This is a genomic window from Mesotoga sp. UBA5557, from assembly GCF_002425715.1.
Classification (GTDB): Bacteria; Thermotogota; Thermotogae; order Petrotogales; family Kosmotogaceae; genus Mesotoga.
Genome location: NZ_DIMV01000069.1, coordinates 1 through 57,671 on the forward strand (window position 1 = coordinate 1; position 57,671 = coordinate 57,671).

Below are 57,671 nucleotides of genomic sequence, written 5' to 3' on the forward strand. Positions count from 1 at the left end.
TCCGGTGGTCTTATTTTGAGTGCTTTGAATGCGTCGTAAGCATTGCCCATCATTTCAGTCCTTGCAAGAAAGCGTTTGCCTTCTACCGTTAGCTCAACTGCCCTTATCTCTTTCAAGTCTTCAAGTATTTCTGCGTAAGAGAAAGTACTTCCAATCTCTTTCAGCTTTCTACATAAGGCAGTCTCCATTACAAGCGCAAGGAAACAGATCATTATGTGGCCCTTCACCTGTTTTTGGCAAGTAGGAAATCGCTCTTCCTCAATAAGTAAGAAAGGAGTGTTCTATTTTGCCTGTTTTGCCAGAAACACTCGACTTTAAGTAGATTCTATTTTGATGCATTAACTCCCTCTTGAGTAGATTTAATTATGATGCATTACGACGCCGGATCTGAGATAGAATATGCGTTATACGCTTGAATGAAGGTGGTGTCGCGCGATAAAAAAGGTAGACGACTCAATCCTGAAGAGTTTCATAGAATACAGTCGTCGTGTGGCACCAGAACACGACGATTAATATCTTCCTTGCGACGACTTTGTTGCAGATGAGAGACATCCCTCTGTAGTACTCTTAAGTGAAGATGGAAGAGTAATTGGAGCAGCTTCACTGATCCTTGAAGAACCTTATAGAAAGGCTGGAAAGGGAAGGTTCATGATCTTTCATTCAGAAACTTCGCAAGTCGGTGCTTACAGGTCGCTTCTGAATTCCATTTCCGGTATGATTTCCGAAGTTGACGAAGTATATATCTTCGTCTCACCCGGGCGACCGGTTCAGAAAATCCTTGAGGAAATCGGTTTCTCCATAGAAAGATACTTTTTTGTCCTAAAAGGAGGGCTTGAGCACGTTTCACTCGACATTCCCAAGGAAATCAATTCACAGATTTCTCGATTGACCTTCGTGGACAGGCATACTGTTGTATTATCAACTCGGCCTTCGCTGAAATTGCAGGTCACTTAGACATCACCGAGGACAAACTGAGAGAACTGACTTCAAACAGAAAGGTACCTGATTCCGGTATCCAGCTTCTTCTTAAGGGGAATGAGCCTATCGGGCCCTTCTTCTCAGAAATCAACGAAGATGGACATCTGGAAATCGGTCCCATAGCAGTTCTGCCGCGCTTTCAGGGGCATGAATTCGGTAGGTTATTATTGCGAAAGGCATTACGGCTTTCGCTGAAACACGAACTTGAAAGTGTCCTTTCGGTGAATGCGGCAAATGAAAAGGCTCTATCTCTAAAGAGGGTTTCGAAAAGATGTATAGCAAGGTTTGCTACAGACTACTTATCCCGCCTACTTCAACTTGCTTATGAAATTCAGGACTTCTTGTGCGTGACCCTTTGCTTTAACGCCTCTATACTCCCTAATGAGAACCCCTTCTTCGTCAATAATGAACGTCGATCTCTCAGTTCCCAGATACTCCTTACCGTACATCTTCTTCGGCTTAATCACGTCAAACAGCTTGTGTATCTCTTCATTCTTATCGCTTAGAATGGAGAAGTTTAGATCAAGTTTGAGTGCGAAGCCTTGATGAGACTTTTGACTGTCCCTGCTGATTCCTATTACAACCGCATTGTTACTGGCAAATTGATCCGCTAGATCTCTGAAGTTTTCCGCCTCAAGAGTACAACCCGAAGTATTGTCTTTTGGGTAGAAGTATAGAACGACTCTCTTGCCCGAAAAATCCGACAATGACACTTCAGTTCCGGTCTGATCGGGCAAAGAAAAATCGGGAACAGCTTTGTTCAACTCGATTTCTGCCACATTAGCACCTCCGGAATTCATACTGGCTGCCAACTACATACTCTTCACTTGACCAAAGCTAGGCGCCGTCTCTTCAACAACCATTATATGACAAATACCTCTACTCTTTCCGAACGCGGAGCTCTCTTTTCCTGCTCGCCATTATTTGAGTTCTCGAGTTACATTCATCCTATACTGATCAATTAAGAATGCCTTCTATTAACTGTCGCAGGAACCTCTATGATAACGAAAGAGTACTCTGAGCATGGATCTCTACCAGTCTAGAATACGTTCTAGTGATCTGTGAATGAATGCGGCGCACATACAAGATCAAAACAATGGCATGAATCGAACTTCCCCGAAATCCAAGGAGAATCAATGATTGTTTAGGTTTAATGAGCGTATCAAGTTCAGTGCTTGTCTTTGAAAAACGGAAAGTGAGAATTCGGCAATTCAAGACAAAAGAAACACTGATTTCCGTTTCGGGGTAATCGTCTTTCACAGGATTATTCCCTTGCGAGCTCAATGACATAATCTGTTCATTGACAGCATTCAACGTAAATTCAAAAGGCTTACATTGACTTGGCATGCTGATTCTCACTCGATGCATAGTTTTTCTGGCACAGAATTGCTTTGGCTTATTCAGTGGAGAAAATTCCACCCCTAATATCTCAAAAGAATAGCGGTCTCAGAACGGAGACCGCCTTTTTTTTGGAAAGACCTTGCAGCTGATATAATCATCTTGAGTTCACAGGTTGAACTGAATGGGGGGACGGATATGAAGTTTCTTGCGGCACAACTTCCGGAGAAGATAAGCTTCTTCGAAAGTATTGGGGATTATGACGGCGCTTTAAAGGAGATAGAGATCCAACTTGATGATTATCTCCCTTCGATAATGATTGAAAGACTAAGGTGGGAAAGAGAGAGAATCGTAAGGCTCAAAAACAACTATCCCTATTCGGCTTCAGAGGCTCTGGGGATTCTCTCAAGAGATCTTGAAGGATTCACTGAAGGGGAATTCGATTCTCTCAACAGCGCCAGAAAGCTCGACTCCATGATTTTCGACGGTGAAGAGAAATTCGAGAAAAGATTCGATAAGAACCTCCTATTCACGATGCCAGAATACGAGAAGCGACTGAAAAACAAGAACACAGATAGGGAAGCGACCAGAGTCTCTCTTCACAAAGAAATAGATCGACTGATAAGTGAAAGGCAACCCGCAAGATTCAGAGTAGTTGCAAAGTCATTGATTTCCGTCGAAGGTTCCGATGAAAGTGTCTATCGTTGCTGGTTACCTGTATCCAGAGTTGGAGATCAGGTGTCTTCAACGAGGATCTTGAGTTCAAGCCACAGCTATTTTCTATCACCGGCTAACTACTCTCAGCGTACTGTATACATGGAAGCGGCTGCAAAGAACGATACGGTTTTCAGCATCGAATATGAATACGAAATCTCCGAAATATCTACTTCCCTAGACCCCTTTAGCTGTGTAGAACCTGACGCAAAGAGATTCTCGGGCTATCTATGCGAACAAGCTCCTCATGTAGTCTTTTCGCCTCTAGTCAGATCTTTGGCGGAGGAAATTGTCGGGAGCGAAAATAACCCTTATTTCATCGCGAAGAGTTTTTACGACTGGATATGTGAAAACGTCAAGTACACTTTTATGAGTGAGTATGCACTCTATCCGAATCTCTCCGAATTCGCAGCCGTCAATCTTAGAGGCGACTGCGGAGTGAAGGCTCTCTTGTTCATTACCCTTTGCAGGATTAAAGGTATTCCTGCCAGATGGCAGTCCGGATGGTTTGCAGCTCCTTTGGGTGCCAGCCCTCATGACTGGGCGATGTTCTGGGTTGAGCCTTTCGGCTGGCTACCTGTAGACTGTTCATTTGGAGGGTCAAGAAAAGATATGCCGGCATACAGAGAATTCTATTTTGGTAATCTCGATGCATTCAGAATGGTTTCTAACTCAGCTTTCATGTCTCCCCTTGTGCCTGCCAAGAGATTCTATAGATCTGATCCTTACGATAACCAGGTAGGGGAAATCGAAACCGGGTCCAGAAACTTGAGGTCAAATGAGTGGGAATACTTACTGGAGATTTCATCGTTTGAAAGAATATTGTGACTCCTCCTGAAGTTGAAATTACCCGGCGAGACTAAACTTGTTGTTTTGCCTTGATACTCGATTGCTATCAAAGACAGCTCTAACTGCCGTGAATGTGGTTAAACGAAATTTGCTCCGATCAACTCAGTTAACTCTCTGGTCTTATATGCTTGCCTCAAAGATGTTCATGATTTAGGCTTCCCCACTATTTCCAGCTGAAAGAAAGTAAGGCAATTGCTGGTAAACTTACTTGCATTCATTCCAATTTAGGAGGCTTTCTATGAAGAAGACACTGATTTTGGTGTCACTACTGATTGTCTTTGCCAGCTCGGCTTTTTCACACATTCCCTTTTTCCTTACTCCTGAAGACTTTGTGGAAGGATCATATCTTGTAAAAGAAATTGATCTTTCCCAAATCTATTACTACATTTTCTCATCAGCGGAGAAGATCAGATTTGTTTTCGAAGGGACCGCCGGCCAACAGTTTCATATGCTTTTTGGAGTACCAAAGGAAGCTGACAATATGAAATCAACTGCAGATTTCCGACCGAATCTGACATTTTATGGTCCAGATCGAGAGGTTCTCGAAGACTTCTTCCTCGAAAGCACAGAACCTGAGATAATGTACGAGTTTTTTGGCGATACTTACTCATATCTTTACGTCAGGCACGACTCAGAGCTCACTAAAGAGGGGATCTATTCTGTTGAAATTGAGGCTGAAGGTTCCGGAAGGGCATGGATAACTTTCGGAAAAAAAGAGAGATTCACGGTAGCCCAGATAGCAGCTGTCCCAAGGTGGATTACAGAGATGAGAGCTTTCCATTATCATACCGGACTCGCAAAGTGGGAGAAATACGGTCTTGGAATAGTAGGAATCATAGGTACGACTCTCATAATACTTGTCTTTTTCTGAATGAAAAGGAATAGCAGAGCAAAGAGAGACAACGAAAAAGACGCCCGTTTTCGGACGTCTTAGTAATTATTGTACCACGGATATTTGTTAAAGTCAATTGCTTTGCGCATTACCACATAGTAAACTTCAGTTTCAGCTTGCACTCACTCTAGGGTTGGAAGATGTTTTCGGGTTCTAAGACAACACTTTTGACGGTATCAAACTGCAGTGCAGTCTTCTCAATCTGTGCCTTCAGGAGGCTCACTCTGCACGATCCACCTGAAGTGAATCCCAAAGGATCCGAGAATCTCAGATAGAGAACTCCATTTTCCAGCTTCGCTCCAAGAAACTGAAGCTCTCTGCCAGGGAATTCCGTCTTGAACCCGAGGTCTCGTTCTGCCTTTGTCAGTTCACCTCTTATAAGAAGACGTACAACGTCGTTAATTGGAGACTGAGAAACCGGAATTGTTCTTTGTACAGGGATAACAGCTTCTATATCGCAAGCTATTTCACCGTTTATCAATCTGTCTAGAAGCTCGTTGTAATAGTAAAGATTAACGTTCATAGTTCTCTGTACACCCGTTACAGCACTTATCTCCAGTTCAAGTGCCGCCTGATGCTTTTCGAGGTTCGCAATCTTGTCCGCAAGATTCTTCACCTTTCCCAGCTGAACAGCGAAAAGCACAAGAAGAAGGATTGAAAGCCCAAAAAAAACAACAACGGCTACCCTAAGAAATGGGAAAGATTGCTGCTTCTTAACCCTCAAAGAACTCACCTCTCAATCAATATCGAATCAATTATACATTCTCTATCCGAAACTCAGCTAAAATACTATGGTAGGAGGTAGAAGATGAAGATTGGATACACGTGCATCAACAGAACCGTAAAGTGCTGTTCTGCGAGGACACTCAGGCTTTCATCATACAGCGAAGAGAGATTGCTTGAAACTACAGCGGCAAATCTCATGTGCCTTGAAAAGATCCTTGAATTCAACAGAGCGAAGAGTATCCTCTTCTTCAGAATAACCTCAGACTTGATTCCGTTTGCATCCCACCCTGTTTGTAGGGTTGACTGGGAGATGCATTTCAAGAGTGACTTCGACAGAATCGGGAAGATGATAAGAACATACGATATGAGGATTTCAATGCACCCCGATCAGTTCGTCTTACTTAACTCACCCAAGCGTGAAGTTCTGGAAAACAGTATTTCTGAGCTTAAGTATCATGCCAAGCTTCTGGATCTTATGGGGCTTGACAAGAGTGCGAAGATTCAGATTCACTTTGGTGGAGTTTACGGAAAGAAGAAAGAGGCTATGGAAAGATTCATTGATCGGTACAAATATCTGCCCGAAAACGTACGCGAAAGGCTAGTCATTGAAAATGATGAGAGGCTTTACTCGCTGGTGGACTGTCTCTCGATAGATAACTCTACAGGTATTCCCGTACTTCTTGACGTATTCCACACTCAATTCTCGGCGATGGAATAACTCAAATGGATTCGCTGAAGCTTTCTCAGTGGACATGGCTTCCTGAAGACGGCATCCCCGTTGTCGACTACAGCACTCAACAAGGTGGAGCAAGAAAGGGTAAACACACGGAGAGCATCGATCTTGAGCATTTTTCAGACTTTCTTAGAGTAAGCAGTTCATATGATTTTGACATAATGCTCGAGATCAAAGACAAGGAGCTGTCTGCTCAATCTGCGATTCGCGTTGCTCAGACAGACGAGAGGTTTTCTCGTGTTACTAAGGGGTGTTGAAGCTGAGATCATTTTCAGATGGCTTCCGAATTCTGAGCTTGCGCTAAGTATGCTAGAATCTCCATGAGGTGAGGTGCTTGAAAAGACACGGTGATCTAAGTGGCTTCAGAAGAAATCTGACACTTCTGGTTTTCGATTCGTTGATGGTCTATTTCGCATTCATTTTAGGTATGTACTTCAGATACGGAATCTTCACTTTGGACGAACCTCAGTTTTTTGTCAATGGAGTCTACTTCAGCTTATTCATAGTAGTCTCTCTGATTCTGAATGGAGTCTATACAATAGCCTGGAGTTACAGCTACTTCAGAGATTATCTGATTATTCTAAGGGCGGTCGTCATAGGTTATGCAGTAGGGTTTGCTACCGGAAGACTTCTGAATCTTTTTGGCATCAGGTTTCTTACGGTACCATTCACGGTATCGACTATGGCTGCCATTATCTCTGTGTTTTTGATTATCTGGTCAAGGATATTCTGGCTGAGCATATTGAGTAGAAATCATCATGTCGTTTCCTCTGCAGAGAGAGTACTGATAGTGGGCGCCGGTGATGCGGGAACTTCAATAGCGGAGGAATTGTCTCGCCGCCCAGAAAATGGGCTGGTTATAGGGTTTATCGACGATTCCCCAAGAAAACTTCGAAAACGGATCAGGGGAATCCCGGTTTTGGGAAACACAGACGAAATCATGGCCTTGGTTGAAAAGATGGATGTGAAGCGAGTCATAATCGCAATCCCTTCTGCTGATGCAGCTACTTTGAGAAGGATTTTCTCAAAGATCGATGTGGGAAAGGTAAAAGCTCAGACGCTGCCTAGCATTACAGAGATAATGGATGGCAAAGCGAAGCTAGGATACTTGAGAGAGATCAACATCGAGGACTTGCTTGGCAGAGAGAGCGTGCGCATCGATGCGAATTCACTTAAGGATTACATTGTCGGAAGAACTGTACTCGTAACCGGTGCCGGAGGAAGCATCGGAAGTGAGCTTTGCAGGCAGATAGCTCCACTGAAGCCCAGAAGACTGCTGCTGGCGGGTAAGGGAGAAAACAGTATCTATGAGATCAGACAGGAGATTGGGTCGTTGTTTCCCGATCTCGATCTCTGTCAGCTGATTTGCGACGTTGCCGATTCATCAAGAATGAGGTATATCTTCGAGACGATGAAACCCGAAGTCATCTTTCATGCAGCGGCTCACAAACATGTACCTCTGATGGAGGAGAACCCGACGGAAGCGTTCAAAGTTAATTCCATTGGCACTTACAACGTTGCTATGCTTGCCAGTGAGTTCGGTGCGGAGACTATGGTGGTAATATCTACTGATAAAGCCGTCAAGCCGAGTTCTGTAATGGGCGTTTCAAAAAGAATCGCAGAGGAGTTCGTTAGGTCTATCTCATCGAGAAGTAAAACAAGGTTCGGAATAGTCAGATTTGGCAATGTTCTGGGAAGCAGAGGAAGCGTGATCCCCCTCTTTAAGAAACAAATCCAGTCGGGCGGTCCCGTTACCGTGACGGACCCAAGAATGACTAGATATTTTATGACTATCCCAGAAGCTGTATCGCTTGTGCTTCAGGCAGGAGCTTACTCCGGAGGCGGAGACGTTTTCGTGCTAGATATGGGAGAACCCGTCAAGATCTCTTCTCTTGCAAACGAGATGATCACACTGGCAGGATACGTACCGCAGCAAGAAATAGAAATAAAGTACACGGGAGTTCGACCGGGCGAGAAATTATTCGAGGAACTTGTCCTTACGAACGAAGAATTTATTCAGACGAAGCATCCAAAGATTTTTCGTCTGAAGACAAAGGAAGCAATGGATGAAACGACCTTATTTTCGATAGCCAGTCGCCTTAGGGCAGCCGTTGATAACAACGATTTTGAAGAGCTGAACAAAATCACGGCCGAAATAGTTGACGATGCCACAGTCAAAATAAGTGCCGGGTGTGATTTTCGATGAGATGGTATGTGGAATTTGTCAGAGATTTCCCCTTTGCTTCTGCAATGATTCAGTTTGCGATTCTCGGAACTCTTGGAGATTTCGTCAGCGCAAAGATTGCAGGTTCTAAGGAAAACCTCTCTGCTTCCGTAATGGTTTTGAAGGCGCTAGAATGGGCTTTCCTGTCAATCTTCATAAAGATTGCCTTCATTGGCTACGAGGGATTCGTTTCTGCTTTGGTAATCAACAGAATTCTGCCGACATCCTTCGCAGAAGACTCATTTCTGAATGCAGTCACACGGTCTGCATCAATGAATCTTCAGTTTGGAGTCTTCTTGGTTCTGTTTCACAGGTTGCTCGATAATCTTATTCTTCATGCTAAGAACTGGAAAAACGTCGATAAAGCCTTATTCTCTCTGATATGGTTCTGGCTTCCAGCACACACATTGACCTTTTTACTGCCAAAAGACTTCCAGATTGGTCTTGCCGCATTATGGTCGTTCATGCTGGGACTAATGCTTTCTCTATTTTCAAAGTCTCCCCAGGAGGTGAAGTAGTGTTTATACCCCTTTCCAGACCGGACATAACTGAAAGAGAGATATCCGCTGTTACTGAAATCATGAGTAGCGGAATTCTATCCATCGGACCAAAAGTCGCAGAATTTGAAGAAAGGTTTGCAGAATATATTGGTGTCGAGCACGCAGTTGCAGTAAACAGCGGGACCAGCGCCCTTCATCTTATAGTTCGCTCTCTCGACTTGAAACAGGACCAGGCGGTGATCACAAGCTCCTTCACTTTTGTGTCCTCAGCCAATGTTGCAGTATACGAAGGCGCCGTTCCTGTTTTCGCAGATATTGACGAGGCAACATACAACATCTCTCCAGAGACTTTGGAAGATGCTCTTGGCTATTATTCGAAAAACGGTTTGAATACAGGTCAAATTGAGTTAGGACCCTTCATTCCAGATGTTTTCATGGCGGTCGATATTTTTGGTCATCCCCTTGAATGGGACGGGATAGAAGGTGTCTGTAACAGACACGGCGTAAAAATCATAGAGGATTCATGTGAGGCGCTGGGGAGCTCCTTTATGGGGCGGAGAACCGGCACTTTCGGTCTCGCAGGTGCATTTGCATTCTATCCAAACAAGCAAATCACAACTGGGGAGGGTGGAATAATTGTTACTGACGACAGCAAGATTGCCGAATTATCGAAAAGCATGCGGAATCAGGGAAGAGGTACATCAGAAAATTGGCTTGAACATGTGAGGTTGGGCTACAATTATCGGATGGACGAGATGTCGGCAGCACTGGGTTTAGAGCAGCTTAAGAGAATTGATGAAATTCTAGCAAAGCGGCAGAGAGTTGCCGACAGATATGAGAAATTGCTTTCAAAGATTGATGGAGTAGAGACTCCCTTTGTGGCAGACTACGCTACAAGTATCGGCTGGTTCGTGTATGTCATAAGGCTTGATGAAAAGATAGAGAGAGACAACTTCATGAAATACCTCAATGACAATGGTGTTCAGTGCAGAGACTATTTCAGACCTATACACCTTCAACCCTTTTATATGACAAAGTTTGGATTCAAGAATGGCATGTTTCCCGTAACTGAAGAGCTCGCAAGAAGAACGGTTGCTATTCCTTTCTTCAATAATCTGTCTGAAGAAGAACAGCAGTTCGTTGCTCACACTATTGAAAAGGCTTTGGAGTATAACTGATGATGGCTTTTGTCTACGCTCTCGTTCTCTCGGCCGTACTATGTTTCCTTTTTCGTAGAGTTGGCATTAAGCTAGATCTGGTAGACAGGCCTTCGGGGACTCTAAAGCCCCACGAAAAACCGATTAGCTATATGGGTGGAACTGCAATTCTACTTGCGCTTGTTCCATGGCTAATTCAGAGTCCGGAGTTCTTCCCCGCAATAATCATCATGTGGACTCTGGGCTTTGCGGACGACATAAGAGGCATATCACCAAAGATCAGACTGGTAGTGGAAATTCTTGTTGGATTCTCCGTTGCATTCGTAATCTACGGCTTCTCGACAGTCGATTCGATAATACTATCAATCATCTTTGCAGGAACGGTTAACGCCTATAATATGGTGGATGGACTTGACGGAATATGCTCAACTAATATGATTGTTTTCGGAATCTTCGCCTTCTTCACGGGATTTATGCCTCTTATGTCTCTTGCAGTCGCTGGCGCTTATGCCGGATATATGATCTTCAACTTTCCCCCCGCAAGGCTTTTTATGGGGGACCAGGGATCATACATCGCCGGAACATTTGTGGGAACGTTACTCATACAGTCTTGGGGAAGTCAGAATTTCGTTCGAGTTGCAGCTATTTGCTGGCCCGTAGTACTTGACCTTTTCGTGGGTTTCTTGAGAAGATCTATTGCGAAGAAATCACCTTTCACAGGTGATAGAGATCACTATTATGACAAAATATTCAAGCTCTGTGGACAGAAAAAGAGAGCCACGCTATTAATATCTACCGGCATGGCTCTCTTCTATGCAGTCTTAGGGCTATTTCTTCCAGTTACGCTAATTCCCCCTGTACTACTGTTGACTTCGTTGACTCAGATCTTCCTTCTTAAGTCTCTACGAACTACTTCTTAAACCATCTAATTTTGAAGAGTATTATGGCAACAAGAAACGCCACAACTCCCGAGAGACCCATTGACCAGTAGAAGATAGAACTGTAGTTCATAAAAGGAAGTTTGACATTCATTCCATACATCGATGCAACCAGTGTCGGAATCTGAAGAGACAAAGTCACTATTGTCAGTATCTTCATTACAACGTTGAGGTTGTTGGAAATAACAGACGCGAAGGCATCCATCATTCCCGTCAGAATGTCGCTGTAAATATTCGCCATCTCTATAGCCTGTCTGTTCTCAATGGAAATATCCTCAAACAGCTCTTCGTCCTCCTCGTATAAAGTTAGAATGTTGGCTCTCTTCAGCTTTTCAAACATCAACTCGTTGGACCTAAGAGATGTGGTAAAGAAGACCAAAGACTTTTCAAGATTCAACATTGCCACCAGTTCTTGATTCCTGGTCGATCTGTGCAACTCTGATTCGACTTCATTTGACAGTCTTCGGATTTCCTTCAGATACCTAAGGTAATAAACCGTTGCCCTATCGAAGATTCTTAGAAGAAAACGATTACGCTTCTTGGTTGATATGTCCCTAACTCTGCCTTCAACTATGTCAGAAACAATGGCGTTTTCGAAACCACTTATGGTAACAAAATAACCGGACTTCATAGCGATACCAAGAGTGGTCGTTCTGTAAGGAACCGCCTCGTCGTTGATATCGAAGTATGGAAGCTTAGTAATCACGTAGATGAGTTCTTCGTCTTGCTCAAACCTTGCCCTTTCTTCCTGATCTAGAGCATCATACACAAAGTCCTCGTCGATCTCCAAACTTCTGAGAAAAGCTATATCACCACTGTCAGGTGCAATAACATTGATCCAGCAGCCTTCCGTCGGTGACTCTATGACTTTCATTTTTCCATTCTCTGAAATCAGTATCTCTCGCACACCTACACCTCCTCTTCTAGTAGCAAAGCAACTCCGATTAGATAGAGGGAGGCTTCAATGGGCGAGACAAATCAAAGTGGTGGTTCACTCTCACTACTGTATAATTCCATTTGGCTCACCTCCGCTTTGAGATTATATCACGCAATTAATCATCACTATCTCGTGATCCGAAATTCTCTGAACCGCCGGATAGTTGTCTGCCATCTAAAATAAAATGGAATTCGCGAGATTTTATGACGAGATACAAAACCGCTTTTTCGTTATAATCTCTTATGAGTTGGATCAGTCTTAACAGCTACAACAGACCAAAGGAGATGACTAAAGTGAAAAAATACACAATTCTGATATTTCTTCTGGCAATCTCTCAGCTCTTTTCTCTCTATCTTAATGATGTTTCTGGGGATGGGGTAACGATTAACTGGTTTACCGAGGAGCCTTCCGACTCTTTCCTGATAGTATACGATGGTTCAAATGAATCAATCTATTCCGAGCAGGAAGTTACGTTGCACAGATTCAAAGTCTCCGGTCTTCAACCGGGAATGAGTTACGCATACACTGTAAAAAGCGAAAAGGACGGAAAAGTAATCTTCAGGAATGGCGGCATACTTACAACAGCTCCTTTGAAAAGGACCCCATTTAGCTTCGCAGTCTATGGAGACAGCAGGAGCAACCATGCGGTGCATCTCGAAATTGCCCATGGAATTGCCCGTGAAAATGTTCCGCTGGTCATACATACAGGAGATCTCGTATCCTCAGACGACACTCTCGATGAATGGACAAGTTTTTTCAATGTAATTGACATCTTATCGGATAGCGTCTTCTACAGTACAATTGGTAATCACGAGGCATCTGCTGAGAACTACACAAAGTTCTTTGCTTTTCCCGGCAATAAGCGATACTATAGCTTCTGGTACGGAGACGTATTCTTTATCTGTCTAAATACGAATGAAGCTTTCGACAAGTATTCACAGCAGTACATTTGGCTGTTGACGGAACTCGAAGAGGCAAAAGAGGAAGACCCTGCATTCACAATAGTCTACTTCCACCATCCCCCCTATAGTTTCGGTCCTCATGGCGACCATCTCTATATAAAGCAGTATCTTGTACCGGTATTCGAAGATTACAAAGTAGATCTAGTTCTAAACGGGCATGATCACGGTTACCAGAGGGTCGAGAAAAACGGTGTGACCTACGTTATTTCAGCCGGTGGTGGTGCACCGCTCTATGACATTGGTTCAGGAAAAGACCTGATCGCCTCTGCAAATGCATATCACTACATGTTGTTCAACTATACCGTTGATGGTCTGTTTGGTTATGCGAAGACGGCAAAGGGATTGATTCTCGACAGTTTCTATATCCAGAGACGAGATTAACGGCTCTTTACTGCAATTCAGGAAGCGTAAAGTTCTTAAACCACCGATAATAATCGTCGTTGTCGTTCATAAGCACCTACTGATAAGGATTTTACAATATAGTGCGACTGCCGGAGACTTCAAGAATCTGAACTTGCACTACTTATTGCTCGGAAATTCTTCTCTAGCAGCACATTTCAGCAGCAAGGACAAATAGGAATACTCTAATAAAACCCCTATAACACCTTCTGTGTATAAATAAAATGTGGAAAAAACTTCAGGAGGTGTGGCCATGAAGAGTTTCGGTACTGTATTTGTTTTGCTCATGTTAGTCGGAACGGCATTTGGTTCTACTCTTGTTATTAAGGGCTCAAACACTGTTTATCCTGTCGCACAGCTGTGGGCCGAAGCCTACAAAGAAATCAACCCGGATGCAGAGATATCGATTGAGGGTGCGGGGTCTTCAACCGGTATAAAAGCTCTGTTCAACGGACAGGCAGACATAGCAAACTCCAGTAGATGGATCAAGAGCTCGGAGATCGAGCAGATGAACAAAGAAGGTAAGTACTTCATTCCCTTCATCGTTGCATACGATGGAATAGCAATAGTTGTCAATAAGTCTCTTGAGATCGAAAACATAACTGTTCAACAGCTTTACGACATTTACTCGGGTAAGGTGACCACATGGAATCAAATCGATTCTTCGCTGCCAAAGAACAGAATAGTTCCGCTGTCCAGAGATAATGCATCGGGAACATTTGAGTATTTTGTTGAACATGTTATGAAAGGCGATAAGCTGGCCCCTCAGGTTCAGCAATTGGCATCGACAAGGGCGGAAGTCGAGCAAATAATGCAGAACAAGTATGCGATCGGTTACATAGGCATGGGATACATAACTGAAGACGTGAAAGCTCTTACAGTAGAGAATATTGAACCGACCGTAGCTAACGTAAACTCCGGTGCATACCCAATATCAAGGCCGCTATTCATGTTTGTCGATGCAACCAACGGACTCCCCACCGGTGTTATAGGAGACTTCTTGAGATTCGCTCTTTCACCTGAAGGCCAGTCGGCGGTTCTCAGTGTGGGCTATGTAAACGCTTACGGCATAGAGTAGGAACGGATGAAGCGAGTTGAGTAGGAAGAGAATTGACCTTTTCTCAAGAGTGTTGGTAACGGGCGCTGCCCTACTGACAATGGTTATTCTGTTCGGAATATTCTTCTTTCTGATATCTGATGGAGTTAGAGTCTTTGGAAAGATATCTTTGAGAGACTTCTTCCTCAGCACTCGCTGGTACCCAACGTACGAGGATGCCGAATTCGGCATCCTCGCTCTCTTGTCCGGCACGCTTGCAGTCACAGGGCTTACATTGCTTATCTCTATCCCGTTGGGGTTCATATCCGCTATTTTCCTTGCGGAGTTCGGAAACAGGAAGACACATGATTTCCTGAAGTATGTATTTGAGCTTACGGCGGGAATACCTTCAGTAGTACTGGGAAGTTTTGGTCTCAAATATATTTCCAAATGGTTGATGGACCTATTCCCGATGAAAGTGTGGACCGGACTGAATATTTTGAATGCCTCTTTGATGCTTTCTGTTCTTGCAATACCTTATTTCGTAACTCTGATAGAAGATGCGTTGAAAGCCGTCCCAGTAGATCAGAAAGAAGCCTCACTGGCACTCGGCGCCAATATGACCTCAACTCTTTTCAGGGTGCTCATTCCCCAGGCCAGAAGTGGAATTCTCAACGCAATCATTCTTGGAACGAATAGAATAATTGGAGAGACGATGGTGGTCTTAATGATTGCAGGGGGGGCAACCATGATTCCACAATCAATCTTCGATCCTGTAAGACCCCTAACAGCTGCAATAGCAGGTGAAATGGGAGAAGTGGAGCTAGCAAGTACTCATTACTTCGCCCTCTTCATGATAGGAGTAGTCCTTCTGATGATATCACTTATCTTCACAGTTACGGCAATGCGCTTGAAGAGAGGAATGAGAAGATGATAATAGATAGAATTGCGAAGATAGTTTTCGGAATCATATCCTATCTTCTGGTGACCATAATTCTTTTAATCGTAGGGTTCCTAATACTGTCTGGTCTAGATGATATAAACCTGGAGTTTCTGACTTCATTTCCAAGAAACTCAATGACCGAAGGCGGAATCTGGCCTTCAATACTGGGGACTGTTTATTTCCTGTCGATAGCTCTTCTTTTCTCGGTACCTGTTGGGATACTCGCAGCAGTATATCTCAGTGAGTATAGTAAGGAGAATCGTCTGCAGCGCCTAGTGCTTACAGCAAACAATATTCTTGCCGGAATACCTTCCGTCGTCTTCGGAATGTTCGGCTTGTCGCTTTTCTCGATCACCTTTGGATTCGGAACTTCAGTCATTGCAGGAGGTCTGACACTCGGAATTATGTCACTTCCGTATATAATCTCCAATACTCATGAAAGTCTTGTAGCGGTCCCGAAGTCATACAGAGAAGCATCGCTGGCCTTGGGCGCCAATAAAGCCGAAACAACCTTCAAAATTGTTATACCTGCATCCTCTTCAAGAATACTTACCGGAGTAATCATCGCAATTGGAAGAATAATTGGTGAGACCGCGCCGTTGCTTTTCACAGGAGCTGCATTCTATATAACCAGAAATCCTTCTAGTCCTTTTGAACCGGCGATGGCTCTTCCTACACATATTTTCGTGCTCTCCGCGATATATCCTGATAATGTAACTCCAAAGTTGGAGGGAAGCGTATCAGTTCTCTTGATCATCGTGGTGGCGCTGTTCATGTCGGTTGCAATCAGGAGAAGAAGGGAATCTCGGAAGATGGAGGGATGAGATGACTGAACCAATATTCAAAATAAAAAACCTAAATGTCTTCTATGGCGAGAAGCATGCTCTTAAAGAAGTTACCTGTGATATACCTCAGAGAAAGGTAACTGCAGTAGTAGGTCCGTCAGGTTGTGGGAAATCGACCTTTCTGAGAGTTCTAAACCGAATGAATGACTTAATTCCTTCATACAAGCATACCGGTTCTGTCAAGCTCTTAGGCGATGAGATTCTAGATATGGATCCTGTATTACTCAGGAAACATATCGGAATGGTATTTCAGAAGCCAAATCCCTTTCCGAAGACAATACAGGAAAACGTCACTTACGGCCCAAGAATTCATGGCATTAGGAACCGCCAAGTTCTGCGTGAAATAACCGAGAAATCACTAAAGCAAGCTGCTCTATGGGACGAAGTCAAAGATGAACTGAAGAAGAATGCAGCAAATCTGTCGGGAGGCCAGCAGCAAAGACTCTGCATAGCAAGGGCTCTTTCTGTAGAACCCGACGTCCTTTTGTTGGACGAGCCGACAAGCGCTCTTGACCCTATTGCTACTCAGAGAATAGAAACGTTAATAGAAGAACTCTCTGAGAAGTATACTATTGTTATAGTAACCCACAATTTGCAGCAGGCACTGAGGATCTCGGATTATGTTATGTTCTTTTATGTTGGAGAGTTAGTAGAGTTTGATACGACGGAAAAGATTACCTCAAATCCCAAGGATCAAAGGACAAGCGACTATCTGAGAGGAATCTTTAGTTGACGGGAGTTGGTTCTGATGACACCAGAGAGACAAAGACATCTTGAAGCGGGACTCAACAGGCTCAAATCAATGCTTTCAGACATGATGGAGAACGTAAGATCCAGTATTCAGAAAGCCATCGATGCGCTGGATAGACTTGATGGCGACCTTGCAAGAACTGTTATCGAAAACGATGAAGTTATTGATGACTTGCAGAGAAAAATGGATACGGAAATCTGCAATTACATTGGCCGATTTCAACCTCTGGCAGAAGACCTCAGGTATGTTCTGACGATGATGAAATTGGCTACAGATCTAGAAAGGATAGGCGATCTTGCTGTAAATATTGCTGAAGTTGCAGTTGGGTACGAGAACCAGACTCTGGTCAAGCCCCTCATTCACATAAAGAAGATGACTGCCGTGGTAGAAAAGATGCTGGAAGAGGTAATTGACGCTTATTACGGCAAGGATACGGAAGCCGCCAAGGGAGTTTGGACTGAAGACAGTAAGGTTGACGAATACTATCTTTACATCAAGAGGGAAGTGAGAGACAAGCTGATAAGCATGTCTGACCCCGGCGCAATTGGTCAGCTTCTTGACCTGTTGCTAGTATCAAGATTTCTGGAAAGAGCCGGCGACCATGCAACGAATATCGCTGAAGAGATCTACTACATAAAAAAGGGTGAGAGTCTTAAGGAGGAAATGCGACGTTGAAGGTATTGATTGTTGATGACGATCTCGATATTCTGAACATTGTTAGGACAGCTTGCGAAAACGAGAGTATGGAGACTTTCACAGCCGCGAGTGCAGAGGAACTCTGGACAGCTCTTCGGGCAGGAAGACCAGACGTAATATTACTTGACATTATGCTGCCCGATGCAAACGGTCTTGATCTAGTGAAGAAGATCAGGATTAAGCATCCAAGAATTCCCATAATCTTCTTGACTGCAAGGAAATCGGACCTTGACATGATACTCGGATTGGAACTAGGTGCCGATGACTATGTCACAAAGCCTTTTAATCCGCGGGCTCTCGTAGCGAGAATAAAGGCCGTAATGAGGAGAAGCGAGCTATCCGGCACATTGGACGAGAATCTTGCAATAGGCGAGGCCATTGTGAACCTGAAATCGTACACCGTTACCAAGAACGGCAGGACCGAAGAACTCACCAGACGTGAATTCGAGTTGCTAAAGTTGCTAGCGGAGAATCCCGGGAGGGTTTTCACGCGAGAAGAGCTGCTGGATAAGGTGTGGGGGATTGATTTCTTCGGAGACTTCAGAACTGTAGACGTACACATCAGCAAACTAAGAGAAAAAATCGGAGAAGGGTTCATTCGGACAGTAAGGGGAGTGGGCTACAAATTTGCACTAGGGGATCAGAAGTGAACGAATCATTGCTCAACGAACTCAGTGAAGGAATCATAATGGTCGATGAAGGCCTGGTTATATCGTATGCGAACTTATCGGCCAAAAAGTTACTTGGCGAAATCGAGGGATCGGCTCTTCCCGATGCTCTTCATGTTCAGGGGATTTCGAACATAGTAGACAGCTTCATCTCTGGATCTCATTACTGTACAGATACGGTATTTGTTAAAGACGAGACAACCCACTATTTGAAGATCAAAGTCTCACCCCCTTACGTGATTGCCAGAAATATAACAAGTGAAAAGTTGTTTGAGAGTGCCAAGATGGATTTCGTAAATTCAATCGTTCATGAATTCTCAACACCTCTGGCCGTCATAAACGGCTACGTGCAACTACTGATGGACAGGAACAGTGAACTGCCCAACGATGTCTCTGAGACAATCGATAGAATATCCAGATCAACAGGAAGACTTTCAAGACTCGTCGAAGAGCTTGGTATACTATCCAACCTCGAACTGCAGAACTACAGAGTAAAAGTTGAAACAGTGAATCTAAGAGAACTTGTAGATGAAGCCATAGGCGACCTTCAAGCCAAATGGAATCGAAAGAAACTCGAGATCATCACAACTGTGTCGCCGGATACTTATGCCGCCGTGGACTCGATGCTCCTCTTCAGAGTAATATCCAACCTCATCTCGAATGCTGTCAAGTATTCGAGTGTCGGGAATAAAATCGAAGTGGTTTCTCGTGAAGACGAATCTAATATCTACATCTCCGTGAAGGATGATGGAATAGGCATTAAGAGTGACGAACTCCCCAGAATATTTGAAAGATTCTATCGAGCTAGCAACGCTAGGACATCGGGGTCGTCTGGACTTGGATTGGGGCTATCTCTCGTCAAGCACGCTCTAAATCTAATAAATGGGACAATAGACGTCAGGTCAAGATATATGATGGGGACAACTGTAACCATTACTTTTCCCAAGAACATGTAAGCGTATCACCTTCAAGACTCCAATATGTCTGATCTTCCACGTATAACCGACTCATACTGCTCTCAGCAGGTCTCTCACCAATTATCTCAAACAAGTGTGCGTTCGGCTTGAACGGATTTTGCACATGCTATAATATGAAGAAAGTGTTCATTCAAACCAAATTCGAACTCTCTCTTTTTGGAGTTGTTGCTCATGAAATTTGGATCACACAATATTGCTTTATATAACAACAGCAAAGCCTTCAGAATTACACTCGACTCTGTTTTGAGCGAAGGTCTGTTTAATAACGCCAAGATTCTATATCTGGGGGCCGAATCGGAATTCACAGTTTTGAAGAAAATCCTTCTTGACAGAGAAAGCAGTATCGATGAATTGCTGGAAGCAAAGTCGTTGGAACTCATTGAAACAACTCAGTCGTACCTAAAGCAAGGGACTTTCGATCCAGATAGCTCCATCATGTTTCTTGAAAAAGCGGTAATGGATGCTTTAAAAGAAGGATTCGAAGGCCTCTGCGTAGCAGGAATAGGCACTCCGATCTTCGAATCGGGTGCAAGGCTTGAAAAGCTTCTTGAGTACGAAGCATCCGTTAATGACTTGGTTGAAGAATTCCCGATAGCGGCAATCTGTCTATACGATACAGCAAGAATGGACCGAAAAAATGTTCTCGAGATTTCCAGGCTCCATCCATATGTTCATCGAACGGGGGAGTTTTCAATGAATGATGATTACTGCAGCGCTCCTGATAGAGACATAGAGTTTGATATTGCCAGCCGTCTTGATATCTGCAGGGGGACCGCTGATTCGCTGTTGGAGATGTTTAAGATCAAGAGCATCTACGTGGAAGCTCATGAAGTTAATGTCTCGAGGCTTGCAGTTGCAATAGCCGATGAGATGGGGCTTGATTCCTTTACAAAAGTTTGTATTGAAATGGCCGGAAAGATTCACGATATTGGTATGATTTCACTGTTTCTTGATATGATTAGCAGGCCCGGCCCTCTCCATAGTTTTGAGTTGAAGCTTCTTCAAGAACATCCAAGAACCGGGTTCGAACTTACCAAAAGAGTTCCATTTCCGGACAAAGTTTCAAATGCGATTCTTCAGCATCACGAAAGGATGGACGGGTCGGGATATCCAGATGGTTTGACTGGCTCTGAAATAAGTCTTGAAGGATGTATTCTTGCAGTCTCAGAGGTAGTTTCGGCAATGAGCTTTTATAGACCTTACAGGACCACTTACGGAGTGAAGTTTGCTCTTGCCGAAATCGCTAAGAACAGCGGATCTCTTTATCATGCAGGCGTAGTAGAGTCTTGCATCGCCGTTTTCAGAAAGGGCTTTTCTTTTGCGGAGAACTCCACAAATTACTGAAAAGCTGCCTCTTCAACAGTTCATATATGATACCTAATGTATGCTACGCAAGTCAGATCTATCAATACCTGAAGTTCTTAATCCGTATAAACCAATTCTTTACCTAATACAAGACGACACTCCTTGTAATAAGCTCAGATGTATCTCTTCTTATCAAGTGTTCTATCCACTTTTTCCAGAGTCTGCATTGTTCCGTTTCTAAGCCTTATCGACTTCTCAAGCAAGAGTTGAATCACAGCAAGCTGGCATACTCTTGGTTGAAGAAGTGGTATCCCAGTCTCATGTCCTCCCTGGGCGACATAGACCGTCTCAGTAGAAACGCTGACAATTCTTGATCCGATCCCACCTGTAATCGCTACAGTATATGCTCCAGAATCAGAGGCTACTTCGATTGACTTGACAGTATCTCTGATATTTCCGCTAGCAGAAATCCCAAAAACAATGTCGCCTTTGTTCAGAGAAACGGCCGTCATTATTTGCAAATGAGGATCAGTATAGAAGGCTGTCGAAAAACCTGCCCTCATGAAGAGCGTGGCTCCAAATTCCGCTACTATTCCGCTAGAAGCCACTCCGAAGAATATTAGCCTGCTTGCCTTCACAATTCGACTTGCGATTCTGTCAAGCTGAACTTCGTCTATTAGATGATTCTGCTGATTCAGTGCTTCAATAAGATCTGAAATCAACTTGTTCTTGTCAGCAGAAATCGACGGAGTTTCACTCGAAAGCTCTCTTGCCAGCTGGATTTTGAAAGCCTGGTAGCCATTGAAACTCAACTTCTTTGATAATCTGAAGATAGTGGTCTCACTCGTCCCGGCGAGCACAGACAGTTCGCTAATTGAATGGTGAATCACATCATCCGGAAAATCGATAATGTACTTCGCGGCCTTCTTCTCAGCCGGATTCAACCCCTTTATCATAGCTTTGAGTTTCTCTGTTATTCTGAACTCTTCTCCCATATTGATATCAACTCATCCTTTGTGCTCATAAACTTCTCAAGGAGTCTGTCGGTTTCCTTTTCGGCTTTCTCTTGAGATTCTTTCTCAGTTCTCGAAACAAAATTCGCAACTTTCCCAAAATAAAGAGGAACGAGCAACTCTATCAGTCTATTCCTAAGTGCAACATTTCTGTATCTTGAAGCAATCCTGTATATGATTCTAACCCATAGATCATCATCAATCATCGCATTCGTTTTTCCAAGAAGGAACAGCTCATGAGAAATATCCGATCCAAGGATCTCCCCAATGAAGCCCTCTTGCTCTTTAATGCCCTCATAACACTTGAGAATCATATTTCCCAAATCGACTTCTACCGATTCTGGAACTCCAGCTGCCACTTCACCATAGATTGGCGATTCATAGTAATCTGTAACCGCTGTCCAGTAATCTTCATATCTCTGCATAAGGGAAAACAAAGTGCCAACGACTTCCCTAAACATATTTCCAAGCTGCTTGCCTGGATCCTTCACGTCATGAATTTTCGTACCTAAAGCAGCCTGGTATATTCTTCCTCTTGCCTCATTAATGGCAGAAGTGGTCATCCAGATATCAATTCCAAATCTGGAAACGTCGGACTTCCATGTCTCCTCAGATACGGAAATGTAATAGTCAAGCATCTCTCTGCCTACACCGAAATCTCCTCCAATAGGTTGTCTTACCTTCTTTCCATAAAGGGCCGTTGTTAGAGGGTAGCATATGCTGTTGGTTATCGTGCCGTCATACTTGTGTCGAATATAGTAAGGGGTAACGTACGCTGCGTTCTTTTCAAAGATCGGACGCGCAAGTCTATCTATCCAAAAAGGTTCTACACTTCTTAAATCCGAGTCGAGAAATACCACTGCCTGAGCATCGAGAGTGAGGGCTTTCTCCATTATCGATCTCATTGCGCTTCCCTTTCCGGAGATCCCCCGGTATCTGAAAGAAAGCAGATCTATTCCATCACTGGAAGCTGAATAGAAAACCTCTTCAGTATTGTCCGTCGATCCTCCGTCTGAATTGATGATACAGCCTCTCAACGATGGGAAAAACTTACCGAGACCTTTTGCTGCCGTCTCGACTACGTATTTGATAGTATTCGAGTTGTTAAAACTAGGTATTCCGATTACTATGTCATATGATTTCTGATTCAGTCCAGGCATGTTTCCACCTCCTATTCTTTGACACCTCCGGCAGTGAATCCGCTTGTCAGGTACTTCTGCATGAGACTGAAGATGATTATGATTGGGATTGCCGAAACTACTGAAGCCGCCATCAGCCTTCCCCATACTGCATGAGCCGAACCGGAAAACGCATTCAACCCAATTGGAAGAGTGAAGAGATCCTTATAGGATTTTAGGCCAAGGAAGGCAGATGCAAACAAGTATTCGTTCCATCCAATCATAAAGGCATAGATATATACTGTGACAATTGCTGGAAGAGAGAGCGGAATAACAATCTTGAAGATCGCCTGCACTCTGGAACAGCCATCGATAATCGCCGCTTCTTCTATTGAAAACGGAATTGTCCGGAAATAGTTTCCCAACATATAAAGAGAAACCGGAAGTGTCTGAATAACATAGACCATGATCAGATAAACTCCGGTACCAAATGGAGTAGAAAGGATTCCAAGTTTCACCGCCATCTGATAAAGCGGCACCATTATTACGGTACCACCGAACAGATACACGAAAAGAACCGAACGCTGAACAAGTCCCCTACCCTTGAATCTCAGCCTCGAGAATGCATATGCTCCTAAAATCGCTACGAAGAGGCTTATCAAAGCGGAAATCCCTGCGAATATCAGCGAGTTTCTAAGGTATTTCAAGAAGGGAAATTCACTAGCTCTCTCTTCCAATATTTTTGTCTTCTGCGCTTCGAATAATTTCAGTTGAGCCTTTGCCTTTTCGAAACCGGCGGCAAGCGCTTCCTCGGAGAGAGCGTTGTCAACCTCGGCTCTCAAATCCGTGAACCGTTTCACATCATTTGCACTGAATATGGTTTTCATGTTTTCCTCGATTATTGAAGCCTCCTCTGTACCTGGAACGAGCGAGTTTTCAATAAACTCTTCCCTGTCTGTTACATCAATTCCACTGAAGTCGATCACAAGATCAACGATATCTCTCAGTTCTTTTTCCTTGGCCTTGAGCTGTACATCATGAACATACCGCGTATACACTTCAATTGAGGCCGTTCTCTCTTCCAACTCATCTATCCTCTTCAATACAGGTTCAAGATTTGCCCTAATTATCTCATCGCCGAAAAACTCTGTCTCACTACTTTGAATAAGCCCAAATATCTCCAGATAGTTTCTGATTGTGAAATCTGAGAATGTCATTTTGTTCGGATCGTAGTCTGCCTTAAGAGATACATGAACCATGAAATAAAACGGAATGAGTATGAAGAAACAGATTAAAGAGATCCCCAATGCAAACATGACTCTTCTGAAAGGTGTCTTCTTCCTTACCATTTCAACACCTTCTTCACGTATGCAGTTATCAGCCCAAGCATAATTACCATAAGGATTGTTGCAATTGCCGCGGCCACTCCGTACTCCGGCGAAGTTGTACCGATAACCCTTTCATAGATAAAGATAGGCAGAGTGCCAGCTCTCTTGCTGATCAGATAGACCTCGTCAAACTTATAGAAATTCCAGATACCCCTCATGAGAGCGACAGCACCCATGACGAAATAGATCTCCGGTAGAGTGATATTCGTGAACTTACTCCATGATGTTGCTCCATCGATTTCTGCAGCCTCGTAGTACTCATCGGGAATAGATTGAAGTCTTGAAAGCAGCATCAGGTAAACAAAAGGGAAGTTCCGCCAAATGTTGAATATCGATGCCACAAAGAATGCATTGTTCGAGTTGTTTAGGAGATCAAGTTGCGGAGAGACCCATCCGAGACTTTGACTGAATAACTGCATAAAAGGCCCGTAGCTTGGATCAAATATGTACTTCCATGAAAAGACTATCGAGATAAGTGGGGTAATGTATGGAAGCAGAATGATCGTCCTAACTATCGCCCTCCCCTTGAACTCCTTGTTCATCATCAGCGCTACTCCGAGACCCAACAATATACTTCCAATAACTGTCATCAGAGTGAAACCAACTGTTATGAAGAAGGACTTCCAGAAAGCAGCGTCTTTGAAAACTCGGATATAGTTTTCTAATCCTACGAACGTTGAACTAGTAATCCCGTAGTCGAAAAACGAAATGTATATGTTATACGCCACCGGATAGATTATCAATATCATCAGTAGGATTACTGTTGGCGAAACAAGTTTCCAACCTAAACTATTTTCCTTCTTCAATATGGAAGAGGCTGCTTGCTGCATAAGATCTACCTCCAAAAAAGGAAGGCCCCGGCTCCGGGGCCTTCGATGTCAGGCGTTTATCTTCCTATAAGCTTTCTAATGTCCTCTCTCCAGAAGGTTAGAACCTGATCTGGGGTTGCGTTGTTATCGAACATCATGACTATGCCATTACCTATAGTGAAGGCTCCGGATATCTTTCCCATTTCGGGGAAGACTCTTCCTTCTACATAACCGAACTTCTCAATGTTCTCCATACCATAAATGATTGCCTTGATCTTTTCTGCGCCGTAGCTCTTATAAATCCCCTTTGGATCGTTCAGGAATTCTTCGCTTTCAGCTATGGAAGCTCTTGTAGGAAGCATTCCACCGGGAGCCATATGTATGTACTTTATGTAATTGTCCGGCTCGAACATGAAATCGAGAAGTTTGAGAACATCAAGCTTGTTCTGGGAAGACTTGACGATCGCGAGCGACAAGACCTGTCCAAAGGAGGAAGGCCTGCTGTTAGTCATCATGGGAGCGAATTCAGTGTTCTTAACAAGATCTGGATCAAAGTCGCTTATGAACTGAGTCTGAATCTCGGCAAGAGCCAGGTCATCCATGACGTAAGTTGAGTAGAACATCATAGGTGTCCTACCCGCAAGATAGAGTTCTCTTGCCTGCTGCCAGTAGGTATGTCCTGGAGCTGAATATGCGCCAAGGTCCTTGTAGAACTGAAGTACCTCTCTCATCTCAGGAGAGTTAATGACTACATTTCCGTCCTTGTCGAAAATCCTTGCTCCGTTTGACAAAGCAAAGATTGTGAAGACCTGTTCCGCGTAGGCATCGTTGGTCTTTCCAAGTACGATTCCATACATTCCATTCTGAGGATCGTGGAAATACTTTGCCGCCTCCATAATCGCATCCCAAGTTGTTGGTTCGGCAAGACCCGCTTCTTCAAACCAATCTCTTCTGTACCAAATTCCTTGAACCCATCCGTGATAAGGAATAGCAAAATACTGATCCCCAGCCGGAGTAATAACAAATCTTGTTGCACCAGTGTAGAAATCCCCTGCATTTCTGATGAATCTTGTTGGAATCACAGTATCCAGAAGACCGTCAGCTCCAAGGCCGAGAATAGTTTCAGCGCCAGCTTCAATTAGGTCTGGAAGTGTATCGGCCGCAGAAGCCGCAGCCAATTTCGAGAACATCTCGTTCTCCTCGATTGCCACAACATCAACTTCTACTCCGGTTTCAATTGTAAACGACTCGATCAACTGAGCGATAATCTGCTGTCTGGATTCTTCTTCCTGAGTGTGCCAGTAAACAAGTTTTCCAGTCATTGTTACCGAAAGCATCAATACCAGAAATACTACAAAGAATATTTTTTTCATTTTCACCACCTCCGAAGGAAATTTTTTTCACCCTAATGATACCAAACTTCTTCTTTCGTTCAAAGAGGCTATACACCGCCTCAGGATCCATCACTGCCATTCTCGTCAATCTAGCATCGATTAGATAGAAATAACTCTAAGAAACTAGCTCTAAGAGTATGGTTTGAACCAAGAGATCTTATGCAATCTGCAGAGGAAACCGATTATAGAAGTTCACTGAAGATATCCTAAGCATAATAGAGCTATAAAAATGGGATCGGCCAATGCCGATCCCATTAGTACTAACTGCTTACACTCTATCTATTACTCTATAAGCTTTTGTGGCAGAACCACCAGTCGTAACAACCTTCCTTGCCCCTTCTCTCTTCAGCAGTCTTGACATCTGATGCGGGAGGAATGATTACGTGATCCCCAATGATCTCGTTGTTTGGCCAATCTGCCGGAATAGCCACTCCATTCTTATCGGCAACCTGGAAGCCCTTTACCATTCTGAGAATCTCATCCATATTCCTTCCCAGCTCTTGCGGGTAATAGAGGATAGCTCTGATCTTTCCCTTCGGATCAACAATGAAGACCGCCCTGACAGTATTCGTTCCCTTTGCAGGATGAATAAGCCCAAGAGTCATTCCTACTTCGCCCATTTCGTCCGCGATAATAGGGAACTCGATTTTCACACCTAGCTTCTCTTCTATCCACTCCGTCCACTTTATATGAGAGAAGACTTGGTCAACGCTAAGACCTACGAGTTCACAGTTTAACTCTCTGAACTTATCATATCTTCTCTGAAAGCCCACGAATTCGGTCGTGCAAACCGGTGTAAAGTCCCCCGGATGACTGAATAGAACAAACCATTTTCCCTTGTGAGCTTCCGGTAGGTTCATTACCCCATGTGTCGTCTTGACTTTCATCTCAGGGAAATCTTCTCCGATCAATGGAATCCTTTTCTCCATAAAGCACCTCCATATTTATAATAATTATTATTAGCTACAATATAATTATACTTTTCGCTACTTTGTTTGTCAACCATACAATTATGCCGAACAGAGGTTTCGATTCTAAAGAAAAAGAGGGCTCTTGGCCCTCTTTTTATGACTTCAACAGAGTAGGTAAGGTGTCTCTTCTTCATCGGGGTAGATGTATGAACTGACTACTCTGTAATCTGGAAAACTTGTTTCCAGGGCTCTTGAGATCAGTGAAAGGTACTCGTTGATCCTTGGCACCACTTCTTCAAAGGAACAGGAACCTTTCAGAGCCATGATCTGAACTTCAATTGTATCTTCAGTCTCGGCTCTCATGTTGAGCGTGTCACCTTGGGCTCCCAGAAGTAACTTCTTTGAGAGCGTCTCAAGTATCATCTTCAAAGCCTCTGTGGATCTACTTTCAGAAACAGCGTACCTCAAATCGCAAACAATGTACATGGCGCTCCCTCCTTCGTCTGGTTTCTTAGATTCTGTTTATAACTAACACAGGAAGGTACCAGATGTAGACCCTGATTTCTGGAAAAGCCGTTTGTGAAAGACCGTTCATAGCTACTATTGCAAAGTGATCAGCCCGTTCCATTTATTATACATCAAAGGCAGTCTACCTATATTAACCAGGAGGAGTTCTAGATTTATCGGCAGACTATTATCTATCGAAATATTAATGTAGAATTTAGGGAATGGGGGTGATCTAAATGATATATAGAACTCTGAAGGATAACAAAGGAGAAATCCCCGCCATTGGTCTAGGCACATGGGAGATCGGAGGAAGAGACGTTCCTGATGAAACGAGGGACAGAGAACACATTGACACATTGTCCAGAGCCATTGAAATGGGTTACAAGCACATAGATACTGCCGAATACTATGGTGGTGGCCATACCGAAGAAATAATTGGAGAGGCAGTCTCGATTTTCAGTAGAGAAGAATTGTTTATCACATCTAAGGTCTGGCCCACTCATTTGCGGAGTGTTGACTTACACAAAGCCCTTGAAAGAACACTGAAGAGGCTGAGAACAGACTATATTGATCTGTATCTTATTCACTGGCCGAATCCTGAAGTTCCGCTAGAAGAGACTCTTTCGGCGATGAATGAAGAAGTGAAGAACGGACGGATAAGGCATATCGGAGTTTCTAATTTCGACACGCAGCTCCTTAAGAAGGCCGTATCTATTTCAAAGGAACCTATTGTAAACAATCAGGTTCTCTTCAATCTAGAAGACCGGCAAGCAATGAATGAGCTTCTACCATACTGCCAAGATCATGGCATTACCCTAACCGCATACTCGCCGCTAAAGAGAAACGCATTAAAAGCCTCAACCGAGAAACTTCTGACTGGATTCTCTGAAAAGTACTCGGCCTCTGTTCAGCAAGTAATGCTTGCATGGTTGCTGGGGAAAGATGGTGTGGTGGTCATACCAAAGGCATCCAAGCTTGAACACCTGAGAGAAAATCTAGAAGCAGGCATGATTGTTCTCGACAGAGAGGATATGAAAATGCTTGATTCACTAGAATAAGGAGGACATCTTGAACGATATCAAGAGCAACTTTATAAGCGCTCTCGACTCACAAGATAAAGAGAGGGCAGTGATGGTGTGCATAGAATCGCTTGAGTCTGGCAATGTTGAAGTAATCGATTTGTATCTGGATATTCTTGCACCCGCATTGAGGAGTTGGGATTGCGACTACGTGAGCGACAGATTGTGCATATGGAACGAACATATAAGGAGCTCTATTGTCAGAACGGTAATGGAATGCTGCTTCCCTTATATTGTGAAGAAAAGAAGAGACAATGGATCAGAAAAGAATGATCAGACAGTGGCAGTACTCTGCCCGCCCGAAGAGTATCATGAGATCGGAGCTAGAATGATTTCGGATATCTTCACTATCGCTGGGTACAATTCCATATTCGTCGGAGCAAATACCCCGCTAGACACCTTCCTTGAGGCTGCGAAAAAGCTGAGTCCAATGTACGTTGCGATTAGTGTTTCAAACTACTACAACCTAATAAACACACGAAGGATGATTTCGCGAATTAAAGAAGCCGGTGGGAAATCGAGAGTTGTCGTAGGTGGAAATGCATTCGAAAAAAATCCCGACTACTGGAAGGAAGTCGGTGCAGATATTTTCCTGAAAGATCCAAGAGAGATTCTAGCTCTGGGGAAGTGTGATGTAAAATGAGATTGGCTTTTTCAATTGCGATGCGCTTTCTATCTTCCAGCAAGACCCAAACTCTTCTCATAGTAATGGGAATTGCAATAGGTGTTTCCGTTCAGGTATTCATAGGCTCGCTTATCCAGGGACTCCAAAAAGACCTGGTGGATACAACAATCGGAAGCTCTTCGCAGATAACTGTCTCCTCATCGGAAAACAACAGAGTAGAAGACTGGCAAGGCATAATTTCGGAAATCGCTTCTCTTGATTTGCCAACAGATCTGACGGCTCTTTCTGCAAGCGCAGATGTTCCTGTCTTCATAAGCAGCGGCGACAGAACCTTATCTGTTCTCCTCCGAGGTCTGCAGTTCCCCGAATCACATGTTATTTACAAGACGGATAGTCGCCTCATTGATGGCAGCCTTCCTGAAGGAGACGGAGAAATCATTATCGGCAAGGGTCTTAAGGATGAGCTCGATGTGAACCTTGGAGAAGAAATCACAATCTTCACTCCGGATAGAGCAGTTGAGATTCTGAAGGTAGTCGGTGTCTTCGATCTGGGTGTTGCAAGCCTTAACAAAAACTGGATGATCTCAACGATTGGCACCGCTCAGTCAGTTGGAAAACTTGGTGATGCAGTCACATCGATAGAGATGCAGGTGAGCGAGGTCTTCAGAGCCGATGAAAACGCCTCTGTCATTTCGGAACGTCTTTCGGGGTCTGCTTTACTTGTAACTGACTGGAAATCTCAGAACGAAGATCTCCTCTCCGGACTGAACGGGCAGAGCGTCTCAAGCATAATGATTCAGGTGTTCGTAATCATAGCCGTTTCCCTTGGAATAGCAAGCGTGCTCGCAATAACTGTAGTCCAGAAATCAAGGCAGATCGGAATTCTGAAAGCTATGGGACTTAAGGATTCCACGACGAGTTTCGTTTTTCTCTTTCAGGGACTCGCTCTCGGCATTGTGGGAGCAGTAGTTGGAATTGCATTCGGAATCCTGCTTATAATTATGTTCTCCACTTTTGCCGTAGGAACTGACGGAGAACCGATCATCAGAATCTCTCTGAGTTATGGGTTTGTAATGTTGTCCGCGCTCATTGCCATTGGCGCTTCAACTATTGCCGCAATGGTCCCAGCCAGGAGATCCTCCAAACTCAGCCCTGTTGAGGTGATACGAAATGGCTAACATAATCGAGCTTAAGGATATAAAAAAGGTTTACGGAACGGTTGTGAAGACAGAAGTTCTTCACGGTGTGGATCTTGAAATCGAAGACTCATCGTTTCTTTCGATAGTCGGACAGTCTGGAAGCGGAAAATCTACACTCATGAACATTATGGGCACTTTAGATCAACCCACGAGCGGTGAAATAAAAATCGCAGGGAAACAGACAAACAAAATGAACAAGAATGAACTCGCAAGTGTTAGAAATGAGACTATTGGATTCATATTCCAGTTTCATTATCTGCTTCCCGAGTTCACTGCTTTCGAAAACGTAATTCTTCCTTACAGAATTAAAGGTCTTAAACCCTCGAAGGAAATTATGGAAAGGGCGAAGGAACTAATGGATGTCGTTGAAATCAGCAAGGTTAGGAATAATCTAGCTCCAAACATGTCGGGAGGTCAGCAGCAAAGAACCGCAATAGCAAGGGCCCTTATCAACAATCCGAAGATTATACTTGCAGATGAACCTACGGGCAATCTCGACTCCGATACCTCAGCGAAGGTCTTCAGCCTCATGCGTGATCTCAACAAGAGATACGGAACAACATTCGTAATAATTACTCACGATAGAAGAATCGCAGAAGAGACAGACAGAATAGTTGAAATCAGAGATGGCAACATTTTCAATGACATAAAGAGATAAGGGGGACATCCCCCTCATCTCTCTAAATAATAACACTTCTGGAAAGCTATTTGGACTTTCTTAAGGGGGATTCCCTTCTGAGGCGCATCGTATCTTTGGGGAGGAAGACCCCCTCTTTTACCTTTCGAATATCTTCAACTGACATGAACGCCTTTGGAACGCATTCCAGAGCGATTCTCTCGAAGTCTTCCACTTCTTTCCTGTTTATGATACTGTAAACAATGTAAGCCTTTCCTCGAGCACCGTGAGCGTCTATCTTTGTAACTCCAAATCCAGCCTGGCACAGTTTTTCTATAAGTTCAGTTGGATCTCTCGAAATTATCAGCCTAACCGATACGGTTCCAATTGCAAGCCTCTCATCAATGAGCATTCCTATGTAGCTACCGGCCGCGAAGCCACCTGCATAAGCAAGAATGTAAAGTACATTGTCAACACTCTGGATTACTTTGCTGGCAACGAGCAACCACAGAATAATCTCAAAAAAACCGATAACACTTGCTATTTCTTTCTTGCCTCTCGAAACCATTATGATTCTCGTGGTTCCAAGAGAAACGTCGATGATCCTTGCGAAGAAGATTATCAGAGGCATAAGAACCCATCTGAAGAGATCGCCACTCAAGAATTCTTCCATTAGAAACCCTCCTACCGCATTCTTACATAGAAACTCTTCTCTCAAGCCAATTATAAGATACTTCTTTCAGGATAGCATGATGAAAAAGATTACCTTGTTTAATACGGGCAAAACAGATTTCTTCGAATGAACTGGCAAGTGAGGCAGACTTAGTATAGATCATTTCTACCAAATTTAGCATATCTCTACTTCTTTCTCTCAGTAATCTCATCGTGCTCCTGCAATTCGCTACAAAGAAGCGGGGCCTTTGGATTAAAGGAATGATAATTTCTACGAATCGCTTTCTCACTAAAGCTTGCATAGCAGTATAGGCAACGATTAAGACAGGTATTATATGCGCCAATGTCGACACTCTCGACACAGCGGCATGCAGCTCTCTGATATCTGTCTTTTGGGTGATCAATCCTTTTGCCTGTCAGCGTGTCAATTACCGTCCCGTCAATACAGCTTCCGTGACTAATTCCATATTCCGAAAGATCAACGGTCTCTGAACATGTCTTCAGCTTCATTCCTTCAGAAGATGATACTTCTGAATAATGGCTGGCAATTTTCCTTACCTCAATTTCATTAGGCGCCCTTGCATCAAGTTTTCGAAGGTTTGATGAGATCTTCTGATAGTAATCGAGAAAACTAATCACACACTCTTCAGTGAAACCCTTAAGCAAATGCGCCATTTTTTCAAAGGCCCGTAGATGATGGTCGACACTATAGTCTGCATTTATCAGAATAGGATCGTATCTCCAAATCACTCTGTTTTCTCCAATCTTTCCGGAAAGCTTTTTGAAGGTCTCGATAATCTCTCTCTTGTTGCGAAGCCCAGGCTCTACACTTCCATGATAGGGCGTAATCGTGAATTGAAAATAATAACAGTAATCGGCAAAGTGATTCAGCTTGTCTAACATTTTTTTGGGATCCTTTGTCCAAAATACGAAGCAGTCTACTGCTTCTGGATTTAGGATAACTTTGCTCACCTGATGGGGATTGAACGGATTCCTAACAAGAGCAAAGCCACTTTTCAAACGCTCTATCATCCACTCTGAATAAAAAGCAGGGATATCTGTCCTCCTGCTCGCACTTACAATCATTCCTGTCTCCTTTCGAGTAATGTTAAGTTTGATTTTCGTGAAGTGCAAAATCATCACAGCTCGATTCGCCATTTCGAAAAAACATAACGTTTGCTGACTACTTCAATATTAATACAGAAGATCATAGCGACTGAAGAAAGGGGACATGTGTGTTTTGATTCGTAGAGATCGTAGAGAATAGAGAGAGAAAAACAAAAGAAAAAAAGAAGTAAATAATAATCAACTGGAACTGGAAGAATGGCTTCCTTCCTTTTTCGTGTTTTCGACAGAAGAAGAGCCGATTCATTCGAATCACACATGAAGAACAATATCAATCTGCTAAATTCTACAGAGAAGTGGAAAGGTTAGTTTTAGTTACTGCTGGAATCAAAATACTTGATCTCGGTTGCGGAACTCGACGAGATATTCAGACTAAACACGACAACCAGAGTAGCATGTGTCGACTTGTCCCAGAAGATGCTCGAAATTCTTAGAATCAAACATGAAGACAGACTGGACAGCCTGAACTTGATTACCGGTTCCTACTTCTAAGTTGATTTGCCATCGGAAGAATTCGACATTGCCATTTCGGTTCAGTCGATGCATCATTTCGGATACAAACAGAAGTTGTCGCTCAAGAAGATTCTCCACAGTCTAGCGGGTAATGAAACATATATCGAGGCAGATTACGTGGTCGATACTACACGATAGAGGAAATGGGACTACGCAAGAAATACGAGTCTCTGAGAAGCGAGCATGACGCACCTGATGGTTTTTACCACTTTGATCTGCCGCTTTCCATAGATAATCAACAAGCAGTTCTGGAAGAGGCTGTGTTCAGTACTGTAAGACACCATGCAAGATACGAAAATTCAAGCATTTTCGTTTCACGAAAACCCACATCAAAACGGAGACTAATCGATGGAAAACAAAGGAGAGCCACTGGCCCTCCTTCTAGATGTTGAGAATATACTATTTCTTACTACACTCAAATAATTATATTGATTATCTTGTCCTGTACGTAGATGATCTTTCTTATTGACTTTCCTTCAAGCATTTTTGAGAGCTTCTCATCAGCCATTACCGCTTCCATTGCCTTCTCCTGGGAGGCGTTCTGAGGAAGCACAACCTTTCCTCTCATCTTACCGGTAATCTGAACAGGCAATTCAGTCTTCGCCAGAGAAGCGTATTTCTCATAGCCAGAAGGGAAACCATCTTCAAGAATAGTCCTCTTCTTCCCGCCTTTCGTGCTGTATATCTCTTCGCAAATGAAGGGGGCGAAAGGCGAGAGGAGTTTTGCCATATCTACTACGAGCTTTCTCTCGATAGCGCTCTCTTTCGAAGCCTCATTGACGAACTCCATGAGAGCGGCTATTGCCGTGTTCGGCTTGATATTCTTGATTGAATATTCGACCTTTTCCACAGTCTCTGCCATCTTTATCTTCAGATCTGTCGAGCTCTTGCCTTCAGGCATTGTTGCGATGTCCCAAACTCGATTCAGAAACCTTCTCATCGCGTCCATTCCGCTGTCCCGGAAATCTCCGCCTTCGAGAAAGGTCCCCATAAACATCAGATAGGTTCTAAGGGCATCCACTCCATGGCTCTCAAAATACTCGTTGGGATTGACGATATTTCCCTTCGATTTCGACATCTTCTCCCCGTCTTTTATGATAAGCCCGTGTCCTCTAAATGAAGCAAACGGCTCTTCAAAAGGAAGAAAACCCATATCGTGTAGCGCCATCGCAAGAAATCTCGAGTACATCAGATGGAGAGTTGCGTGTTCATTTCCGCCTATATACATATCGACCGGGCACCACTTTTCAACGAGCCCATCATCAAAAGGTCCACTGTCATTGCTCGGTGAGAGATATCGCAGATAATACCATGCCGAATCAAGGAAGTTGTCGGAGACATCGGTCTCTCTTCTGGCAGCCTCTCCACAAATCGGGCAAGTCGTGTTGACAAATTCGCTGTTCTTGGCCAGTGGAGACTTGCCGCTGCCGTCAGGTATGTAGTCATCGGTATTTGGCAACATCACTGGCAATTGATCTTCAGGGACGGGGATAGTTCCACACTTATCACAGTAGATCATTGGTATCGGAGGACCCCAGTAGCGCTGTCTGGAAATACACCAGTCATGAAGGTGATAGTTCACAGAGCCCTTTATGCTTTCGCTCACTTCGTCAATCTTGTCGATGAAATCAACACTGAGCGTACCCGAGTACTTTTCGCTGTTGATCATCTTTCCCTTCTCAGTATAGGGCAACTGTGAGGGATCGCATTCTATGACCTGTCTTATCTCTAGTCCATACTTCTTCGCAAAGACATAATCTCTCTCATCGTGCGCCGGGACGGCCATAACGGCACCCGTTCCATATTCTGCCAGCACGTAATCTCCTATCCAAATTGGAAGCTCCTCACCAGTAAGAGGGTGAATGGCGTAAGAACCGGTAAATATCCCGTTTTTTGGACGAGAAATAGATGTTCTTGTGGCAAGATCCATGCTCTTCACTTCTTCTTTGAAATTATCAAAAGTCTCCACTGTTGAAGGCGTGACTAGCTTGTTCACCAGACCGTATTCAGGAGCTACAACTATGTAAGTTACTCCAAATATCGTATCTGGACGGGTTGTAAACACATCTATCTGCTCATTCATTCCAGATACTTTAAAAGAAATCGTGGCTCCAGAAGATTTCCCTATCCACGCGCGCTGAAGATTCTTAGTAGTATCCGTCCAGTCAAGCTTCTCGAGGTTAGACAGCAGTTTCTCTGCGTACTTTGTGATTTTGAAGAACCACTGACTCATCTCACGTTTCTCGACTTCATTATTGCATCGTTCGCAACGACCGTCAATTACTTGCTCATCGGCCAGCACTGTCTTGCACGAAGGACACCAGTTAACATTTGACGCACGTTTCTCAGCAAGACCGTTCTTGAACAACTGAATGAAGATCCACTGGGTCCACTTGTAATACTCCGGAGAAGAAGTTATCGCTTCGCTGTTCCAGTCGAAAATATTACCAATCATTTTGAGCTGCTCTTCTCTGAAGTACTCTATGCTTTTCGGAGTGAGCTCAGCAGGATGTCTCCCAACTCTCAAGGCATAGTTCTCGCTGTGTATACCGAAAGCGTCGAAACCGATCGGTTCGAAGACGTCGTAGCCCTTGAGCTTCATGAACCTTCCATATACATCCGATCCGATGAAGGAAAACATGTTTCCTATGTGGAGACCGGCAGCGGAGGGATATGGAAACATCATGAGATTGTAGAAAGGCTTCTCCGCTTTCTTGAGATCTATGTTAAACGGCTTCTCCTTCGCATAGTAATCCTGCCATTTCCTTTCAATCACCCTGAAATCGTACATATGCTACCTCCCCGAATGAGTGTAAAGCTTGAGAAAAGCAACTTAGATGGATTATAACATGCTAGTGTTACTGAATTTGGGATGACAAACCCGGTCGATCAGAGAGGCAAGAGTCTTCATTTGAAAAGCAGGTTGACGACTCGTTTATCGAAGTTTTTCAGGGATTTCCCGACGGTGTCCTGCATGATCTACGTAAAGTGGACAATTTTGTTTTCAAGCGCTGGAAGCAGAATTGTTCAGAAATGAGGTTTTCAGAATCGGCACCTGTGAATGTATAATTGTACATGAACACGAAATCTCGAAAAAGGGGGTAAGAGAATGAAGAAAGCATTGTTCGTATCTCTGTTGCTTGTATTCCTGTTCTTTGTCTCTGGCTGCTTCAAGATCAACAATCCGCCAGTGGTATCGTTGACAGGCTCCGTTTCGGAAGGACAGGAAATTGCTCCGATGACGCTTGTCACTTTCGAGTGGGAAGTAACTGACTTCGATGACACGGAAGTCACTTCTGAGTTCAAGCTCTACAAGAATGGGGCTGAAGTTCTGTCTGTAGTAGACACCGGCGAAGCGGTGTACGCTCTAGACGAAGAGGGAAAGTACGTCGCAGAGGTTGTAGCGACCGATTCGATGGGGGCTCAAACAAAGAAGACTATCTCTTTCAAAGCGACTAATATGAAGAGAGAACTCTTTCAATCTGGAGCTGGGCTGATGTATTTCGATTACAGCGATTTGTTCGAGTACATCGAAGATGAAGTCTTCGGCATGAGGTTTTATAAAACTGCTTCGGAGGAAATTGTCCCTGCCGAAGAGGTGACTGTAAGGAAGCGATTGAACCTGCTGGACACCAATGAAGATGGCTTGTATGACACTTGGGAAGAGATACCTAACAACAGATCTGATCTACACAGGTACGTGTACCTACCGGGTTACTTGGAAGTTTATAGTACACTTTGGGTACCGTACGGTTTTGAGTATGGCACGGACTCAATTAGAGTATATTATGCCGGAGTAGAAGGTCCGTATAGTGGTTTCGTTCTATTCTATCCTCTTGCGGAAGTCGGTTTTGAACTAAACACAGTTTATGCAAGATGGGTTGAGGCTCATGTCTTTGGAAACACGCTTAACGACTACGGAGAAGCCTACAAAGCGTTTGCTCTAAGAGAGAGGTATGATTCAGACGAAAAACCGATTATCAGCCTTTCCACTCCTGACAGCGATATAGGACCTGGAGATTCGTTTACTGTAGGTGTAATGACAGAAAATGTTGCGAGTTTTGCCGATCTGTATGATGTCAGATATATTCAACTCTCTCTGTGGAACAGCGAAGGTTTGGTTCTTGAAAGCGTTGAGTTCGGGAATTTCATGGCAGGTTTGAAGGATGTTGGAACATTCAAGAGTAGTGATGAGGCTGTCACCCTTTACAAAGCCTTCCTGAATGGAGCAGATGAAGCTGGAGCTGCCGATGATGTCTTCGCAACTCTCACTTTCTCAGTTCCTGAGGATTATGAAGGCGAGATCATTGCCGTTGGACTGGCGTACGAAGGTTACTGGGATACATATGGCATCTATCCCGATTTGCCAAATCCCGCTTTCAGAGATGTAGACAATGGTTCTGTTGACGGTTTCATTGTTGACCACGAACCAATTGTCTTCTTGGAGTAAGGGGGGGATTACTATGAAGAAAACCTTTATAGTTCTACTTACGGTAGTTTTGATATCGTCCTTTGCACTGGCAAGTATTGCAACTCAAGTAAGGTCAGCTGAGGAAAAAGTAAATTCTTCAATAGAAAAGCTGAATTTGAGCTGGGAAGCAGGTCTGGAAGAAAGCTTTGTCGCAAAGCTTGAAACCGCAAATATCGCAGATGTCGATGCGATATTTGAGCGGCTTAATGGATACATTGATCTTCCAAAGGATGTTAGCGATCGGTTGGTTGAGTACCTTAGAATGGCATATATAGAAGAAGTAGAGGACTTTTCCATTCAGGGGATGACCACAACAGACGATCTCATGATGTCAACTTTCGTCCTTTTGGAACCGAGAGAAGTGGCTGAAAGCTATTTCGTGAGGCTTGAACCCGTTAGAGACCAGTTCATTCATGGCAGCTGCTGGTCTTTCGCTACTGTTGGTTCTTTTGAAAGTGCGCTTGCAGTGCAGATATATGGGATGAACGGAAACGTGGATAACACCCTGGATTATTCGGAACGATGGGGAACCTATCATAACATCGACTGGGACATCTACAGCTTTTCACCTGACAACTATGTTCAGGACAGGAACAGCCTTGAGGGTGGAAACAGCTACTTTGCAATGTACAATCTCATAAGGTATGGAATGATGGAAGAACAATACGCTCCATATTCTGAAGTCTATTTGGACCCCAGAGAGGAGATTCCTCTGCCCCCATCGGCATACAATGCTCCGCTGCTGAAGTCCTCGAGAAGTGTGATGATACCTCCTGCAACAGCGGCAGCTCGCTTAGGATATAGCTACGAGGATTATCTGAATATGATAAAGACAGCTCTTGCGGATTACGGATCTCTTGCCGTCTCTTTCTCAGTTCCATACAGTTTCAACTTCTATTCCAAGGGAATCTATTCTCCTGTAGAAGGAGACTACAGCACAGGCGGACACGCAGTCACTCTAGTTGGATGGGCGGATGCCACCGAGCTCGATGACATAATCCTAGCTGGCAGGACGAATCCTGATGCAACTCCTATACTGGACGAAGAAATCGAAAGCTACACATATTTGGATCCAACACAGACCGGTTCTCCAGAGTTCACAGCAACCACCTTCTGGATAATCAAGAACTCCTGGGCCTATGATTGGGGAGACGGGGGCTACTATGTAATCCCCGCCATTAGCGAGGAACAATATGAGAGCGGACAGATAGGTTTCTGGGAAATCGAAGGAAGAGAGATGTATCTTCCGATTTTCGACGATCTTGCACATCACGAAGAAGACAGTCTTGATATAAACGGTGATGGCATTGTCGACGAGAAGGATTTCGAAGCTTTGGTCGAAAAGATAGGTTCGACAGAAGCAGAGGATATCGCAACCTGTGACATTTCCTTCCCCAAGGACGGGAAGATCAACGGCGAAGACGCTGCTGCTTGGGTATTCTTGTTTAACAACAGGTAAGAATGTTTTGAAATAGGTTTAGAAGAACCCCCTTAGGGGGTTCTTCTTTTGTGATAATCATTAGTCTGTAGTCTTTCTGGCATAATTGATAAGGAGGTGAGAGCTTTGCAGGAAGAAACCGTGCTTGACATAATGATAGAGATTCCTAAGGGAAGTAGGAATAAGTATGAGTATGATAAGAAACTCAAGAGGATAAGGTTCGACAGGACTCTGTTTTCTGCTGTTCATTACCCGATGGACTATGGATTCATATTAAATACTCTTGCCGAAGACGAAGATCCGCTTGATGCAATGGTTTTGCTCTGGGAGCCGACTTTTCCCGGGTGTTTAATTGAGGCAAAGCCAATCGGCGCATTCAAGATGTGGGATGAGAAGGGCCCTGACGAGAAAGTCCTTTGTGTTCCGATACATGATCCGGTCTGGAACTATATCGAGACGCTCGACGACGTTCCACCTCATCTACTGAAAGAGATCGAGCACTTCTTCTCCATCTACAAGGACCTTGAAAAAAAGAAGACAGGCATAGAAGGCTGGGTAGGAAGAGAAGAGACTATGAGAATAATTGCTGAGTCGAAGCTGAGATTTCTTGAAGAAGGTGAAGATTCTTAAAAAAGCCGACAGGACGAAATTCCGAAAAGCGTATATCATTGACTTAGCAACAGGAAAGGAGAATCCATTATGTATGAATACGTTATCTGGGATTTCGGCGGCACTCTCTTCGATACTTACCCTGCGGCAGCGGAGGTATTCTCGAGGGTCCTTGAGAAGTATGAGGTGAGAGCTTCCGACAAAGAAATTCTTGAAAAGCTTAAGGAATCAACATCGAAAGCTGCACAACACTTCATGGATAAGTACAGACTGCACAGTGGATTTCTGGAGGATTTCTACAGTATAGAGAACCATCTTGAACCGGAGAGACAACCACCTTTTGAAGGGGCAAAGGATACCTGTATCCAGATTAATAAGAACGGTGGAAGTAATTTCCTTTTCAGTCACAGGAGTAATTACTCCATGACCAAACTTCTGAATTACTACAAGATGCTGGATCTTTTCTCCGAAATTGTATCTGCAGACGGTGGTTTTGCCAGAAAGCCCGATCCACAGGCAATTATGTATATTATAGACAAGTATGGGCTTGAGAGAGAAAGAGTTATTACAATCGGTGATCGAGAGATCGATATTGAGGCCGGGAAACGCGCCGGAATAGCTACCTGCCTCTTCAATCCAGATTCGTCGTCAGCAACCACAAAAGCTGATTTTGTCGTTACCTCCTTGAAACAGGTTCCTTCTGTTTTGCAGGTGTGCAACAGATACAGTGGTTGTGAAAGCTGATGATCGAGAATCTCATATGGGATTTCGACGGTTCGCTTTTCAATACCTACCCAGCTATGGTCAGACTGTTTAGGCAAGCTCTGCTTAGAAAGGGATATGTCGCTTCCGAAAACGAAATTCTCTCCCTCATGAAAGACACCCTCGGAAAGGCCGTTGACTTCTATTTGGATAGAGGAGTTGACTATGCCTTCTACAAAGACTTCAAGAAATCTGAAGAAGAACTCGACCCGGCCGAGCAACCTCCTTTTGAAGGTGCTCGCGAGGTGTGCTCAATAGTTGTAAGGAATGGCGGTAAGAATCTGATCATAACTCATAGATCACGAAAGACTGCTTTCAAGCTGCTAAGTTACTATGAAATGACCTCGCTTTTCAGCGACATAATCACCAGAGAAAGCGGATTTAAGAGGAAACCAGACCCCGATGCTTTCGTCAGCGCGATAAGAAATTATAGACTGAACCCCAGATCAACTCTCTCCATTGGTGATAGAGACCTTGACGTCATTGCTGCAAGGGATGCGGGAACAAAGACATGTTTCTTCTCTCAGAATGGATCCAGACCAACCATTCGAGTCGACTTCACAATAGACAATCTGTTACAGCTTGAAAAGATTGTTTCAGATGACGGCCATTCCTCACATGTATAGCAAATGAAAAAAGTGCATACGCAAAACCCGTATGCACTTTTCCTATGCAGAAAGACATTCTATTGGTAGTATATCTTTCTTGAATCTGCTTCAGCAGGGTCCTTGAAGTAGTATCCAAGTCCGTTTTCGACTATTTCGGCGTATCTTGCGGCGGAAACCGAGAATCCTCTGTCGGGGTTCTTCTTCGTCCACTGAGACAGAATCTCCTGAATAACTGAAGAATGCTGGCCGACTCTTCTGTCCATAGAGAATCCGTTCTCGTCGTACGGGACGAAAAGCAATCCCTTTTCACCAGCCTTCAACACAAATGGGTCTATACCATCGATAATCAGTTCTGGAGTTTTGGCAGCCGTAATCTGATCAAGATGGACTCCGGGTGACTCCAGTAAGAACGGGTATGCGTCGGACCAATCACCAATCTCCCTGTGTGAGAGGCCTCTGTAACCGGCTGGAGAAGACTCCACGTGATTATCAAACTTCTCTCTTCCCTTCACATAGAAGGAAGCTCCTATTGCATAGGGCATTGACTTCTCAGGTGCAACTATGCAGTTGGTCACAGGGTACATCGCCTCTGCTTCATGCAAATCAATAACGATATCTATACCCTCATTACGGATCATCTCCATTGCTGCAAAGGAGACTTTTTCAGCAAGGAATCCGTCAGGCCTGCCTGGCCAGGATCGATTTGTGTTTCTTGCGTCTATGTACGACAAAAGCTGACCATCAGGATAGTGTACATAGACGTCCGGGTCTGGCCACTGGTCAAGTGCCTGGAACCCTCTGTCGCCCATTCTGAACTTCTGTTCTCCCCATGGAGTTTCCAGATAGTAGTAGAGAGGAAATCCTCCACCTGGCTGTGTTCCAAGAGAACCGCTAACATTGAAATGGGGAATAACGTAGACTGTTCCCTTTTCCACTTCGAGATTCCCGATGAAAAAATATGCGAGTAAAGCCGCAGAAGGTTCATTGGCATGGGTCCCCGCTATTATGAGAGTCTTCCCGCCTTCCTCTGCGCCCTTCAGTTCAAAAACATCGGTATCTGCAATCGTTCCTTCTATTCCGTCAAAGTACTTGCTGAGTTTAAAAACGTTAGTCACACTTGGTCCGGCCACTACTTCTTCCTTGAAGTACCTCTGAACGTACAGTGGTATTCCTCCAGCCAGAACTATAAGTGCAAGTACACCAGCGATTATAAGTTTTCTCATCATAAAACCACTCCTACTTCATTCTCAGCAGTCTGAGAATGAGGGGTAGAAGAGCCAAAGTATAGAGTATCTCGCTCTTTAAATCCTTGGTCTTAATGAAGTTCCATATTAGCATGCCTGCCACATAGGCTGTCATCACATAATACAGAAACATTATCAAAGTCATGACGACACCTCCTCCTCAACCTACCATCATCAGGAAGTTGAATTTGTTGGCGAAGATAATCAGTATCATAGCAACTGCGGTTATGGCTATCCAGGGCACTACACACTCTTTCAAGAACGAGCCGTAAGAACCTTTATAGCCAACCGTACTCACTGTCAACCTCCCTATCAGCGCAGTTGGGGGTAGTCCATCTCCAAGAGGCCATAGAAGGCTTAATCCTGCCAAAACAATTACCGGGTTTATTCCGTTTGAATTCAACATCCAGATAAGCGGTATTCCTATTACCATCGCACCACCATATGTAAGGAGACCTTCCGATATCGGTATTATGAAGGGAAGGAGTATCCAGACTATAGCCAGAGGAGCCGTAACAATCCACATTGAGATCAAACCCTTCACACCATTGAAACTCATGACCTGGATCAGCATTCCCACAACTGCGGTGGTTGCTATCAGGGGTGTTAATTGGGCAACGGTCTCTTTGCTGACCTTCAGAATATTCACTCTCTTGAAGTTCATTAGCCAAGCAACTAACGCACAGATTGCAAAGACTAGAGGCAATCCAAGAACCGGGAATCCGAACGGCCAGATTCTGGGGGCCCCGAGCAGGAATATCAAGACAAGGAAAGGAACAGCAACGCTCCACCCGGAGAGCCCTTTGGGATCGGGAATCTCTTTTAGTGCCTTTTCTTTGTCTATGTTCTTTGCACCACGTCCAAAGAACAGGACAGAAAACAGCGCCAGAATCAAGATCGGTACAAGAAGAGGCATTGTGAACCCCACATAAGGTATTGCTGTTCCCGCACAAGTCATCATTGCCCAGATGTTGACTGGCGGAGCAGCAGCGCTCAAACCCGCAATTATGAAGATTAGCGCCGAAATCCTGACCTTTGAAAGTCCCATCGCGTTAAGGGCTGCTGCTACCGTACCCCCCACAACTAGAACGGAGATACTCCCTGCTCCGGTGAGCGCTCCCGGAACTAGAATTACAAGCATCAGTAGTATCAGCATCAGGACTCTTTTGTTATGGAAAGCTCCAATTATCTTCCTGACGATATAATTCGTTCCACCCGACTCTTTGATAATATTCATGAAAATCGTCGCAAATACGAAGATAAGTCCAATGTCGAGGTAAGTTACCGATCCTTCGGCTATATGCCTGAAAGTGTCAAAACCTGCTCCTCCGGCAATTGCTCCCCCGATTACTGCAACAAACATACATAGTTCCGTTGAAAACTTCAGGAACTTTCCAACGGCGTAGGCTCCAACCATGACTAGCCCGGCTATGATCGTTTGCATATATATTGCATCAGCTGACAACGTGATTACCCCCTTATAATGAACGCGGCACAATCATCACGATCGCGCCGCATCCAATCAACTACAACCCGAAGACTTCTGTGAATGTGTCGAGAAGATCGAAAGCTGAATCAATCTCCACTATTGGCACATTTCTTTCTGAAGCGGCATTCGTGAATCTGCCGTCCTTGTTTGAGTCCTTTGTCACGATGAAGATGTCTGCAAAGGGAGCTACTGTGTCAATCATTACCTCGATCGGACTACCAGGAAGACCCCTCTGAACTGAACCGCCGATTGCCACGGCAATTATTGCGATCTCGTTCGCCTTTGCGTAGTCGATGAGTGCCTTGAGCCTTGAAACTTCCGATTCTACAGACAATCCCGACGCTCCCATACCTTTGAGACTCGCACCAAGAACCAGGATCATTGACTGAAACTTCGTCCCTTTGGGATCAGGGGAAAGCGTGGTCACGTGCTTTCCAATAGCCGACACAGCTCCACCAAGGCCTACTCCGGCAGCTAGCTCATCTTTGGAGAGAATGTCGCAATAATCGTACTTCAAACCTACTTCGTCGGCAACATAAGTCACCGTCTCAACTTCCGTACTCTGACCGGCTGAAGTGATTACAACAGGAAGTGCCAGTGAGACTTCTGTAGCCGAGAAGGCAAGTGCACCAACAACAGAAACAATAATCATAACGAGAATTGCTTTCTTCATGAAACTACCTCCTTCTTTCTGCTCTATTCGACTCATATATTTGAAACAAATATCGTATACAAAGTCCGAAATTATCGAAGAAAACCTGCCCCGAAAGGGGCAGGCCAGGACTATCATTTAGGTTTGTAAGCGTCGTCACCAAAGACGTGACCGTCTGCATAACCGACTTCCTGCAGCCACCAATCGGGGTATCCAGCTGAAGAACCAACGTTCGGGATGTTGATGTATCCGTCTCTGTACTTGGTTATTAGATATTCGTTGAAATCCCATACTTCTGCCATTACTCTGTCGGTGACGTCAGCAACGTAATCAGTAAGGAATTCCTTACATAGCTCTGGATCTGTTTCGTAAAGCTGTGCAGCTGCCGCTTCAATCGCTGGCTGTACTGCAAAGAGCTTTCCTTCGATCTTCTTCTGAAGTTCCTGAATCTCCGGATACATGTAGCTCCACTTCAATTCCGCCCAGTTGCCCATGAAGTTGAATGCCCAAGATGCGACATTATAGTCGAATTCCTGAAGGCTACCACTGTCATAAGCATAAGGAACGTCCGTTATTCCACAGTACATCGGCACAAGAATCGTCTCGTGAGGTGCAGCTGCTCCCCACCATACTACTCCACCGACAGGATCAGGAAGCCAGTCTCTAACCTGAGAAACGAAAACGTATTCACATCTGAAGATAGAAAGGGCTCTTTCCCAGCTTCCCTTTACTAGCTTACTGGAACCGGCATAGCGATTAGGATTGCCGAATGGGCCTGCTGCAAGCCCTTCAGTAAGATCAAATTCTGTTCCTTCGTAGTGGTCTCTGAAGAGATCAATAACATCTGCAACCGACAGTTTCTTGTCAGGTACGATAGAGAATGGGTAGTCTTTTGTAAAACTGTCTTCTACCCAGGGAGAAAGTCCAAGAGATGGGGAGACTCTGTCGAGAACTCTCCATGTTCTTCTCAGACTGTAGTAAGGATAGGAGTATTCTCCTGTACTAACAGTTGCCATCCAGTCGATAGGGCCTGTGCTGGGATCGTACCAGCCGGCTTCTGTTGCAACATCGATAAGATTCGGCGAGAACATATTGTCAGGGCTTTCAGGATCGAGTTCTCTTATCCTGAACATATTCGATTCTACGAAGACTGTTCCATCTGGAACCTTCTTTGCCGCCCAAAGTGCACTCTTCTTGTCTGGCGATGCACAGATTTCGAAGACCCAGGCTTCGTTTGGGTCTGTTACTGTCAGTGTTTCTCCCCAACCGTAGTAACCGTACTCAACGGCAAGTGCACCCATGAGTTCTATTGCTTCTCGGGCTGTGGTAGTTCTCTCCATTGCAACTCTCGAAAGAGCAGCAACATCGAAAATACAATCTGCACTTGGCTGCGCATAGACCTTCGCAGAACATGTACATTCACCGATTGCCAGCTGATGTTCATTGATTACGCCATAAACTGCATCAAAGTAGCCAAATGTGTGCTCGACCTGATCGATGTAACCCAGAGGCTCTGTTGCCGGAAGGTCTGGATCGTTGTAGGTCGGACCCATATCTGCACCGACATAACGTGGATATGGCTCGATGAAAGGATATACTGCTCTCTTTGCTCCCGCTTCATAATCTGCGGGTGGAACATAGACGTACCTGAAATCACAGAGGCCGCAGTCAGCTGAATGGCTCGTCATTACTGAACCGTCAACAGACGCACCCTTAGTAACGATGATCGTGGTACATGCAAGGCCAATACTGACTATTGCAGCAGCCACAATCAGGACCAATAGGATCTTACGCAAATGAAACCCCTCCCAACTAGATTTTATTGGGGATATACCCCAGTTTAAGGTCGCTAGACCTCATCTATTTCCCTAACGAAATCAACCAGATATCTTTTCCGCCGTTGTTGCTTTCTACGTCTCCGTCAGATGATGTTGAATAACCACAGAAAATATGCTTTTCATCTGAACTGACACCCGAAAGAATTAGATCATCTGCCGATCCACCTACCGATAATGATTCGACAAGCTCACCGTTTTCCTTTATTACAATTATCCACCCATCGTTCATACCTAGAGGATCTTTGACGTCAACGTTCTGTGAAGTTGTGTGACCTGCAACTAGAAAGTGTCCGTTCCCGAATCGCTGAACCACACGCGCAATATCTGTAAAGGTTCCTCCATAATTCTTCGCCCAGATTTCTTGCCCAGCTCTGTCTACTGTTACAACGTAGAAGTCTTTCCCTCCGAGTCCGCTGGAAAACATAGATACTCCAGCATCCTGTTCACCGACAATAATGATTGTGTCCTCAAAAATCATCACATCGTAACCATCTTCGAGATACATACCACCGTAACTCTTATAGGAAGAAAGGACTCCTTCATTATCGATGACCGCAAGTGCAGCCTGTTCGTTAACGTAATTACAGCTAATTCCTACGTCTTTGTAGGCCGTATAGCCTACAGCCAGTATCTCGCCTATGTCAGTAATCGTTAGCTTTCGAGCAAGATCTTCGTTGTTGTTTTCTCCATCTATTGTCCACTGCTTCAGAAGCTCTCCTGTAGAAGCGATCTCAATTATCCAGAAATCTTCTCCCCATACATGTCCTCGAACATCTCCATCTACCGATCTCGTGTAGCCTGCAACGACCACATCTCCCGAGGGCCTCTCAACAACATCGTAAGCATGGTCCTGGCCACTTCCCCCGAATGTCTTCTCCCAGAGTAGTTCACCTTCCGAGGAAAGCTTGATTATCCAGAAATCTCCAAGCTTGTTACTCACGGAAACATCGCCGTCTGATGATTCTGTCATGCCAACAACGATGAAGCCGCCGTCTCTTGTCTCAGCTATCGCTTCTGCAACATCAGAATCACTACCACCGAAAGTTCTAGACCACAACACTTCAAAAGAGCCGTCCATTTTCACTACGAGAAAATCCTCTTCCCCTTTTGAAGCCCCGAGATCTCCGGTAGTCGAAGTTGTATATCCTGCAATCAGAATACTTCCGTCTTTGAGCAAAACCAGATCGTTTGCAACGTCATCGCCTTCTCCTCCGTAGGCAATCGAATACTCAACACTAATCTCTGAAAATGTAAGTACGCTTAACATAATAACGGCTAACAAAAATACTCTCTTCATTAATCCTCCTGTTAGTCACAGCACCTGCCGCCGCCGAAATCCCTTTCAAAGATTGAAACGAGATCTACAACAACTGGCAGCTCCACCAATATAGGGGTATCACTTTTCAGATATGGCAAGTATTGATCAGTGGGGCTCTCGGCTACTATAAGGACATCTAGAAACGGAACGATTGTTCGGACGAACTCTTCCTTTACGGGATCGTCTCCAGTCCCTTCAACATCGATGTCTATTGCTAGAACCTTTCCTCCAGAGCTCTTCACTGAAGAGGCAAGCATCTCAATTCTAATGATATCTTCTGCTGATCCCCGTTCAGCGCCTCCAACAATGACAACAAGAGTACGATATGGAGTTCCGGTAACGTAGAATGGATGGAAAAATTCGTCGGGTAGCTCTCTCCCAATCCTGTATCCAGCACCAGAAGCGAGATCTTCGACTGTCGCAAACCGCGAATAGTCACGAGCAATCTGAAGACTGTCACAAAAATAAATTATATTCTGAAGTTCTATGCTCTCGCCCCAAACTGTCATTAACAGAGGATCTTCAATAACGGGCAAAGGTTCGACTGTCAGAGAGCAAAGAATTGAACCAGCGAAAAGAATCAGCATAACCGTAGCAATTTTCAAAAGTGCCATCCCCAAAATAAATAATAATCAGTCCAAGAACGGAAAACTCATTAAGTTAGGTTGTAAAACTTTCTTATAATCATTATAGCAAAGCCTTATGCCATTTTGCCCGCTTGCTCCAATCGATACACAAGTTTTAAATAGGAGGAAAAAGCTCTAGTTTCTGACTCCATGAGTGAGATTCCCTTTCAAAAAGACTTCCTGGCTCATTAAACACTTGCATCAACTTATTGACATGTCCCACATGGAACCACAGTCGCGGCTTAAGAAGCGAGAAATCGACTTCAAATGAGTCTATAGTCATACGATATCAAGAACGCTTCAAGAAAAGAAGGGCGAAGATTACTCCGCCCTTCGATAGAACAATAGTACTATCTTCTGGTTGTATCTCCATAACCTACAGCTTCGAGCCACCAGGTTGGGTACCCTGCAGTAGAACCATTCACATAACCGTCGTTCAATGTGTAGATCAGTTCATCAGCGAGTTTCCACCATCTATCCACAACTCTATTAGCAAGACCGTTGCTGTAGTTCGTGATGAAATCAATCGCTGCTTCTGGACTGCTCTTGTAAAGTTCGAGCGCAACCTTTTCGATCAGTGGCTGATTCGTGAGGAACTCAGTTTCAAACTTCGTGTATTCCTCTTTGATAATCTCTATTGCGACATTGTATCTCAGATCGGCTAGGTTAGATACGTGGTTGAATGCCCACCATGCAGAGCTTCTGTCGAAGAAATCCCTTGCTCCCTGACTGAATGACTCGGGAACACTGGTAGCGCCAGCGTAGAAGGGAATGTATACAGTTGAATGAGGCGCATCTTCGCCAAACCATACCAGTCCACCGATTTCAGCAGGCATCCAGTTTCTTGCCTGTCCAACGATTACATAAGAACACCTGAACATGGAGATTGCTCTTTCCCAACCATCGTAGTTGACACCTTCCGGCCTCTGATTAGAAGCCGTTGCGTATCTGTTGGGATTTCCGAAAGGTCCTGCAGCGAGTCCAACCGTGAGATCGAATTCTGTTCCTTCATAATGGTCTCTCTTTATCATCATAAGGTCATGAACAGACACTGGCTTATCTGGCTTCACAGACAGAGGGTATCTCTCTGCCCAGGGATCAAGCTCAAGTGATGGGGCTAGAAGATCCAGTACTCTCCACTCTCGTCTTGTGTTATAGAATGCATCCTTCGGCCCATAGGCTGCATAGAAGAGGAAAGTCCCTTCTCCGTCCCACAGTCCTAGATCGATAGCGGTTGAGTAGACATTTGGAGAGGCCATGAAGTAGTCGGTGTTCTCAAGATCGATTTCTCCAATCCTCGATCTGTTGGCGTGAACGAGAACATGATCGTCCGGAATTCTCTGTGCAACCCATACCGCTCCGGGTTCTTCGCTCCCAGGAGACCAGAAGGGTCCAGGACCACAGATCTCAAAGAGCCATGCCTCTTCTCCGTCGATAATTGTTAGTCCTTCGCCGCCATCGCCATATCCGTACTTCTCGGCTAGTTCTCCCATTACCTGTATAGCTTCCCTCGCCGTAGTGGCTCTCTGAAGACCGAGAACCTGCAACTGCTCGATTGTCATCCATCCCTGAGAGTTTCTAAGCGCTCTCTCACCACTCCATGTTGTTTCTCCCATTATTACCTGGTTTTCGTTCATGAATGGATATCCTATGTGGAAGTAGGTGTAGGTTACCGGTGCCTGAGGTATTTCTCCCACGTAAGATACAGTCCTTCCGGGAATACCCGCCTGACAGAGACCCTTGTAAATGCTTACGGTCTCGCCCTCTTCATGTACTCCACCGGGAATAATCTGAATTCTGGCATCGTAGCTGCCGTCACAGGTGTGTGTGGTCATCGTTGAACCGTCAACCGATGCATCCTTTCCTACCAGGATAGAGGTGCATGCCATTGCGGTTACGCCAAATCCAACAAAAAGCACTAACAAAACAATAAGTACACGTCGCAATTCTTTCACTCCCCTTTCACAAAATGGGGGTCGGTCATAGACCGACCCGAATTAAAACAAAGAAACTCACACTTAAGGAAGTCTCAATATCAAAGTATCTGCAAGGTCCCAGTACGCTCTCTCAACTTCAATCATTAGAGAGTTCGTGTATGTTGTCAAGAACTCGACAGCCATATCTCTATCGATTTCGTAAAGCTTCAGGGCCGTCTCTTCTATTGCGGGCTGCATATCGTACATTTTCTGCTGTAACGGAATCCTCACCGCGTCGATTCTCGGCATCATGTCTCCGTATCTCTGGTTGGAGAGTCTGTCGACGGTGTAGAATGCCCAGAAAGCTGCGTCTCTGTCGATCTTTGCGATTCCTCTGTTTACTGTCGCCCAGGACTCCGGAACTCTTGTGATACCGGCGTATATCGGAACGACTGTGGCCTTGTGGCCGTTTCCAAGTCCAAACCAAGATACTGCACCGATTTCAGGCGGTAGCCAGCTTCTAGTCTGGTTGATGAAGTAACAGCTGGTACTCTGAACACCTATCAACCTTGGAGTTGATGGGAGACCGAGCAGATTTCTAATGTCTGTTCCCGGCTGAGGCGTTGCTAGAGGGCTAAGAACCCGATTACCGTTTCTATCCGTGTAGAACCATGCCTCTTGGGCAAGCTGGCTACCGGGGGTGTCGTCCATAACATCTCGATAAAGCTCGATAATGTCGTAAACCGAAACCAATCGATCCGGCCTGAAGGAGAATGGGTACTGAGAAGTGTCCCCACCGTACTCCCAGTTTCCAGATGGCTGGAACATTGAGAACACTCTCCATAACCTCGGGTTCCACGTACCAATTGTACCAATTACTTTCTTCCATATGAATGGTCCTTCCTGGCCTTCCTGCCAGAGACCGAGTTCGATTGTGCTCTGAAGATAGTTTTCGCAAATCATGAAGTCGTCTGCGGAAACTCCGGGAGGAAGATTCGTCTCGAGATCGATCTCGCCAATAATACTCGCATTTCCATTTACCATCATGTGGTCGTCAGGAACCCGTTGTGCCGCCCATATCGCTCCGGGGCCGTCACCCGGCTTCCAAAGCGGTCCTACTCCGTAGATCTCAAACCACCAAACTTCCTCGCCGTCAGCAATTGTAAGACCCTCGCCGCGGGAGCAAGATTCTCTGTAACCGTATTCGACTGCCAGAGAACCCATAAGCTCGATAGCCTCTCTTGCTGTCGTACATCTCTGAAGAGCGAAGGCCTGAAGCTGCTCAATTGTCATGATGGCGTCAGCGCTGTTTGCTGTCTCCCTTGCTCCACCTTGTGTTGTCTCGCCCATCAGCAAACCCTTTTCGTTGGAGAACGGATAAGAAGTCTGGATCCATGAATACGTATGTTCCACCTGGGGTATCTCACCCAGCTGAACCAACGGTCTTCTGTCAGCATAGACTATCCATTCCCAGACGGGCGTCATGCTTCCCGGTTCGTGATCCGCAGCCGGGTGTATAATCAGTCGGGAATCATACGATCCGTCAACAGACTGAGCGGATATTGCTGATCCGTCAACAGTCGCGAGTTTGCCAACTCCGATGTCAGTACAGGCAATCAAACCGGTGTAGAAAAACACAATCGCAATAACAAATAACACAAGTACCTTTTTCACCTAAAAACCCCTCCCTTTTGAGGAAAAAAGCTCAGAATAATTCAATATTCTTACCGGTCATTCATAGTAAATCTTACTTGCACTTGCTTTAGATGGATCCTGGAAATAGAAGCCGGTACCGTTACTAACTACCTCGTCGTATCTCGGAACTCCTCCAACAAGTACCTCCTTTCCTGGATTGAAATCGCTCCATAGCTCGAGAACCATGAGAGTCGTGGAGCAGTGTCTGCCGACTCTCACATCGATTGGCCAACCTTTCTCGTCTATCTTCTCGTAAAGCAGACCGTACTTTCCGGCTGTCATAACAAATTCATCCTTACCTGTTAACAGAAGCGCCTCATCCGTGATTCCCCTAACCCTGTCCAGGAAAGGCTCGGGAGTCTCGAACAGAAGAGATATCGCGTCCGAATGATCCCCCACTTCTCTATGAGAGAGTCCGTGAAGGCTAGGAGGAGAGAACTCCATCCCGATCCTGAATTCCGAAGAAGTGAGAATCATGGAAGCCAGCCCCGCTATGTCTGCGGCCTTCTGATGAGCAACTATTGTGCTTATGACAGGGTACTCAAGCTCGGCCTCATGTAAGTCGATGAAAACGTCAACTCCTTCTTCCCTTATAAGATTCATGAAAGCGTAGTTAGTCTGTTCTGTGATCATTCCGTTCTCCCTGCCTGGCCATGTTCTGTTGAAGTTACGAATGTCCATGTAGGCAAGAAGCTGACCACTTGGATAGTGGACGTAGGTCTCGGGATCCGGCCACGAATCGAGAGGGCTTGTCCATCTGTCTCCCATTCGGTATTTGCTCTCTCCCCAGGGTGTCTCAATGGTATAGTACATGGGATAAGCGTCCCCCGGTCTGGTAACTCGCGACGCACTCTGGTTTGCAGTTATGGCTACGATCAGCCTTCCCTTGCTTGGTATGGCGTTCTCGACGAATATCTGAGCTGCCAGATTTGTCGCTGGTTCCTCTGGATGAGATCTACCAATCACCAGTGCCGTTCCCCCGGGTACACCACTATCGATTATGTAGATATTGGTGTCGTTTATGGTGCCTTTCAAGGGCGCAAAATAGTCACCAAGAGTCTTCACATTGGTTACCCCCGGTCCAATTACAACTGGCTCCTGGAAGTTTCTGTGGTTGTAGAACTCGATCCCCGCAATAATAAGGGCAATCCCGACCAATGCAGTTGAAACTATTTTGACAATCATCAGGTTTCTGTCAGTCATACCAGCACCCCCTACTTGATTCTCAGGATTCGCAGGATGAATGGCATTAACATGACAGAAAAGAGGATTGCCTCCTGAAAACTCTTGGTCTTGATCAGGTTTCTAGCTATAACGAAAACTACAAAAGCGATTATCAAGTAGTAACAGACACTGATTATTGTATAAAGAACAGCCATTAACAACACTTCCTTTCGGCCATGACATCACCCGCCAACCAAGAAGGAAAGTTCATTACTGAAGATCAAGAACAGTGTAGTGATCAGCAGAATAAACCCCATTGGAACAAGCGAAGTCTTCAAGAAATCCTTATAGTAGTGACCCTTGAACTTGAGCTCCATAACCGTTGCCCTTCCAACAACTGCAGTAGGCGGAAGAATATCTCCCACTGGCCACATTACTGCCATTGCAGAAAGAGCGATTATTGCGTCCATACCTTTCATGTTGAACAAAAGTATAAGGGGAACTCCGAGAAGCGGTGCAACCGCGTATTGGAGCAACCCTTCAGAAACAGGCAATATTAGCCAGAGTGCAGCAAACAGAACCCACATAGGCAGTGTCACTACGGCCAGAGAGATCAACCCTCTTGCGCCACTCAAAGCCATTATCTGTATCAAAATACCCACAACTATCATGATTCCTACAAGAGGGATCAAAGTGTTTATAGTGTTTGTCGCTATTTTCAGAATCTCCAACTTCTTGGGACTGAGGAGAATCGCAAATACAGATGCTACAACGAACATGAAAGGCAACCCCAGCGTAGGAATTGAGTGGGGCCATATCCGTCCCGCCATGATCAAGAATATTAGGACCACGAAGGGAATTCCTACCCTTATCCAGTTCATCTTCGCAGGCGGTTCAGGCAGCTCCTTCAAAGCTTCTCCTAACTCTACAGGCTTGCCCTTTCCTCCCAAGAAGAACATCGCAAACAGAGACCCCGCAAGCGACAGGACAAGGAGCGGAATGAAGAAGCCTACATAAGGCATGTTAGAACCTGCGGCTGCCATCATCGCCCAGAGGTTAACAGGAGGTGCGGCGGCACTCATTGCAGCACAAACGAAAATTATCGCTGCTACTCGTTTCTCAGATATTCCCATGTAGGTGAGAACTGTCCCAACCAGCGTACCGACCGTGAGCACTGTGGTAGCACCAGAACCAGTCAAAGCACCGGGAATTAACAGGAGAAGAGTCAGGAAGAAAAGGCAGAGCGCTCTGCTCTTGTGGAAGGCAGTAACTATACGCCTTACCAGAAAGGCGACTCCCCCGGACTCCTTTATCAGATTCATGAAGAAAGTAGCAGTGATAAAGATCAAACAGACATCAAGATAAGTGAAAGAGCCTTCAACCAGATGACGAACGGGAATAGCTCCACCAGAATGTACAATGGCCGCTGCGATTGCAGCAACTAACATCGAGAGTTCAACACTAAGTTTAAGTGCCTTTGCAATCCCGAAAGAGACGGCAATTACGGCAAGTATTAGACCAGCGTGGAAGTACACCAGGACACTCCCCCTTCAGAACCGACCATGAGGTCGATTGCAAAATGATTCATTGTTTCACTCCGACTCAAACAGCTCTTTTAGAGCGGGACCGATGTCCAACGATTCCTTCACCTTGATCAGAGGTATTCCATTCTTTTCAGAGTAGTTCGTGAAGAAACCATCTGAATCGCTGTCAGCGATGACAAGAATCAAATCGGATTTTGGAATGACTGTGTTTATCGACCTTTCGTCAGTAGAATCTACACGGCGCGCCATCCCCTCAATGTGTGCACCAATAATTGTCATTCCGAGTTCTTTAGCCTTAGAAATAAGAGCTTCAACCCTTTTAACCTCGAAATTCATATCAATACCGGCGGCTCCCATTCCTTTGAGGCTCGTTCCTGTGGTTATAACCAATGTCTTTGGAGCATTTTCTCCTGCCGCCATCTCGGAAAGCTGTTCGGCAGTCAAGAGATCCTCCTGAACACAGGCGATCTGGCTTCTTGTACACACCAGTCTGAACATCAAAGCACCTGGGCTCTGCCCCATAGTGGTTACAACCATCGGTGGCTGAACGACCGGCATCTCAGTCTCCACTGAGAAAAGGGCAGAGCACGGCAAAACTAAAATCAGCATTACTAGAAATCCCAGGATAATCTTTCTCACAAAAAACACCCTCCTTTTAAAGCTATTGAACTAATATACAGACTAAGGATATACACACTCAGTTTGTGTGTCCAATTCCCACACCGACTACCCATTCTGGCAAATAATAGACCCAAAACGGTACTCTTGAAGGCTGCCGAAGAATATAGAAACAAACAATAAAATAAGTACGTAATCCTTATCGTTTACAAACTTATTCTACCATCTCTTCAATCTCTGACAAACCATGATCTGTCAAGATGATCTCCAATGTAGCGCAACTACGTTCGATTATCACTTCATAGTTAATTGATGTGTGATAAGCCAATCGGCAAATGCATTCTTGTTTAATTCTCTGCTTTCATTAGCTTTCGATCCAGTTAATTACCAGCATTGTTATGTTTATGGAAATTCTGCAGACTCATCTCATGCGTGCTACCATGGAAACCGAAAATCTCTTTCGGGAGGGTTTTGATGAAGAGCTGGAGGGTCTGGGAAGGTTACGAATACATCATGTTGAAACCAGGCGAATTGAAGGACATAAGAGATGCCATAAGATATTATGACCCGAAAGGAAAACTTGTCGCGGTACAGGTACTACGAAAAACAAGCGAACTGGGGCAGATGAAGATTACACAATCATCCTTTAATACAGGTTCCCATATTCATATCCTGAACAATTATCAGTCCCATAGAATACATAACCAGGCATAAAACGAAATACAGCCCAATAGGGATTAGTACTCTCAAGACTCTATTCGAGGTTCTGGAATTCAGTTTTTCTACTAAGAAATTGACTGAGAGAATTATAGCCAAAACAAGAGTGTACTCGACTCCAAATAAGAAGAACGGTAAATCGTTTATCTGGTTAACACTGAAATAGGCTTGACCAACTTTCTCCCAGAAAGGCCATGGTGTGAACATCAAATGGCTGATAAGATAGACCGCCCACGTGCCAAACACAATCGGCAAACTCTTTGAGGTCTTCAGATAGTATTTCGAAAAGAGATAGGCGCCTATAACTATTCCCGAAAGATGCACAACGTCATAAACTATCTGGAGCATGTATGCATGGTCAGAAAGATCGAGAGTTGAGAGTGCCGCAACAAGAGAGATTCCCATTGTCGCCATTGCCCCCTGTTTTGCCCACTCCCACCCAAACAACAGAGCCAACCAACCAATCAAGAATACTAGATAACATAGATAGATCAGATTATGTAGGTTGTTCGTCGAAAAATAAGTAATCCCGCCGTCAGAAGTGTGCTCGTATTTCATATCAAGAAGATCGAGATCGAAATGCTGGTTTGGTCCACTGTAACCGCAATCTCGCCACTCGTAAAGCCACCCATCCCAAGTTAAGTAGAAGATAAGAATTAGAATCCACAAAACCATGAAAAAAATACCGAGCCTTCTCTCAAATATGTTTTGGTTTAGCTTCATAATAACTCCCGCCGACAAGACTAAAGATAATCCCGATTTTATCATGATAGAATGCATAATAGAATTCATCCATTGGAGTGGTTTTCTTGTCTCTTGACTGGATAGATGTGACAGACATTGACATCAAGATTCTTCTGTTGTTGGAAAAGCACAATATCTCTCATCTTGAAAGAACCCATTCAGATCAAAGATCGCTTGCAGTGGTTCTGAAGGCCAATCCAGAAATTCTATGGTATTTCATGATGATTCTGCCTGAGAGGGCTGAGACATTCAAGAGATTGGTAGAAAACGTCTCGGAAGATCTTTCTCGAGAAGAGATAAGAAATGCAGAATTGGAGTTGCTGAAGAATGTGAATGACTGGATAGTGTACGCCATTGATCCATCGGTGTACGACTCTCTCGAATTCACAAAGTGGGATAACAGATTACTAACTGACTTAGTTAACTTTAGAGGCAAGAAAGTCGTCGATTTGGGTGCGGGTAGCGGCAGGCTGTCATCCGTTGCGGCGAGCGAGGGCGCATCAGTCGTTTATGCCGTTGAGCCAATGAGAACTCTGAGGGAGTACCTGAAGACAAGGGCAAGAGCGAAAGGATTAAGTGACTTCTATGTTGTGGATGGCTTAATAGAGGATATTCCCTTTGAGAGAGATTTCGCAGATGTTGTTATTTCCGGTCATGTCTTTGGTGACTTCATGGAAAAGG

The 57,671-nt window shown here is 44.6% G+C and carries 55 protein-coding genes and 2 pseudogenes (1 of these 57 running past the window's edge); 29 read left to right on the forward strand and 28 right to left on the reverse strand.

What is annotated here, in order from left to right; all coding sequences use genetic code 11:
• Positions 1-230: pseudogene (locus B3157_RS09585) on the reverse strand (IS1634 family transposase); the annotation flags it as partial.
• A 418-nt stretch (positions 231-648) separates the two neighbouring features.
• Here B3157_RS09585 and B3157_RS09590 point away from each other — a divergent pair.
• The gene (locus tag B3157_RS09590; RefSeq protein ID WP_292590261.1) at positions 649-954 is read left to right on the forward strand and encodes a hypothetical protein; all 306 of its coding nucleotides are present in this window, start codon (positions 649-651) and stop codon (positions 952-954) included.
• Between the two features lie 26 nt (positions 955-980).
• Positions 981-1,217: pseudogene (locus B3157_RS12910) on the forward strand (GNAT family N-acetyltransferase); the annotation flags it as partial.
• A gap of 69 nt (positions 1,218-1,286) precedes the next feature.
• Here B3157_RS12910 and bcp read toward each other — a convergent pair.
• Positions 1,287-1,757: a thioredoxin-dependent thiol peroxidase gene (gene bcp / locus B3157_RS09595; RefSeq protein ID WP_214079830.1), complete on the reverse strand. Its 471-nt coding sequence runs from the start codon at positions 1,755-1,757 to the stop codon at positions 1,287-1,289.
• Positions 1,758-2,514: 757 nt separating this feature from the next.
• Between bcp and B3157_RS09600 the strand changes: the two genes are divergently transcribed.
• Positions 2,515-3,858 (forward strand): transglutaminase-like domain-containing protein, encoded by a 1,344-nt coding sequence (locus B3157_RS09600; RefSeq protein WP_292590264.1) that lies wholly within the window; start codon positions 2,515-2,517, stop codon positions 3,856-3,858.
• Between the two features lie 259 nt (positions 3,859-4,117).
• Positions 4,118-4,750 carry a hypothetical protein gene (locus B3157_RS09605; protein WP_292590266.1) on the forward strand — a complete coding sequence of 211 codons (633 nt, stop codon included), beginning with the start codon at positions 4,118-4,120 and terminating at the stop codon, positions 4,748-4,750.
• Between the two features lie 148 nt (positions 4,751-4,898).
• Here the strand turns inward: B3157_RS09605 and B3157_RS09610 are convergent, their stop codons facing one another.
• Positions 4,899-5,495 carry a GerMN domain-containing protein gene (locus B3157_RS09610; protein ID WP_292590268.1) on the reverse strand — a complete coding sequence of 199 codons (597 nt, stop codon included), beginning with the start codon at positions 5,493-5,495 and terminating at the stop codon, positions 4,899-4,901.
• An 84-nt stretch (positions 5,496-5,579) separates the two neighbouring features.
• On the opposite strand from B3157_RS09610, the gene uvsE reads away from it, so the two are divergent.
• The 6 genes from uvsE (at position 5,580) to B3157_RS09640 (ending at position 11,031) form a co-directional block, all read left to right on the forward strand.
• Positions 5,580-6,215 carry a UV DNA damage repair endonuclease UvsE gene (gene uvsE / locus B3157_RS09615; RefSeq protein ID WP_292590271.1) on the forward strand — a complete coding sequence of 212 codons (636 nt, stop codon included), beginning with the start codon at positions 5,580-5,582 and terminating at the stop codon, positions 6,213-6,215.
• Positions 6,216-6,220: 5 nt separating this feature from the next.
• Positions 6,221-6,487 (forward strand): hypothetical protein, encoded by a 267-nt coding sequence (locus B3157_RS09620; RefSeq protein ID WP_292590273.1) that lies wholly within the window; start codon positions 6,221-6,223, stop codon positions 6,485-6,487.
• Between the two features lie 77 nt (positions 6,488-6,564).
• Complete coding sequence (locus B3157_RS09625) at positions 6,565-8,436, forward strand: nucleoside-diphosphate sugar epimerase/dehydratase (RefSeq protein WP_414674178.1); 1,872 nt, start codon at positions 6,565-6,567, stop codon at positions 8,434-8,436.
• Positions 8,433-8,972, forward strand: coding sequence for a hypothetical protein (locus B3157_RS09630; RefSeq protein ID WP_214060561.1), 540 nt, complete (start codon positions 8,433-8,435; stop codon positions 8,970-8,972). Before B3157_RS09625 ends, B3157_RS09630 begins: the two co-directional genes overlap by 4 nt.
• Positions 8,972-10,132 (forward strand): DegT/DnrJ/EryC1/StrS family aminotransferase, encoded by a 1,161-nt coding sequence (locus tag B3157_RS09635; protein ID WP_292590276.1) that lies wholly within the window; start codon positions 8,972-8,974, stop codon positions 10,130-10,132. Before B3157_RS09630 ends, B3157_RS09635 begins: the two co-directional genes overlap by 1 nt.
• The gene (locus B3157_RS09640) at positions 10,132-11,031 is read left to right on the forward strand and encodes a glycosyltransferase family 4 protein (RefSeq protein ID WP_292590278.1); all 900 of its coding nucleotides are present in this window, start codon (positions 10,132-10,134) and stop codon (positions 11,029-11,031) included. The genes B3157_RS09635 and B3157_RS09640 overlap by 1 nt, the downstream gene beginning before the upstream one ends.
• Here B3157_RS09640 and B3157_RS09645 read toward each other — a convergent pair.
• On the reverse strand, positions 11,021-11,956 hold the full coding sequence (locus B3157_RS09645; protein ID WP_103134656.1) for a magnesium transporter CorA family protein: 936 nt from the start codon (positions 11,954-11,956) through the stop codon (positions 11,021-11,023). The genes B3157_RS09640 and B3157_RS09645 overlap by 11 nt on opposite strands.
• A gap of 314 nt (positions 11,957-12,270) precedes the next feature.
• Here B3157_RS09645 and B3157_RS09650 point away from each other — a divergent pair, with 314 nt between their 5' ends.
• The 9 genes from B3157_RS09650 (at position 12,271) to B3157_RS09690 (ending at position 20,607) form a co-directional block, all read left to right on the forward strand.
• Positions 12,271-13,329 carry a metallophosphoesterase gene (locus tag B3157_RS09650; protein ID WP_292590280.1) on the forward strand — a complete coding sequence of 353 codons (1,059 nt, stop codon included), beginning with the start codon at positions 12,271-12,273 and terminating at the stop codon, positions 13,327-13,329.
• 271 nt (positions 13,330-13,600) lie between these two features.
• A complete protein-coding gene (locus B3157_RS09655) occupies positions 13,601-14,425 on the forward strand; it encodes a PstS family phosphate ABC transporter substrate-binding protein (RefSeq protein WP_292590281.1) in 825 nt (274 codons plus the stop codon).
• Between the two features lie 16 nt (positions 14,426-14,441).
• Complete coding sequence (pstC, locus tag B3157_RS09660; protein WP_214059895.1) at positions 14,442-15,317, forward strand: phosphate ABC transporter permease subunit PstC; 876 nt, start codon at positions 14,442-14,444, stop codon at positions 15,315-15,317.
• Entirely contained in the window at positions 15,314-16,150 is an 837-nt protein-coding gene (gene pstA, locus B3157_RS09665) for a phosphate ABC transporter permease PstA (protein ID WP_214059894.1), read from the forward strand. Before pstC ends, pstA begins: the two co-directional genes overlap by 4 nt.
• A 1-nt stretch (position 16,151) precedes the next feature.
• Entirely contained in the window at positions 16,152-16,904 is a 753-nt protein-coding gene (gene pstB, locus B3157_RS09670; RefSeq protein WP_214059893.1) for a phosphate ABC transporter ATP-binding protein PstB, read from the forward strand.
• A 15-nt stretch (positions 16,905-16,919) separates the two neighbouring features.
• The gene (phoU, locus tag B3157_RS09675) at positions 16,920-17,597 is read left to right on the forward strand and encodes a phosphate signaling complex protein PhoU (RefSeq protein ID WP_292590283.1); all 678 of its coding nucleotides are present in this window, start codon (positions 16,920-16,922) and stop codon (positions 17,595-17,597) included.
• Positions 17,594-18,268, forward strand: coding sequence for a response regulator transcription factor (locus B3157_RS09680; protein ID WP_214059891.1), 675 nt, complete (start codon positions 17,594-17,596; stop codon positions 18,266-18,268). The genes phoU and B3157_RS09680 overlap by 4 nt, the downstream gene beginning before the upstream one ends.
• Complete coding sequence (locus B3157_RS09685; protein ID WP_292590284.1) at positions 18,265-19,242, forward strand: ATP-binding protein; 978 nt, start codon at positions 18,265-18,267, stop codon at positions 19,240-19,242. The genes B3157_RS09680 and B3157_RS09685 overlap by 4 nt, the downstream gene beginning before the upstream one ends.
• 192 nt (positions 19,243-19,434) lie before the next feature.
• A complete protein-coding gene (locus tag B3157_RS09690; protein ID WP_292590285.1) occupies positions 19,435-20,607 on the forward strand; it encodes an MEDS domain-containing protein in 1,173 nt (390 codons plus the stop codon).
• Between the two features lie 134 nt (positions 20,608-20,741).
• On the opposite strand, the gene B3157_RS09695 is transcribed toward B3157_RS09690, so the two are convergent.
• From B3157_RS09695 to B3157_RS09725, 7 genes are all read right to left on the reverse strand, one after another.
• Positions 20,742-21,563: a MurR/RpiR family transcriptional regulator gene (locus B3157_RS09695; RefSeq protein WP_121551253.1), complete on the reverse strand. Its 822-nt coding sequence runs from the start codon at positions 21,561-21,563 to the stop codon at positions 20,742-20,744.
• Positions 21,542-22,741: a glycosyltransferase gene (locus tag B3157_RS09700; protein ID WP_214059946.1), complete on the reverse strand. Its 1,200-nt coding sequence runs from the start codon at positions 22,739-22,741 to the stop codon at positions 21,542-21,544. The genes B3157_RS09695 and B3157_RS09700 overlap by 22 nt, the downstream gene beginning before the upstream one ends.
• Before the next feature lie 11 nt (positions 22,742-22,752).
• Complete coding sequence (locus tag B3157_RS09705) at positions 22,753-24,048, reverse strand: carbohydrate ABC transporter permease (protein ID WP_292590286.1); 1,296 nt, start codon at positions 24,046-24,048, stop codon at positions 22,753-22,755.
• Positions 24,042-24,917 carry a carbohydrate ABC transporter permease gene (locus B3157_RS09710; RefSeq protein WP_214059948.1) on the reverse strand — a complete coding sequence of 292 codons (876 nt, stop codon included), beginning with the start codon at positions 24,915-24,917 and terminating at the stop codon, positions 24,042-24,044. Before B3157_RS09710 ends, B3157_RS09705 begins: the two co-directional genes overlap by 7 nt.
• Before the next feature lie 56 nt (positions 24,918-24,973).
• On the reverse strand, positions 24,974-26,269 hold the full coding sequence (locus B3157_RS09715) for an ABC transporter substrate-binding protein (RefSeq protein ID WP_102818814.1): 1,296 nt from the start codon (positions 26,267-26,269) through the stop codon (positions 24,974-24,976).
• Between the two features lie 308 nt (positions 26,270-26,577).
• The gene (locus tag B3157_RS09720) at positions 26,578-27,219 is read right to left on the reverse strand and encodes a peroxiredoxin (protein ID WP_214059950.1); all 642 of its coding nucleotides are present in this window, start codon (positions 27,217-27,219) and stop codon (positions 26,578-26,580) included.
• A gap of 144 nt (positions 27,220-27,363) precedes the next feature.
• Positions 27,364-27,687, reverse strand: coding sequence for a hypothetical protein (locus tag B3157_RS09725; protein WP_099829799.1), 324 nt, complete (start codon positions 27,685-27,687; stop codon positions 27,364-27,366).
• A gap of 257 nt (positions 27,688-27,944) precedes the next feature.
• Between B3157_RS09725 and B3157_RS09730 the strand changes: the two genes are divergently transcribed.
• The 4 genes from B3157_RS09730 to B3157_RS09745 are packed head-to-tail and all read left to right on the forward strand — an operon-like array spanning position 27,945 to position 31,269.
• Positions 27,945-28,766, forward strand: coding sequence for an aldo/keto reductase (locus B3157_RS09730; RefSeq protein WP_099829798.1), 822 nt, complete (start codon positions 27,945-27,947; stop codon positions 28,764-28,766).
• Between the two features lie 10 nt (positions 28,767-28,776).
• The gene (locus tag B3157_RS09735; RefSeq protein WP_292590287.1) at positions 28,777-29,430 is read left to right on the forward strand and encodes a cobalamin B12-binding domain-containing protein; all 654 of its coding nucleotides are present in this window, start codon (positions 28,777-28,779) and stop codon (positions 29,428-29,430) included.
• On the forward strand, positions 29,427-30,590 hold the full coding sequence (locus tag B3157_RS09740; RefSeq protein ID WP_292590288.1) for an ABC transporter permease: 1,164 nt from the start codon (positions 29,427-29,429) through the stop codon (positions 30,588-30,590). Before B3157_RS09735 ends, B3157_RS09740 begins: the two co-directional genes overlap by 4 nt.
• The gene (locus tag B3157_RS09745; protein ID WP_099829795.1) at positions 30,583-31,269 is read left to right on the forward strand and encodes an ABC transporter ATP-binding protein; all 687 of its coding nucleotides are present in this window, start codon (positions 30,583-30,585) and stop codon (positions 31,267-31,269) included. The genes B3157_RS09740 and B3157_RS09745 overlap by 8 nt, the downstream gene beginning before the upstream one ends.
• A 46-nt stretch (positions 31,270-31,315) precedes the next feature.
• Here B3157_RS09745 and B3157_RS09750 read toward each other — a convergent pair whose 3' ends face one another.
• From B3157_RS09750 to leuS, 3 genes are all read right to left on the reverse strand, one after another.
• On the reverse strand, positions 31,316-31,900 hold the full coding sequence (locus B3157_RS09750) for a DUF2179 domain-containing protein (protein WP_099829794.1): 585 nt from the start codon (positions 31,898-31,900) through the stop codon (positions 31,316-31,318).
• A gap of 185 nt (positions 31,901-32,085) precedes the next feature.
• Entirely contained in the window at positions 32,086-32,985 is a 900-nt protein-coding gene (locus B3157_RS09755) for a DUF1848 domain-containing protein (RefSeq protein ID WP_214059953.1), read from the reverse strand.
• Positions 32,986-33,952: 967 nt separating this feature from the next.
• Positions 33,953-36,328 (reverse strand): leucine--tRNA ligase, encoded by a 2,376-nt coding sequence (gene leuS / locus B3157_RS09760; RefSeq protein ID WP_292590289.1) that lies wholly within the window; start codon positions 36,326-36,328, stop codon positions 33,953-33,955.
• A gap of 318 nt (positions 36,329-36,646) precedes the next feature.
• Here leuS and B3157_RS09765 point away from each other — a divergent pair, with 318 nt between their 5' ends.
• The 5 genes from B3157_RS09765 (at position 36,647) to B3157_RS09785 (ending at position 41,443) form a co-directional block, all read left to right on the forward strand.
• Positions 36,647-37,987: a hypothetical protein gene (locus tag B3157_RS09765; protein ID WP_292590290.1), complete on the forward strand. Its 1,341-nt coding sequence runs from the start codon at positions 36,647-36,649 to the stop codon at positions 37,985-37,987.
• A 13-nt stretch (positions 37,988-38,000) separates the two neighbouring features.
• On the forward strand, positions 38,001-39,467 hold the full coding sequence (locus B3157_RS09770; protein ID WP_292590291.1) for a C1 family peptidase: 1,467 nt from the start codon (positions 38,001-38,003) through the stop codon (positions 39,465-39,467).
• Between the two features lie 105 nt (positions 39,468-39,572).
• Positions 39,573-40,076 carry an inorganic diphosphatase gene (locus tag B3157_RS09775; protein WP_349680386.1) on the forward strand — a complete coding sequence of 168 codons (504 nt, stop codon included), beginning with the start codon at positions 39,573-39,575 and terminating at the stop codon, positions 40,074-40,076.
• Positions 40,077-40,145: 69 nt separating this feature from the next.
• Positions 40,146-40,799 carry an HAD-IA family hydrolase gene (locus tag B3157_RS09780; RefSeq protein ID WP_292590293.1) on the forward strand — a complete coding sequence of 218 codons (654 nt, stop codon included), beginning with the start codon at positions 40,146-40,148 and terminating at the stop codon, positions 40,797-40,799.
• A complete protein-coding gene (locus B3157_RS09785; protein WP_292590294.1) occupies positions 40,799-41,443 on the forward strand; it encodes an HAD hydrolase-like protein in 645 nt (214 codons plus the stop codon). Before B3157_RS09780 ends, B3157_RS09785 begins: the two co-directional genes overlap by 1 nt.
• Positions 41,444-41,502: 59 nt before the next feature.
• On the opposite strand, the gene B3157_RS09790 is transcribed toward B3157_RS09785, so the two are convergent.
• The 14 genes from B3157_RS09790 to B3157_RS09855 all read right to left on the reverse strand — a co-directional run bounded on the left by B3157_RS09790 (position 41,503) and on the right by B3157_RS09855 (position 56,969).
• Positions 41,503-42,651, reverse strand: coding sequence for a succinylglutamate desuccinylase (locus tag B3157_RS09790; RefSeq protein WP_292590295.1), 1,149 nt, complete (start codon positions 42,649-42,651; stop codon positions 41,503-41,505).
• 10 nt (positions 42,652-42,661) lie between these two features.
• Positions 42,662-42,814: a hypothetical protein gene (locus B3157_RS09795; RefSeq protein WP_165775360.1), complete on the reverse strand. Its 153-nt coding sequence runs from the start codon at positions 42,812-42,814 to the stop codon at positions 42,662-42,664.
• 15 nt (positions 42,815-42,829) lie between these two features.
• A complete protein-coding gene (locus B3157_RS09800; RefSeq protein WP_099829781.1) occupies positions 42,830-44,134 on the reverse strand; it encodes a C4-dicarboxylate ABC transporter in 1,305 nt (434 codons plus the stop codon).
• Between the two features lie 61 nt (positions 44,135-44,195).
• Positions 44,196-44,831: a DUF6305 family protein gene (locus tag B3157_RS09805; RefSeq protein WP_099829780.1), complete on the reverse strand. Its 636-nt coding sequence runs from the start codon at positions 44,829-44,831 to the stop codon at positions 44,196-44,198.
• Between the two features lie 113 nt (positions 44,832-44,944).
• Positions 44,945-46,606, reverse strand: coding sequence for a dipeptidase (locus B3157_RS09810; protein ID WP_292590296.1), 1,662 nt, complete (start codon positions 46,604-46,606; stop codon positions 44,945-44,947).
• Positions 46,607-46,670: 64 nt separating this feature from the next.
• Positions 46,671-47,945 carry a hypothetical protein gene (locus B3157_RS09815; protein WP_292590297.1) on the reverse strand — a complete coding sequence of 425 codons (1,275 nt, stop codon included), beginning with the start codon at positions 47,943-47,945 and terminating at the stop codon, positions 46,671-46,673.
• Positions 47,946-47,956: 11 nt separating this feature from the next.
• Positions 47,957-48,571 (reverse strand): DUF6305 family protein, encoded by a 615-nt coding sequence (locus tag B3157_RS09820; protein WP_292590298.1) that lies wholly within the window; start codon positions 48,569-48,571, stop codon positions 47,957-47,959.
• Positions 48,572-48,942: 371 nt separating this feature from the next.
• Positions 48,943-50,538, reverse strand: a complete 1,596-nt coding sequence (locus tag B3157_RS09825; protein ID WP_349680387.1) for a dipeptidase — start codon at positions 50,536-50,538, stop codon at positions 48,943-48,945.
• Between the two features lie 72 nt (positions 50,539-50,610).
• A complete protein-coding gene (locus B3157_RS09830) occupies positions 50,611-52,182 on the reverse strand; it encodes a dipeptidase (protein ID WP_292590300.1) in 1,572 nt (523 codons plus the stop codon).
• A gap of 57 nt (positions 52,183-52,239) precedes the next feature.
• Positions 52,240-53,406 (reverse strand): succinylglutamate desuccinylase, encoded by a 1,167-nt coding sequence (locus tag B3157_RS09835; protein ID WP_292590301.1) that lies wholly within the window; start codon positions 53,404-53,406, stop codon positions 52,240-52,242.
• 11 nt (positions 53,407-53,417) lie between these two features.
• Entirely contained in the window at positions 53,418-53,582 is a 165-nt protein-coding gene (locus B3157_RS09840; protein WP_292590302.1) for a hypothetical protein, read from the reverse strand.
• Between the two features lie 27 nt (positions 53,583-53,609).
• Positions 53,610-54,902, reverse strand: a complete 1,293-nt coding sequence (locus B3157_RS09845) for a C4-dicarboxylate ABC transporter (protein WP_099829774.1) — start codon at positions 54,900-54,902, stop codon at positions 53,610-53,612.
• Positions 54,903-54,959: 57 nt separating this feature from the next.
• Positions 54,960-55,550, reverse strand: a complete 591-nt coding sequence (locus tag B3157_RS09850; protein ID WP_099829773.1) for a DUF6305 family protein — start codon at positions 55,548-55,550, stop codon at positions 54,960-54,962.
• Between the two features lie 618 nt (positions 55,551-56,168).
• Entirely contained in the window at positions 56,169-56,969 is an 801-nt protein-coding gene (locus B3157_RS09855) for a hypothetical protein (protein ID WP_292590303.1), read from the reverse strand.
• Between the two features lie 86 nt (positions 56,970-57,055).
• Here B3157_RS09855 and B3157_RS09860 point away from each other — a divergent pair, with 86 nt between their 5' ends.
• Positions 57,056-57,671, forward strand: partial view of a class I SAM-dependent methyltransferase gene (locus tag B3157_RS09860; RefSeq protein ID WP_214061039.1) — the 5' portion only. The gene runs 188 nt beyond the window's last position; 616 of the gene's 804 nt are visible here — the first part of the coding sequence; it begins with the start codon at positions 57,056-57,058; the stop codon falls past the right edge of the window.

Coding starts and splice junctions, on each gene's coding strand:
- B3157_RS09590 (WP_292590261.1), top strand. CDS start 649: ATGATCTTTCATTCAGAAACTTCGCAAGTCGGTGCTTACAGGTCGCTT.
- B3157_RS09600 (WP_292590264.1), top strand. CDS start 2,515: ATGAAGTTTCTTGCGGCACAACTTCCGGAGAAGATAAGCTTCTTCGAA.
- B3157_RS09605 (WP_292590266.1), top strand. CDS start 4,118: ATGAAGAAGACACTGATTTTGGTGTCACTACTGATTGTCTTTGCCAGC.
- uvsE (WP_292590271.1), top strand. CDS start 5,580: ATGAAGATTGGATACACGTGCATCAACAGAACCGTAAAGTGCTGTTCT.
- B3157_RS09620 (WP_292590273.1), top strand. CDS start 6,221: ATGGATTCGCTGAAGCTTTCTCAGTGGACATGGCTTCCTGAAGACGGC.
- B3157_RS09630 (WP_214060561.1), top strand. CDS start 8,433: ATGAGATGGTATGTGGAATTTGTCAGAGATTTCCCCTTTGCTTCTGCA.
- B3157_RS09640 (WP_292590278.1), top strand. CDS start 10,132: ATGATGGCTTTTGTCTACGCTCTCGTTCTCTCGGCCGTACTATGTTTC.
- B3157_RS09650 (WP_292590280.1), top strand. CDS start 12,271: ATGACTAAAGTGAAAAAATACACAATTCTGATATTTCTTCTGGCAATC.
- B3157_RS09655 (WP_292590281.1), top strand. CDS start 13,601: ATGAAGAGTTTCGGTACTGTATTTGTTTTGCTCATGTTAGTCGGAACG.
- pstA (WP_214059894.1), top strand. CDS start 15,314: ATGATAATAGATAGAATTGCGAAGATAGTTTTCGGAATCATATCCTAT.
- pstB (WP_214059893.1), top strand. CDS start 16,152: ATGACTGAACCAATATTCAAAATAAAAAACCTAAATGTCTTCTATGGC.
- phoU (WP_292590283.1), top strand. CDS start 16,920: ATGACACCAGAGAGACAAAGACATCTTGAAGCGGGACTCAACAGGCTC.
- B3157_RS09690 (WP_292590285.1), top strand. CDS start 19,435: ATGAAATTTGGATCACACAATATTGCTTTATATAACAACAGCAAAGCC.
- B3157_RS09695 (WP_121551253.1), bottom strand. CDS start 21,563: ATGGGAGAAGAGTTCAGAATAACAGAGAAACTCAAAGCTATGATAAAG.
- B3157_RS09700 (WP_214059946.1), bottom strand. CDS start 22,741: ATGCCTGGACTGAATCAGAAATCATATGACATAGTAATCGGAATACCT.
- B3157_RS09705 (WP_292590286.1), bottom strand. CDS start 24,048: ATGGTAAGGAAGAAGACACCTTTCAGAAGAGTCATGTTTGCATTGGGG.
- B3157_RS09710 (WP_214059948.1), bottom strand. CDS start 24,917: ATGCAGCAAGCAGCCTCTTCCATATTGAAGAAGGAAAATAGTTTAGGT.
- B3157_RS09715 (WP_102818814.1), bottom strand. CDS start 26,269: ATGAAAAAAATATTCTTTGTAGTATTTCTGGTATTGATGCTTTCGGTA.
- B3157_RS09720 (WP_214059950.1), bottom strand. CDS start 27,219: ATGGAGAAAAGGATTCCATTGATCGGAGAAGATTTCCCTGAGATGAAA.
- B3157_RS09725 (WP_099829799.1), bottom strand. CDS start 27,687: ATGTACATTGTTTGCGATTTGAGGTACGCTGTTTCTGAAAGTAGATCC.
- B3157_RS09730 (WP_099829798.1), top strand. CDS start 27,945: ATGATATATAGAACTCTGAAGGATAACAAAGGAGAAATCCCCGCCATT.
- B3157_RS09740 (WP_292590288.1), top strand. CDS start 29,427: ATGAGATTGGCTTTTTCAATTGCGATGCGCTTTCTATCTTCCAGCAAG.
- B3157_RS09745 (WP_099829795.1), top strand. CDS start 30,583: ATGGCTAACATAATCGAGCTTAAGGATATAAAAAAGGTTTACGGAACG.
- B3157_RS09750 (WP_099829794.1), bottom strand. CDS start 31,900: ATGGAAGAATTCTTGAGTGGCGATCTCTTCAGATGGGTTCTTATGCCT.
- B3157_RS09755 (WP_214059953.1), bottom strand. CDS start 32,985: ATGATTGTAAGTGCGAGCAGGAGGACAGATATCCCTGCTTTTTATTCA.
- leuS (WP_292590289.1), bottom strand. CDS start 36,328: ATGTACGATTTCAGGGTGATTGAAAGGAAATGGCAGGATTACTATGCG.
- B3157_RS09765 (WP_292590290.1), top strand. CDS start 36,647: ATGAAGAAAGCATTGTTCGTATCTCTGTTGCTTGTATTCCTGTTCTTT.
- B3157_RS09770 (WP_292590291.1), top strand. CDS start 38,001: ATGAAGAAAACCTTTATAGTTCTACTTACGGTAGTTTTGATATCGTCC.
- B3157_RS09780 (WP_292590293.1), top strand. CDS start 40,146: ATGTATGAATACGTTATCTGGGATTTCGGCGGCACTCTCTTCGATACT.
- B3157_RS09785 (WP_292590294.1), top strand. CDS start 40,799: ATGATCGAGAATCTCATATGGGATTTCGACGGTTCGCTTTTCAATACC.
- B3157_RS09790 (WP_292590295.1), bottom strand. CDS start 42,651: ATGATGAGAAAACTTATAATCGCTGGTGTACTTGCACTTATAGTTCTG.
- B3157_RS09795 (WP_165775360.1), bottom strand. CDS start 42,814: ATGACTTTGATAATGTTTCTGTATTATGTGATGACAGCCTATGTGGCA.
- B3157_RS09805 (WP_099829780.1), bottom strand. CDS start 44,831: ATGAAGAAAGCAATTCTCGTTATGATTATTGTTTCTGTTGTTGGTGCA.
- B3157_RS09815 (WP_292590297.1), bottom strand. CDS start 47,945: ATGAAGAGAGTATTTTTGTTAGCCGTTATTATGTTAAGCGTACTTACA.
- B3157_RS09835 (WP_292590301.1), bottom strand. CDS start 53,406: ATGACTGACAGAAACCTGATGATTGTCAAAATAGTTTCAACTGCATTG.
- B3157_RS09840 (WP_292590302.1), bottom strand. CDS start 53,582: ATGGCTGTTCTTTATACAATAATCAGTGTCTGTTACTACTTGATAATC.
- B3157_RS09855 (WP_292590303.1), bottom strand. CDS start 56,969: ATGAAGCTAAACCAAAACATATTTGAGAGAAGGCTCGGTATTTTTTTC.